Consider the following 57,671-nt stretch of genomic DNA (forward strand, 5'->3'; position numbering starts at 1 on the left):
TTAATTTAGGTCGGCTTTTTGTGATTCCGTTACTGGCTAAAACTCTTCCCAGTCACTATCGTCAGTACCAGTCCGTTTGGAGGCGCTGGACTTCATCGGTGGCGGACTACTACCACCTCCGGAGGCCGACTTGCCAAATGAGCCTTCAGAGACAGACTTCGAGCTATAACCGCTATCCCTTTGCGCACTCTGCTGGCTAGAGGCCACTTTCACCGGGCTGTGTCTTGCTGCCGGTTTCTGCGTCACCGCATACCCGCCACCAAAGCTCTTGCCTTCCAGCTTGAACTGGCTGATGGCATCAGCCAGCTGGTTAGCCTGGTCTACCAGTGATTCAGCTGCGGCTGCCGCTTCTTCAACCAAGGCCGCATTCTGTTGCGTGGTTTCATCCATGCTGGTCACTGCCTGGTTGACCTGGTCAATACCGGTGGTCTGCTCGGCAGAGGCAGCCGAGATCTCACTGATGATGTCAGCCACACGTTGTACCGAGGACACCACATCTTCCATGGTGCTACCGGCATTCTCAACCAGGCGCGTACCTTCAGTGGTTTTATTCACTGAGTCTGTGATCAACTCTTTAATTTCTTTCGCAGCACTGGCTGAGCGTTGTGCCAAATTACGCACTTCACCCGCGACCACTGCAAAGCCTCTACCCTGCTCGCCTGCACGGGCGGCTTCCACCGCTGCGTTCAGGGCCAGGATGTTGGTCTGGAAGGCAATACCGTCAATCACAGAGATAATGTCTTCAATCTTCTTGGCGCTATCRTTAATGGCACTCATGGTCGCGACCACTTCATTAACCACGGCACCGCCTTTGACAGCCACATCAGAAGCAGTTAATGCCAGCTGGTTSGCCTGTTTGGCGTTCTCGGCATTCTGYTTCACCGTTGAAGCCAGCTCTTCCATGCTGGCAGCCGTTTGTTCCAGGCTGGAGGCYTGCTGTTCCGTACGGGCTGACAGGTCGGCGTTACCGCTGGAGATTTCATTGGCGGCTGTGGTGATGGTTTCTACRGCTTCAGTCACAGCGATAATCGGGTCTACCACCATATCCAGGGTGCTGTTGACACCTTCGATAATCTTGCGGAAGTCGCCCTGGTGTTTGTCAGCGTCGGCACGTACGGTATATCCAGGGTGCTGTTGACACCTTCGATAATCTTGCGGAAGTCGCCCTGGTGTTTGTCAGCGTCGGCACGTACGGTAATACGGCCTTCACCGGCAGCTTCGGCMAGCAGATTCGTGTCTGCAACCAAAGCGTTCACCGCGTCAATGCTGGTGTTCAGGTTATCAATCATCTGGCTGTAGTCGCCTGGATAATGATCGGTAATCTTGGCTGGGATATGACCACGGGCGATATTCTCCAGATACTCTGAAGTCACTGTCAGTGGTTTCACAACTGCATCCAGCGTGCTGTTCAGACCATCAATCACTTTGCGGAAATCGCCATTGTGCTTGCCGGTATCTGCGCGGGTAGACAAAGCACCATTTTGCGCGGCAACTGCCAGTTCATTCGCATCTGCCACCAGTGCATTCACAGCATCAATACACGTATTGAGGTTGTTAATAATGAGGCTGTAGTCACCCTGATATTGCTCGGTGATCTTGGCTGGAATATTGCCTTTGGCAATGTTGTCCAGATAGCCGGAGGTGACATTCAAAGGTTTCACAATCGCATCCAGCGTGCTGTTAAGCCCCTGGACAATAGTGCGGAAATCACCCTCATGCTTGCTTGCATCAACGCGTGCAGTCAGACGACCTTCAACCGCGGCATTCGCAAGCTCATCGGCATCACTAATCAGGCGTTTAATATTGCTACGCACCTGTTCAATCGCTTCGTTCACGAACGCTTTTTTGCCAGGGAATTGTTTCAGTGTTTTATCAAGGTTGCCTTCACCAAAGGCTTTAACCACCTCAATCGCTTCTTTGTTCATGGCAATATGGCCAGCCACCATTTTATTAATGCCTGCGGCCATTTCACCGTAACCACCTTTAAAACGGGTTTGGTCGACTGTGCAATCAATATCGCCTTCATCATGCTGCTGGCTGACATAGTTAAGAGACTGCACCAGGCCATCCAGAGTCTTTTGCAATGTGCGGATTGAGTAAGCCACACTCGTCTTATCGGTTTCTGGAAGGGTAATTTTCTGGTTAAGGTTACCTTCAACAAAGTTGCGTGCAATCACGCTCAGCTCAGTTGGTTCCATACCCAGTTGCGCACGCAAACGTTTGGTAATCAATATACCTGTCACCACAATCACAGACAGGCACAGCAAAGCAATAGCCGCAGATTGCCACAAGGCTTTCTGTTTAATAGCGGCCGCATTGTCGGCATGCACCTTACTGATCTTCTGGTTATACACCATATGATCATCCAGCTTATTAGCGAGCTCAACGGCCACTTTATCTGCTGCTTGCAGAAGGCTGGCTGCTTCAGGCGAACCGGCATCGGACAAAGCAAGCACACGGGTCATCTGGTCGAAATATCCTGCCAGCATATTTTGCTCTTGCGCGAACATTTCCTTGTCTGTGCTATCGCTGGTCAGGTCTTTGTAATTACTCATCGCTTCTTCAACCACTTTACGGCGGTCCTGAATTTGCGAGGCAAGCTTTGCCTTCTCGGCAGGCGTAGTTGCAGACACGTGTCTCAAAAGATTCAAACGCAGGCGCTGGTAATAATTTTCAGCTTTGGATAACTCCAGGATGCTTGGAATACTATTCGCATTGGCATGATTGGTGTACTCATAAACCTTGACTACCTGAGTTAAGGTAAAGCCAATCAAGACCACCATTGCGATCGCGCAGGAGGCGATCAGCAGATACATTCGTTTCGCAATTGTCATAACAAATCCCTAACCAAAATAACTGACATATTCAGTTTTATATCGCTGAATTATGGCAAAAAAACAATGAACAATATGCGGCTATCAGAGGGGTATTTACCTGCCAAATCTTGCTCAGGAAATCCTATAAAAATAGTCGCTGTGATCAGCTGTTTCTGGCTCATGCAGACTTTACTGATACACATCATGAATATCGACTTTTTTCAGGTAAACTTTAGGTTAAATGCAGACGAATTTAGTGATTAAATTCAATGACTTTTGCTATATAAAAATGATTTCAGGAAGAAATATTTTTTAATTGGTTTTGAAGAGAGTTTTCGTTTAAAAATTAAGAAAAATATCTTCTTTACTGGATAAAAAATAAACACCACCAAAGCCTCCTGGTGGTGTTTATTTTTTAAAGTGGATAACCGATCAAGGCGGATGCCCACAACAAAAAACCTTCATGCAATGTATTAAAAATTTCACGTAGTCTAATTGTCATGCTGCACCCTCCGTTAGTTACATGTTAAAACTCTTCCCACTCGTTGTTATCGGTACCGGTTTTAGCCAGTTTTGGCTGTGCCTGCTGGCTGCTTGAAGTGCTCTGTGTCACTGGTTTTGCTTTATGTGCGATAGGTGCTGATGCAGGCTTTCTCGCTGGCGTAACCGTTGTACGTGCCGCTGGCTTTTGAGTGTGCAGTCTGTATTTATTGACTGAATCCATCAAGTTTGAAGCCTGCTCAACCAGGGACTCAGCCGCCGCGGCCGCCTCTTCAACCAAGGCAGCATTCTGCTGGGTTGTTTCATCCATTTCAGTCACTGATTTATTGACCTGATCAATGCCGGAACTTTGCTCGGCAGAGGCGGCAGTGATTTCACCCATGATATCGGTCACGCGTTGCACAGAAGTCACGATCTCGTGCATGGTTTCACCAGCACTTTCAACCAGTTTGGTACCTTCTGCTGTTTTGCTGACTGAATCACTGATCAACTCTTTGATTTCTTTAGCCGCGCTGGCTGAACGTTGTGCCAGGTTACGCACTTCACCCGCCACCACCGCAAAGCCTCTACCCTGCTCGCCTGCACGCGCAGCTTCAACCGCAGCGTTCAAAGCCAGGATATTGGTTTGGAAAGCGATGCCATCAATCACGGTAATAATGTCTTCAATTTTCCGCGCACTTTCGTTAATCGCGCTCATGGTAGTGACCACATTACCAACCACTTCACCGCCTCGAACAGCCACTTGCGATGCAGCTTCAGCCATTTGATTTGCCTGACGTGCATTGTCGGCATTCTGTTTCACGGTAGAAGCGAGTTCTTCCATGCTGGACGCGGTTTCTTCCAGGCTGGATGCCTGTTGTTCTGTGCGGCTGGAAAGATCATTGTTGCCGCTGGCAATTTCTTGTGCAGCAGTGTTGATGGTCTCGCCTGCTTCACGAATCTGCATCAATAACTCTGTCATGTTTTCCAGCAGGTTATTCACACCTTTACAGATTTCTGCTGTCGGACCTGTTTTATCAGACAAATCGATACGGTCAGTCAAGTCACCCTCTGCCGCATTGGCAATGATGGATGAAATCTGGTCACTGACGCGACGCTCCTGTGTAATATCCACCCACTCTAGTGAAGTGCCAGAACGTACGCCAGCGTTGTCAAAAATCGGCATGGCTTTCAGGCGTACAAACATGTCACCCAGTGGCATTTCAACCACATGTTCTTTGGTTAAACCAGCCAGTAAATTGCGTTGATGAGCCGGATTTTTATGGAAAATATCAAAATTCTGGCCGATGATTTTTGCGGCTTCAAAATGTGGTAACACTTTACGGAAATTAGATTCCGAGCTGCGCATTAAACGCTCTGTGGAGGCATTCATATAGCGGATAATGCCATCGTTATCGGCCATCATCATATTGGTAGAAGCTGAGTCCAGTGTCGTTTGTATTCTGAAGGCTTCAGCAGATTTAATCGCTTGTTCCTTATCAGCCAATACCGCTTTTGTAATATCGGTGGCATATTTAACAACCTTCACCGGCTTGCCGTCCAGGCCGATAATTGGGTTATAGGAGGCCTGTAACCAGATATCCTTGTTGTTCTTGCCATAACGGTGATAAACACTCTCGTCTGGCTCACCACGGTTTAATTTGGCCCAGAACTCTTTGTATTCAGGGCTGGCTTTATGACGCTCACTGACAAACATGCTGTGATGTTTGCCGACAACCTCTTCCAGGGTGTAACCGGTTACCGCCAGGAAGTTCGGGTTGGCAGTGATCACGGTACCGCTGAGGTCAAACTCAATCACGGCCTGTACTTTAGCGATGGCTTGAACCTTGCCCTGGTAATCCAGCTCAAGTTGTTTTTCTGCAGTGATACAGAAAGAGTAAATCTTGATTTTTGCCAGTTTTTTATCATCATCCAGGAGTGGCACATAATTAGCGCTAAACCAGTATTCATTGCCGGATTTTGAGACGCGGCACACTTCCTGTTTACCACTTTCACCACGGGCCAGTTTTTCCCATAGCGCTTTATATTCAGGGCTTTGGGCAGAATGTGCTTTTAGCAAGAATCCGATGTGCTTCCCGATCACTTCTTCGCGGCTGTAGCCTAAAGGCGCTACCACGAGTTCATTACAATCCAGGACCTTTCCATTGACATCACATTCCAGTACACCAAAGGTCTGGTTGACCGCGTAGCCGTCTTCCTGGAAAGAGAAATTTAGTTTTTTGTCACGTGTAATATCAGTCAGGTAGGCTACGGCTTTGCGCAGTTTGGCGTTTTTATCCAGCACCGGTGCGTAATAGCCCTGAAACCAGGTTTCTTTCTCTGACTTATTGATCAGTTTGAACGTGCCTACAGATGACTTGCCTGCAGCAAGATCTTTCCAGAAACTTTGGTATTCAGGCTTGGCTGCATCTTCTGCAGACAATAACTTGCGATGATGTTGTCCAAGCAATTCATTGGCACTGTAACCAAGCGTGGCACACAAATTCTCATTTGCGTGGATAATTTTTCCATCAGCATTTAATTCAATGATGGCTCTCGCCTTATTGATCTCAGTCTTAAGCGCTGAGAATTCGGCATACTCATCCAGAATATGCTGATACTGCTTAGTACCTGCTGCCAATTTATTTAAAATTGTTGAAAACATAATGGGCCCCTAGGAAGAAGTTCCTGTTTCAATTCCGTTATTGAAAAGCGCCAGTGCTTAATGCACGACTGCATCCATTAATTCCATTTCATTGCTTGTCATCAGTTTCTCTATATCCACCAGAATCAGCATTTCCTGCTCTATGGTGGCTAAACCAACGATGTACTTGGTATCAATACGCGTCACCAGTGATGGCACTTCGCGCAGATGCTCTTCGCGCAGTTCACGCACATCAGACACGCCATCTACGACGATGCCGACAATACGGCCATTCAGGTTAAGGATGATGACAACGGTAAATTCGTTGTACTCAACCTTGCCCAGTTTGAATTTGATGCGCAAATCCACAATCGGCACAATTTTGCCGCGAAGATTGATCACCCCTTTAATGAATGGCGGCATATTGGCAATTTGAGTCACCGCGTCATAGCCGCGAATCTCTTGTACCTTGAGAATCTCGATGCCATATTGCTCATTGCCCAATACAAACGTCAGGTATTCGCCGGCTGCCGTTTTCATGCTGCCAGCATTGTTACCGCCGTGGTTGTTAGTCGTTTCTGTTGTAGTCATTGCATATGCTCCTTATGCATTGATGTGATTCTGTAAATTGGAATAATTCTGGTCAGCAAAAGACCGACCGCCCGTGATGTAATTGGTTGTTTGGCCCATCTGTGTAATGGCAGGCACATCAAGAATCAATGCTACTGAGCCATCGCCCATGATGGTGGCGCCGGATACACCTGGAATACGTTTGAAGTTGGTTTCCAGGCTCTTGATCACTACCTGTTGCTGGCCTACCAAGCGATCGACAAACAATGCAGATTTCTTGCCATCCGCCTCCAGGATCAGCAGCACGCCGTCAGTCGGGGCTGTGATTTCGGTAGGATGGTTAAACAAGGCATGCAATGCGATGATCGGCAAGTATTCGCCCCGCACATGCACCATCAAGCCTTCGCCAGTAACGGTTTTCAGGTCTTCTGCACGTGGTTGCAAGGTTTCTACAATCAGGTTCAACGGCACTACATACAGGCTCTTGCCCAGCGAGACAGACATACCATCCAGAATCGCCAGTGTCAGCGGTAGTGAAATGGATATAGTGGTGCCATATCCCAGCGCCGAGCGGATTTCGATATTACCGCCCATGGCACTGATGTTACGTTTGACTACGTCCATGCCTACACCACGACCTGAAACATCAGTAACCACTTCGGCAGTAGAAAAGCCTGGTGCGAAAATAAGGCTGTATACCTCGCTATCGCTCATGCTCTCGTTCACCGGTAATCCATTCGATGCTGCTTTAGCCAGGATACGATCACGGTTCAGGCCACCACCGTCATCAGTGACTTCAATGACAATGCTGCCGCCTTTATGGGCTGCTGATAAAGTCAGCGTACCGCTTTCAGACTTGCCGAGTTCGCGACGCACTTCAGGCTTTTCAATACCGTGGTCCACACTGTTACGCACCAAATGCGTTAATGGGTCGACAATACGTTCAATCAGGCTCTTATCAAGCTCTGTCGTCGCACCATTGGTGACAAATTCAACTTTTTTGCCCAGTTTACCTGCCAGGTCACGCACCATCCGTGGGAAACGAGAGAACACGAAGTCCATAGGCATCATACGGATAGACATGACAGATTCCTGCAAGTCACGGGTATTACGGGTCAGCTGGCTGACACTGTTGATCAGGCCTTCGTTATCAGTCGGATCCAGTGCATTCACGCGCTGTTCAATCATGGCCTGGGTAATCACCAGTTCGCCAACCAGGTTAATCAACTGGTCAACTTTTTCGATACCAACACGAATCGAACTGCTTTCTGCATTCTGTGGTGCAGCAGGCTTGTCTGATTCGCGACGTGATTGTGCACGGCGGTCTTCTTTCACTTCTGCAGGCGGTGCATTGGTGGCAGCTTTGGCCTCTGCTTCAGAGGAGGCTTTCGCCAGCGCTGCAGCTGCATTGTCATCACCAATCATTTGTGCTTTTGGTGCATCAGGGTGTGGCTTAAACGGTGCAAAGAAACCGTAACCTTCTTCCTGTGGTTCTTCACCGCTATTGGTAAAGAAGCCATAACCCACTTCTTCAGCAACAGCAACTTTGCCGTCTGCGCTGGCAGCTTGTGCCGGCTTGGCGTCTGCTGACACAGGTTCACTATCGAAGAAACCGTAGCCAAGATCAGCTTCAACCGGTGCCGCATCTGCTGGCGCCGCTTCTGCGGCTACCTCTGCAGCAGGTGCTGGTTCTGCTGCCGGCGCTTCTGCACCTGCAACTTTAACTACCAGTGCATCCGGATCCACAATAAAGGAACAGATGGAAATAATGTCGTCGGCACTGGAGTCTGTTTTAACCAGCAAAGCATGTTTATCACCACGCTTGTAAATAGCAACTTCGCCTAACAAGGCTAATTCATCTTTGAGATTATCTAAATCTTTTTCGGTGACTTCAGGCAGACCCACATCGTAAACCTGGATACCGCTTGCCTGCTCTTCAGCTGTAGCTGTTAATGCAGGTGCAGGTGTGCTTCCTTGGATAGCAGGTTCCGGCGCAGCCGGTGCCGCAGCAGCCGGGGCTGGTGCTTCAGTTTTACCTTCAGAAAGGGCTTTCAAGGTGGCAGAGATCTCGTCCACTTGCGCGGCATCGACTTCAGACCCGTGGCGATGACCATCCAGTTGCATTTTGATCACGTCTTTAGCGGCCAGGAAAGCATCTACATGCTCCATGGTCAGTGCCATTTCCTGCTTGCGAATCTTGTCCAGCAAGTTTTCCAGGACATGGGTAATACCCGCCATATCCATAAAGCCAAACGTAGCTGCACCACCCTTGATTGAGTGTGCTGCCCTGAAAATAGCGTTCAGCTCCTCAATATCGGGAGAGTCCACATCAATATTCAGCAGGAGACGTTCTGCCTCAGCGAGTAATTCCTCAGCCTCGTCAAAAAACACCTCATAAAACTGGCTCATATCCACTGTCATTATTTTCTCCAGTCCCTTAACCGGCGCTTAAGCACCAATGACTTTTTGTACGACTTCGATCAAACGTTTAGGATCAAAAGGCTTTACCAGCCAGCCATTAGCTCCAGCGGCTTTACCCTTTGCTTTCATTTCATCTGATGACTCAGTAGTCAGCATCAGGATAGGTACTTTTTGATAGGAAGCCAGGTTACGCAGATTGGTAATCAGCGTCAGGCCATCCATGACAGGCATGTTCTGGTCGGTCAATACCAGGTCAACGGTCTTTTCCTTGGCCCTGTTCAAGCCATCCTGTCCGTCTACGGCCTGCACGACATCATAGCCGGCGGCTTTCAAACTGAACGCAACCATTTGACGCAAAGAACCTGAATCGTCTACTGTTAAAATTGTCTTCGCCATTTTCACTCGCCTTTTTCGCTCATTATGTTAAACATGCTGTGATTAGAATAAATCGATATCACCGGTCGCCAAATCCTGCTGATTTACTGACTTACGTAAATGGCCGGTGAGATAGGCGCTACCTTGATCAAAATTCTGGTTTAGTTGCATGATGAAATCTCTGATTTCTTCATGCTCGTTCTCTGCCGCCATCGGAAACTGGTGGCTGGATAACTCATCTAATAATGTTTTCAAGCCATTGACACGATTGATCGTGCGTTGCAATAGCTGGTTGGTCATGTCCTGGAATTGCATGCCAGTCACAACCTTGTTTACTTCCTGCCCGATATTGTCCTGGTAAACCTGCAACTGCTGCACCAGGTCAAGGTGTAGCTTGCCAGTGTCAGCCAATGACTGAATGACGGCTTGCTGCTCCGTCAATTGGGCATAGACATTCATAAAACTGGCGCTCAGTTTTTCAATCGCTTCGTTCAGCAAAAAGGTCGTTTGTTGTAAATCGGTTTCGATTTCCAGCAAATGCCAGTTGCCATTGCGAGAAACTGCAGCCAGTAACTCTCTTAACTCTTCGATGGGCAATGTTTTCATAGTGGTCCCTATCTTGCCTGATTTCCGTGTTTTTCAATCAAGAAATAAGCATTGTAAAAATCGCTCATTTCTTGGCTCCTTGATCTAATGTTTATTTCTTTTCAATTTCTTTTTGTGGCTCTTGTTGCGAACTGCTTTGTAATGCTTTCACCTGTGAAAGATCACTTTCGCTGGCTGAAATCTGGTCATTGTCTTTCAACAGATCTTCTTCGGTTTCTTTATTCATAATGATCAGGCTGATACGCCGGTTAATCGGATTAAATGGATTTTCTTTATCCATCATGATGGCAGAGCCTAAGCCGACAACCCGCATCAATTTGGTCTCATCCATACCGCCGGAAATCAGTTCACGGCGCGATGCATTCGCCCGGTCTGCCGATAACTCCCAGTTGCTGTAGCCATGGTCACCATTGGCATAACCTGCCGCATCCGTATGGCCGGACAAACTGATCTTGTTATCCACGCCATTCAGCGTTTTACCTATCTCGTGCAGAATCTGTTTGGCATAAGGCTGCAATTCCGCCTTGGCATTCTCAAACATGGGCCGGTTCTGCTCGTCAATAATCTGTATGCGCAGCCCTTCACTGGTGATATCCAGTTTCAACTGCGACTTGAATTGCTTTAAGGTAGGGTTTTCTTCAATCGCCTGTTCAATCTTGGCTTTGAGTGATTCCAGCTTGATCTTTTCAGCGCGTTTCAACGCTTCTTTCACATCTTCGATCTTGACCGTTTTCAGCTTGCCAGGATCGCCATCTACCGGTTTCACCTGTCCTTGTTTTTTGGTGACATCGCGGCCGCCGGTATTTTTCAGTGCAGAATCACTTTGCCCGACAGAAGGCCCCATCAGCACCATGTGTAAAGGTGTCTGGAAATATTCGGCAATGCCTTCTTTTTGTGCCTTGGAGGTAGAGCCCAGTAACCACATCAACAGAAAGAACGCCATCATCGCAGTCACAAAGTCAGCATAGGCAATTTTCCAGGCGCCACCATGATGACCGCCACCGGATTTCTTTATCTTTTTTACAATAATCGGGGCAACACGATCTTCTGCCATGATGTTCTCCAGCGATGCGCTGATTAATAACTAGGTTAACTATTTCGACTTGGCCTGTTTCACGTGCTCTTCAAGCTCGGTAAATCCAGGACGTTCGGTGGAGTACAAAACTTTGCGGCCAAATTCCACGGCAATCGGTGGGGCGTAACCGTTGAGGCTGGCAAGCAATACCACTTTCACGGTTTGAAAGCTTTTGCTGGACTCTTCCAGTTTTTGCTCCAGCAGTCCGGACAACGGGCCAACAAATCCATAAGCCAGCAAAATACCGAGGAAAGTACCGACCAGTGCATGTGCAATCAGGATGCCCAGCTCGGCAGGTGGCAATGCCACGTTTTCCATGGTGTGCACCACGCCCATCACCGCGGCCACAATACCAAATGCCGGCAGGCCATCACCCAGCTTGGCAATACAATGGGCAGGCACATGGCCTTCCATATGGTGGGTTTCAATTTCGTTATCCATCAGGTTTTCTACCTGGAAAGCATCCATATTGCCGGACACCATTAAACGCAGGTAATCAGTGATGAATTCCACCAGGTGGTGGTCATGCAGGATGGACGGATATTTGCTGAATAGCGCACTGGATTCAGGATCCTCGATGTCTTTTTCAATCGCCATCAAGCCATCCTTGCGAATCTTGGTCAGTATCTCAAACAGCAATGCCAGCAAATCCATATACAGCTGTTTGGAGTATTTGGAACCTTTGAATAAGGTCGGCAAGGCTTTCACGGTAGCCTTGATGGCTTTACTGTCGTTACCAACAATAAACGCACCAAACGCCCCGCCAAAAATCATCATAACTTCAAGCGGCTGCCACAGTGCGCCCAAATGACCGCCTGCGAGCGCATAGCCCCCGAAAATCATGCCGCATACGACTACATACCCGATGATAACGAACATGCCCTACTCCACTTTTAGCATTGAATACCTACAGCATAGCAATCGCCAGCTGGTTTCAATGTTTCAAATAAAAGGGATTTAGCAGGTTAATTATTGATCGTGCCGTTGCCGGCATACACTAAATACGGATGAGTTCGAATATAAAAATGGCTGCTAGCCATTGCTTGGCAAGTGATTTTAAAAAACAGCTTCTACAGAGTTAAAGGGTGTTACAAGGAATACACGTAAAGTGCAGGAGAGCTATTGGAGGGATAGATAATACGCCCTGCAGTTAATCCAGACACAGGAAACTCAGAGCTGACAAACAGGCTGCCTGGTCGCATTTCCTGATGAACTTTTTGCCATACATCCGGCATCACCGCAGGCGACAAATAAGCGAATACTACATCCAGTTGTGCAAAGTCACTCTGGCGATAATCACCTAGCGTGAATTGCGTACGGCTATGGGAAAAAATCGACCGTACCTTGCTCACCAGCCAGGGTAATGGCGCGATCTCAATACCGTCGATCTGGTCTTGAGTGCGTTGACGTGATAGAAACAACGACACATCACCGAGACCGCTGCCAATATCCAGCACACGCAAAGGCTGTTCACCGGCATGTTGGTCCAGGATTTGATGCATCGCACGCCATGTGGCAGGAAACGAAGGGTAAAAAGGAACGCGGGTATTGTGCACCGACCAGTAAAGCGTCAAAGTCACCACAAAACCGGCAAGATAAACGATAGCAGGCAAGTCAACTTGCAGCATCACTACGACCGCTACAGGAAAAACAAGATGAATCCAGCGCCACCATACCGGCATAAGCGCGGCTCTAGCCATGAGGCTGACTAGAAATGCATGTGGAATTAACCAGAACCAGACCGAGTCCAGTCTTAATCCGACGCTACGTAGTTCGAAAGCGAATACGCTGTTGATTACGTCCGGCGCAATGCTCGCAATCAACAACAAACTCAAACACTGAATCAGCAATGCCTGACACCATAATTTCTGTGGCCAGAACTTTTGAGACAGGGAACGTTGTGCAACAACTTGCTGCAACGCCCCTGCCGAAAGTTTAATAGAACGCATGCTGTGTCTTTCTATCAATACCAGGTTGCACTCATTAACCTGACCATCAGTCACTCATTCACTTAAGCTGTCATTGAAACCAGTTTGTAGCTGAGTTCTTTGGCTTTTTTGGTTTTACCGGCACGTGAAGGTACGTGGCAAAGGTTGCACACATAGTTCTGGTTCAAATCGTAGCTGTTCACGATGTATTGGCCACCGCAGCAATGACAGACTTTAGTCGTCAGCATTTTGCTTTCAATAAAGCGAACCAGGGTCCAGGCACGTGTCAGAGACAAGATTGGTTCTTCCGTCTGGCTTGCATCTGGGCTTTGCACTTGCTGGATATACAGTGTGTAGGCTTTGATAATCGCGTGTATGCCTTCAACACCTGCGTAATCCACCATGAAACGATAGATATTATAGAAAATAGAGGAGTGAATATTTGGCTGCCAGGTCAGGAACCAGTCGGTCGAGAATGGCAACATGCCTTTTGGTGGGGAAACACCTTTCATCTCTTTGTAGAGCTTGATCAAACGCTCACGAGATAAAGTCGTTTGTGATTCCAGCAATTGTAACCGTGCGCCCAACTCAATCATTTGCATGGCCAGTTTAATTTGTTCTGCTTCGTTAACTACACTCTTCTTTTGCATGATAAACCCTCTTTTCTATTATTTATCGTCAGATGGGAATGACAACTTATACGGTAGATTCTGCTGCTTGAGCGGACATCAATACCGCTGTATGCAAATGTGCTTGTGCTGGATCTTTAGTGTAGCTGGTCAACATACCCAGGATTTCGCTGTCATCAAAACGGAAGCGGGTCAGGAGCATGTTTGTGTTACACAGTTTGAGTAATTGCAGGTTGGTCAGGTTTTCCAGCAGGTCTGCGATTTCTTTGTTGATACCCAGACGGAAAATTGCGGTGGCTTTATCAGCGCGGATCAGTTGTTGTGCCAGCATCAGGTAGTTCAGATTGGCATCTTTGATTTCAGCGAGTAAATCGTTTTGCATGACATTCATGATCTTTTCTCCATTTATTTGCGGTTCAATTTAAGTACGCATTTGCGTTAGGCGTACTTTGCGCGCATTCATGGATGCCAACAATCAGGGTTTGTCGGTTAATTTTGTAAGACGGACGAAAACAGCCATGTAGGTGTTTGTCTTACAAAACCCGACATGGCATAACACATAACCTTAAAAAACATAAGGTTATGATATTTATTTAATGTTTAACTAGAATAAATATAGCTCTATCTTCTCAGTGATGATCTTCTTTCAATTCAAAAAATAATTAAAGTTTTCCCTTTGTATTCCGATAACAGATGCTTTTTCTCTAAGAAAACATCATCCGGTTAATCACGCGGGCACTTTTTGTCATAACTCGTTTACGGCAGTACGAAATAAAACTTTAGGGTTTTCTTTAAAAATAATTCATTTATTTTTTAAGTGATTGTTTTTAATAGGAAAATAAATTTAATATTTGCATTTATTAACATAAATCATTCTATAACGATTAGATTGCGGTCAATAAGTCCCTTTATTCGAACTATAAAAAAATGATTCACTGCTTAATAATCACTCATGTATTAACGGAACACCTGTCGTGTTTCTGAATACCAGATCAAAGAGTGAGTTATGGCAGCTGATGACAGCGATATGGAGAAAACCGAGGACGCGTCCCCCAAGCGATTGGAAAAGGCACGCGAAGACGGTGATATCCCCCGCTCCCGTGAGTTGGCAGCCTGTGCAGTATTGTTCACCAGTGGGATGGCCATCATGATGCTGGGCAAACCGATGGGTGAGGCATTAAAAGATGTATTGAGGCAAGGTTTGAGATTTGACCAGGCCTTGGCGTTTGAGCCGGAACTGCTGATCACTCATTTATTGAAAGTAATCGAGCAAGTGATGTGGGCCTTCCTGCCACTGGCAGTGATTATTGTGGCGGTAGCCGTAGCCTCTCCTATATTAGTGGGGGGATGGGTAATGTCACAAAAATCACTGATGCCTAATTTCGGCAAACTTAATCCTATTAAAGGATTAAGTAACCTGATCTCTAAAAACTCAGCCGTTGAACTGGTGAAATCGATTGCGAAAACGGTGCTGGTGGCTTCAGTCGGCTATGCCATCGTTAAAAAAGATCTGCAACCTATGCTGGGTTTATCTGAAATGCCGCTGGAATCCGGCATTAGCGCCATTAACGATTATATGGTGACCGGCTTCCTGACCATTGCTTCAGCCCTGGTGCTGATTGCGGTGATTGATGTGCCCTACCAGCTTTATCAGTATGCGCAAAAGCATAAGATGACCAAGCAGGAGCTGAAAGACGAAGCTAAAGAAGCGGAAGGTAGCCCTGAAGTGAAAGGCCGTATCCGCCAGCAGCAACGTGAAATGGCCCGCAGGAGAATGATGAGCAATATTCCGACTGCCGACGTCATCATCACCAACCCTACCCACTATGCGGTGGCTGTACGCTATAAAGAAGGTGAAAATGGCGCGCCTATCGTAGTGGCTAAAGGTGTAGATACGATCGCACAGAAAATTAAAGAGATTGCAGCTGAACATCAAGTGATGACACTGGAATCCCCTAAGCTGGCCCGTGCTTTATATGCACATACGGAATTAGAGCGCGAAATTCCACAAGCCTTGTATGCGGCCGTGGCCGAAATCCTGGCGTATGTATTCCAGCTGCGCGTGTTCAGACAACACGGTGGTGTACGTCCAGCCATGCCAGACAATGTGCCGGTACCGGATGCACTGGATCCACACGCTCTGGTGGCTACACCACCAAGCGCAACAGATATTGAATAGTTAAAGCAAGGTTTAAGGAGCTTATAGATGAATAACTGGCAACAAATGATGGGGAAACTGGATGGTCGCGCAGTCGCGGCACCACTCATTATTGTATTGCTGCTGGCCATGATGATCCTGCCGTTACCGGCCATCGTGCTTGACGTGTTTTTCACCTTTAATATCGCGTTGTCCATCCTGGTGCTGATGATAGGCCTGCAAACCACCAAGGCGCTCGACTTTATCGCTTTCCCAACCGTATTGCTGATGACCACCATGTTGCGCCTGGCGCTGAACGTGGCTTCTACCCGCGTGGTGTTGACCGAAGGTCATGCCGGACCGGATGCAGCAGGTAAGGTAATTGAAGCTTTTGGCCACTTCCTGATTGGCGGTAACTACGCAGTCGGTATCGTAGTGTTTGTGATCCTGACCATTATCAACTTTACTGTAATCACCAAAGGTGCCGGCCGTATTGCTGAAGTAGGCGCACGGTTTACCTTAGACGCGATGCCAGGTAAACAAATGGCGATTGATGCTGACCTGAATGCCGGCCTGATTGGAGAAGACGAAGCCCGCCGCCGCCGTAAGGAGGTCAGCCAGGAATCCGAATTTTACGGCGCGATGGACGGTGCCAGTAAATATGTTCGTGGTGATGCGATTGCCGGTATTTTAGTGATCATCATCAACATCGTTGGTGGCCTGATCGTCGGCATGGTGCAGCACGACCTCAGCTTTGGCGACGCAGTTAAAAACTATACCTTGCTGGCGATCGGTGATGGCCTGGTGGCGCAAATTCCATCACTGGTGATCTCTATCGCAGCCGGTGTGGTGGTTTCACGTGTTGCCAACAACGAAGACATTGGTGGTCAGCTGATCACCCAGTTGTTTGAGAATCCACGTGTCTTGAGCGTGACTGCTGGCATTATCGGCGGTATCGGCCTGATTCCTGGCATGCCGCACCTGGCTTTTCTGGCACTGGGTGCCATGCTGGGCGGCATGGCTTACTCTGTGAAAAAGAAACAGGAAAAAGCAAAACTGCAAGCCATTCTGGAACCGCAACCGGAAGATAAACTGGCACCTGCCAGCGAAGCCGAGGAGGCGACCTGGAACGACGTACTGCCAGTGGACACTGTCGGGCTCGAAGTGGGTTACCGCCTGATTCCATTAGTGGATAAAGCTCAAGGTGGTGAGTTGCTGAAACGTATCAAAGGTATCCGCAAGAAATTCGCACAGGAAATCGGTTTTCTGGCACCTACCGTACATATACGTGACAACCTGGCCTTAAAACCGAATGCATATCGCATCACCATGAAAGGTGTAGAGATGGCGAGTGGTGAATCCAATTTCAACCAGATGCTGGCGATTGACCCCGGTGCAGTGACTGGGGAACTGGATGGCGCAAAAACTACTGACCCTGCATTTGGCCTGCCAGCAGTATGGATTGAATCCGAGCGTAAAGAATACGCGCAAAGCCTGGGTTACACCGTAGTGGATGCAGGTACTGTGATCGCCACACATTTAAATCATATCATTTCACTGAACGCCGGTGAACTGCTGGGCCGCCAGGAAGTACAGCAATTGCTGGATCACCTGGGTAAAGAGTCCAGCAAACTGATTGAAGAGATTGTCCCAAAACTGATTACGCTTTCTTCATTGCAAAAAGTATTGCAGAACTTGTTGAACGAAGGCGTGCATATCCGCGATATGCGTACGATCCTAGAAACATTGGCTGACCATGCGCAATACAGCCAGGACGCTAACGACCTGACCGCCATGGTACGCGTCAAGCTGGGCCGCGCCATCGTACAGGATTTATTCCCTTACAGCGACGAAGTGACCGCGATGACCCTGGACGGACAGCTGGAACGTTTGCTGCTACAGGCATTACAGAACAATCAATCCGCACAAAACGTGATTGAACCTGGCATCGCTGAAAAACTGTCGCAACAGACAGAAATGGCTGCCAGACAACAGGAGCAAATGGGGCTGACACCGGTATTGCTGGTAGCCGCCCCGCTACGCCAGGCTTTATCAAGATTTTTAAGAAGGACTGTCCCGCATCTCAGAGTGCTGTCGCACGACGAGTTGCCAGACAACAAATCCATTCGAGTGACCAGTTTAATCGGAGCGCAATAACATGAATATCAGAAGATTTTTCGGCAAGAATGCACGTGAAGCATTGGCTCAAGTCAAGCAAGCCTTAGGCGAAGACGCCATTATCGTGGCCAACCGCAGCGTGAATGGTGGCACCGAAATTATGGCAATGCTTGAAACTGATATCGAGAACTCTGGTGGCAAGCAGTCAGCAGAGACTAACCATGATGCGCGTAGCCTGCTCGACTTTGTCAACGGCAAAGAACCGGCACCACGCATGATGGCGCCTCAGCCAGTGGCCGCGCCTGCTCCGGCGCCAGCGCCTGCTGAAGAAGCCGTATTAAAAGATCACGCAATCATGGATTTGTTCAAACAGCACAGCGAACAGCAAGAGCAGGCCTACCAGGTCGCTACGCAAACGCTGGAAGAAAAAATGCTCACCATGATGCAGGAAATGCGTCATATGCGCAGCAACTTTGAAACCCAGATGAGCGCCATGACCTGGCAACACCATTTACAACACAGCCCGGCCAAATCCAAAGTATTGAGCACCCTGCTCTCTGCCAGCTTCAGCGCAGCGCTGTCACGCCAGATTGCAGAAAAAATGCCGCAACATATCGATGTACAAAAAGCACCGATGTGGGCTAAAGAAGTGATCAGCCGCAACCTGCATACGCTGGATGATGAAGATGCATTGCTGGATAAAGGCGGTGTATATGCCCTGGTTGGCCCGACTGGCGTTGGTAAAACCACGACCACAGCTAAACTGGCGGCACGTTATGTGATGAAACATGGCACGCAAAACCTAGGCCTGATCACCACCGACAGCTACCGTATTGGCGGTTACGAACAATTACGTATTTACGGCAAAATCCTGGGTGTGATGGTACATGCGGTGAAAGATGAAGAAGACCTGAAAATTGCACTGAACGAGTTAAAAGGCAAACACATGATCCTGATTGATACCGTCGGTGTCAGCCAGCGTGACCAGGCAGTGACTGAGCAGTTATCCATGCTGAGCCGTGCTGAAACACCAATCCAGAAATTACTGTGCCTGAATGCGACTTCAACTGGTGAAACCCTCACTGACGTGATGCGCAGCTATAAAAAGCATGATATTGCCGGTTGTATCGTCACCAAACTGGATGAAGCGGCAGCGATTGGCAATGTGCTGGATGTGCTGATCCGTGAGCGTATGCGCCTTTTCTACACGACCAGTGGCCAACGTGTACCGGAAGATATTGAAGTGGCAAACAAGCACGGACTGGTAGAACGTGTGTTAACACCACATCAGGCCAGCCTGCCATACCAGTATCTGGATGAAGAGTTGCCGCTAGTGATCTCAAGCATGATGCAAGCGCAAGGAGAGCAGCAGCATGTTTAACTACCATGACCAGGCTGATGGATTGCGCCGTATCATGGCCCGCTCATCAGCACGTGTGATCAGCGTCATGGGGGCGAATGGCCAGCCTGCTGAAACCTGGCTCAGCCAGTTGGCGGCAAGTATGGTGGGTCCTGGGCAGCGTCTGTTGCTAATCCAGGCTAAGCAACGACCTATGACAAAATACACACTACATGCGGTGGCTTTGCGCCAAAGCATACTCAGCCGCGCGGTGGTCAAGCATCCGCAAGGTTACGATCTGGCGACGCTGGCTGAAACTGACATATTAACCTCGTCCTTATCCGGCGATTTAAAAACAGAGCTTAACGGTATAGTGAGTCAACTTGCGTATGACTACGATACCGTGATGATAGAAGCATTATTAGATCCGCTTGACCAGACCCTGATATTGCCCGTGATGGCACAACATACATTAGTGTTGCAGATGGGGCGTAATGAAGCAGCCATTAAATCAGCTTATATGACAATCAAGCGCCTTTGCCAGCAGCATGGGCAATTGCCATTAAGCGTAGTGGTGACGGATTCCAGCCATGAGCAGGGCCAGCAATATTTTATGCGACTCAACCAGGTCTGCCAGCAGTTCCTGGGAATCTCCCTGAGTTTTCTGGGCGCTATTCCTGAAAATAAAGTGGTACAAAAGACAGAAAACCGTCATGGCCTGGAGTCATCTCCGGCAACGCAGTCTGCACTGGCATTCAAGGCCATTGCCAGAAGCCTGGATCAACGTGTAAGCACGTCGTCACTGGCTGCTGCCTAGAGTAAAGAGGGATAACATGTATACCGCTAAAGGCAAAACTAACAATACTGACCAGATGCTCAAGCAGCATAGCGGCCTGGTCAAGAAAATGGCATACCAGCTAAAATCAAAATTGCCCTCTTGCGTGGAGGTCGATGATTTGGTGCAGGCCGGGATGATAGGCCTGATGGATGCTATTCAACGTTATGAAGATACGCACGGTGCGCAGTTTGAGACCTATGCCTCACAACGTGTGCGCGGCGCCATGCTGGATGAATTACGTGGCGCCGACTGGCTGCCGCGTGGTATCCGCAAAAACATGCGAGATATCGAAGTAGCCGTGCAACAACTAGAACAAAAGTTGGGCCGCCCACCTACCGAATCAGAAATCGCCAAACACATGAATTTCAGTCTCGAAGACTACTATGATGTATTGAGCGACTGTCAGGGTCACCAGCTTATTTATTATGAAGATTTTCATGATGACGATGGTGGTGGCGAGCACTTCCTAGACCGCTTTGTGGATGATGACAGCAATGACCCGGTTAAATCCTTGCTGGAAAGCGATTTCCGCGAGGCGTTGATTGACTCCATCGATAATTTGCCAGATCGAGAAAAAATGTTGATGGGCCTTTACTACGAACAGGAACTGAACCTGAAAGAGATAGGCGCCATTATGAATGTGTCAGAATCACGCGTCTGCCAGCTACATAGTCAGGCCGTGGCCCGCTTGCGTGCGTCCATGCGTGACAAATCCTGGACCGGAGTCTCCTGATGGATTGGGGTAGCCTGGCAGGCCTGCTTATCGCCCTCGCCGGCCTGGTGCTGGGTCAAACCATTGAAGGAGGACACCTTAAATCGCTGATGCAACCGTCAGCGTTTGTGGTGGTCATGCTGGGCACGGTCGGTGCAGTCTTGCTGCAAACCGAACTGAAAACATTTATCAAAGGCCTGCGCATGCTGCGCTGGGTATTCGTACATCCTGAAGACGACCGTCACAAGCTGGCCCAGCGCATTAACCAATGGAGTTTGCAGGCCCGTAAGGAAAGTGTCTTATCCCTGGAAAGCCAGATCAAGCGCGAGCAAGATCCTTTTGTACGCAAAGGCTTGCAATTGCTGGTAGACGGTACACCGGCTGACCGCATCCGCGAAGTGTGTGCCATTGATATGTATTACTTTGAAGTGCAAGAGCGCGATGCCGCCAAAATCTGGTCGGCTGCCGGTGGTTATGCGCCGACAGTAGGTATTCTGGGCGCGGTACTCGGTCTGATTCACGTCATGGAAAATCTCTCAGATCCTGCCAAAATCGGTAGCGGTATTGCGGTGGCTTTTGTGGCAACCATCTACGGTGTGGCATTGGCCAACCTGGTTTTCCTGCCGATTGCCAATAAGCTAAAGGGCCATATCCAGCATGAAATCTCACGCCGTGAAATGCTCCTGAATGCCTGGGTTTCTATCGCCAGAGGCGATAATCCGAAACTGGTCAGTGAACGTCTGGAAGCCTATCTGCGCCTGCGGGAGTCGTGATGTACAGGCGTAAGATCTACGATGACGATGATGAAAGCCACGACAGGTGGCTGATTTCGTATGCGGATTTCATCACCCTGCTGTTCGCTTTTTTTGTGGTGATGTATGCCACATCAACGATTAACCTGAACAAATACCAGACATTATCCAATTCGGTAGTGAATGCTTTTCAGGGTAATCCTAGCCAAGCGCCATCGCTGAATACTGAAAACCCATCCTCTTTGCAAAACCTGAGCGCCATCAAGAAACCATTGCCGCTGAGCTATTTGTACCAGGAGAAAAAACAGCGCGACATGGAAAAAATGCGCGCCATTGGTCAACAATTGGCCAACGTGTTATCCGTTTGGATAGAACAAAAAGCCATCACAGTGCAACAAGGTGAGTTTGGGGTGGATATTGCCATACAGAATAAATTGCTGTTCAAGCCCGATCAATCCACGATGTCGGACGAAGGCCCCTATGTCATTAAACTGGTGAGCGAAGTGTTGAAAAACGAATATCGCACCATACAGGTGGAAGGCCACATTGACCGCCATGCGTTTGCTGATGATCCTAACCCAGAGGCAAAACGCTGGGAAATAACCGCGACTCAGGCCGCCCGTGTGGCAGGGATATTGGGTACACGAGGCGTGATCAGCAAGCGGCTTTCTGCGATTGGCCTGGCCGATACCAAGCCTGCTTCCAGCAGTGAAAATGACCTGGCGCAGACCATCAATAACCGTATTATCATCCGCGTGCTGACTGCTGAAAGTAATGCGCAGCAAGCTGCCAATAATACCAGTACCACCCAGCTGGAAATTTTACCGAAGGCGACTGAGCCTGTTGAGGCTACCGGGGAGTCAATCAAGGAAATATTGGGCGAAACGCCTGCTGTCGTTTCAACCAACCCATAATTCATGCAGCCTGATTAGGCAGTCATCAAACCAGTGCCTGCTCCAGGCAGGCATCAAACTGTGCAATCGGCATAGGCTTACCAAACAAATAGCCTTGATAGCGTCGGCAACCATTATTCAGTAATAAATCCATCTGCTCCGGCGTTTCCACACCTTCAGCAATCACGCTCAGATACATGCTTTGCGCCATGGCAATAATCGTGCGCACAATAGTACGGTCGTGGCTGTCGGTAACGATATCATTGACAAAAGAGCGATCAATCTTGAGCTGGTATAAAGGTAATTTTTTGAGGTATTGCAGCGAAGAGTAACCGGTGCCAAAGTCATCCAGTGAAAACTGGATCCCCAGGCGACTCAGTTCACTCATGATACTGACAGCGTCATCCACATTTTCAAGCAACAGGCTTTCGGTCAGTTCAAGGCGCAATACATTCGGGTTGATCTGGTGTTTCTGGATACAGCTTTTGACCATTGCAATAAAGTTGGCTTGCCTGAACTGGCGGGCGCTAATGTTTACCGACAAACTGAGATCACTGGTTTTACGGTCTTGCTGCCACTGCGCAATCTGCGCGCATGCCTGATCCAGCACCCACATGCCTATATCGATAATTAAGCCGCTGGATTCCGCCACCGGGATAAACTGCAACGGGGAAATAAAGCCACGCTCGGGATGTTGCCAGCGCAATAAGGCCTCGGCACCAAACGGCCGACCGGTATGATCAACCTGTACCTGATAATGCAAAGCCAGCTGCTGCTGCTCGATCGCCTGGCGCAATTCAGTTTCCAGCATGATCTGGGTAGCAATTTCTGTCTGCATGCCGGCTTCGTAAACGCATGCGGTGTTGCGTCCCGCCTGCTTGGCTCTATGCATGGCGATATCAACCGCTTTCACAAAGTCGGTTTCAAGCGCATCGGCACTGGTAAAAGTGGATAGGCCCATGCTGGCCGTGATCTGCAGCTTATGATTGGCGACTTTAAATGCACGCTGAAATACCTTTTTGAGTTTGCGCTGTAGTGCCCACACTTGCTGCAGCGCTTTTTCGCCTTCGCCGGACAGACCCGACAGCAATATCAGGAACTCATCGCCACCCATACATGCCAGAAAATGTGGTGACGCAACCTTCTGCAGCCGCTCTGCCACTTGTAATAGCAAATTGCTGCCCAGCGTATGCCCATGCGCTTCATTTATCCACTTGAAATGATCCAGGTCAATATAGATCAATCCCCAGTGATGAGCAGTCTCTGCTTGCGATTGCAAATGTTGAAGCACCTCGTAGGCTTTACGGCGATTAGGGAGGCCGGTCACCGGCTCCAGGTAAGCCAGTGCTTCTATCGTATCCTGCGACAAATGCCTGTCGACCACGATACTCACTAGCTTGGCCGCCTGCTCAATCATAGACTGTTCGTTTGCCCTGGGCGTCTGCGGCTGGCGATAGTAAATGGCAAACGCACCCAGCACGTCACCGTCCGCTGTCAACAGGGGCTCTGCCCAACCCGCACGGATACCAGAAGCTTTGGCTGCATCGCGGTGATTTTTCCAGTTGGGATGCGTCATCACATCTTCCACAATCACGCGTTGTTTAAGTGCAATTGCAGTTGCCAGCGACCCTTTGTCAGTTTCAAGTTGCAGCTGGCACAAGGTTTCCAGCATGGCCTTAGGCAAGGTCGGCGCAATCACCGTTTGCACCAGCTTGCCCAGGTGTTGTGTGAGCACAATGGCGCAATACATATCCGCATGCATGGCTTCAATATCGCGGGCGATGGTTTCCAGCACACGGGTGGCATCCTGCTCTTTAAGGACCAGTTCCAGCATTGAAAACTGGAAGCGCTCATAAGCGATAGCGCGCAATTTCTCATGCTGGAACTCCTGCGCGGACTGGCGTTCTTGCGTTACTTCACGCACCAGCAACAAATAGCGCTTCTCGCCGTCACTGTTGGAAAAATCGTGGGTGACTATCTCAAGCCAGCGCTGATCTGCATTTTGTATGGGGAGTTGCGGTAATTGGAGTTGCTGTAAAGGGAGTTGTATGGTCCGCTGGGATACGCCTGGCAAAGGCTGGGAAAGTAATCCTTGTAACGGCCCATGTGTAAGCTCTGGCAAATGTGTCCATATTGAGGAAACCATTTGCCCATCGTTATCTGAAACAGCGATATTCGCCCGATTAAAAAATAATAAGGCATCGCAATTTCCGTGCTGATCGGTTTCCGCAGCTAAACCAAAACCAGAGGAATCAAAAGAGGAACGCCATTCTTCAAACGTGCTGGCGAGTGCTTGATTGGCCAGAACGAATGCGCTGGGCTCGAAAATTACTTTTAACATCAGATACCTTCACAACCGCAGTGTAAATCCAACTGCCGACAACCAAGACACTATGCCTGTCGGTTGTTGAAATGACACACCCCAAAATCATTAGTGAGAGTCGTCCCTAAAGTATTGCTCTCTTTTATATTTGCGATAATGTGTCCTGGCGTTAATGATGTCAAGCCTGAATTAAATATACAGACATGCGGCTGTCACATGAGAAGCTTAAACAGGGGATTAGGCGCTATGAATAACGCTCATGCCTTGCTGGAATCAGCCTTTGTTGGAAGAGCGTAGTGAACACAGGGATGGCATCTGGCATCAATACCTATCGTTTGGCCTGATTAACATGCAGTTTCCAGCGCGCAATCATTAATCCGGCAAACACCATGCTGTAAATCACCGGTTCAGTGACATCTTTTTTGACCAGCCACCAGTAATGCAATAAAACCAATACCCCGATGAAGTAAACCAGTTTATGCAGGCTTTTCCAGCGCTGTTTGAGTGCACGTATGGCACGCTGGTTGGAAGTGGCGGCCAGTGGTAAAGTCAGCAGAAAAGCAGATGCGCCAACCAGCACATAGGGGTGTTTGATAATGTCTTTAACGATATCCGGCCAGTCAAAACTGTAATCCAGCCACAGGTAAGTCAGCACATGCAAGCAGGCATAGGCAAACATCCATAGCCCGAGTAGGCGGCGCACGGCAATCAACCAAGCCTGCTGCGTCCATTGTCTGAGTGGCGTGATACCTAAAGAAAGTAGTAAAAACACCAGTCCCCAGGTGCCAGTGGAGCGCTCGACGAATTCAACAGGATTGGCACCTAAATCATCGGTCATTCCCAGGATTAGTAGACGTAATAGTGGCAGGCTTGCACCTAGCCAGATCAGTGTTTTTAAGGTGCGGATTTTAGCGACAGGACCTGTCGGTAATAGAGACGTCAGAGGGTTCATACAAACGTTAAAATCTGTTTTAGGCTGTACAAAAATACAAGCGATTTAATGATCAGTCCCTAGAAATTCTTTTTTAAATCCATTCCGGCGTACAGCTGCCCTACTTCATCATAACCATTAAACATTTTGGTTTTGATCCGGCCGGCAAATAAGCCTGAACCTATACGTTTTTCTGAGGATTGGGTCCAGCGTGGGTGATCAACTTGTGGATTGACGTTCGCATAAAAGCCATACTCACGCGGGCCGGCTTTCACCCAGGTGGTAGTCGGCATTTTCTCCACAAAGCGGATGGTAGTAATTGCTTTGGCACCTTTAAACCCATATTTCCAGGGCACGACCAGGCGGACTGGCGCGCCATTCTGGTTGGGTAACACTTTGCCATATAAACCCACCGCGAGTAGCGTTAACGGCTGCATAGCTTCATCCATTCGCAACCCTTCCACATATGGCCAGTCAAGAATCGGCATCCGTGCACCAGGCATATGACGCAGGTCATTGTAAGAAACAAACTCTATATATTTGGCATTGCCGGTAGGTTGCGCCCAATCAATAAGCGCTTTCAATGGCAAGCCTATCCATGGGATCACCATCGACCATCCTTCAACGCAGCGCATACGGTAAATACGCTCTTCAAGGGGTGCCAGTGCGAGTAACTGCTCAATAGTGATTGTTTTTGCCTGCTTGACTGCGCCTTCTATCTTGATCGTCCACGGTGTAGGTTTAAATAATATGGCTTCGCGCGCAGGGTCTTCTTTACCGGTGCCAAATTCATAATAGTTGTTGTAGCTGGTAACATCCTCGTAGCTGGTCAGTTTTTCGTCTTTACCATAGGCTGTTTTTTTCGCATCCAGGCTAGCAGTCGCCGCTTTGGCATAAGCAGGCAACAACAGACCTGTGGTTAAAGCACTGGCCGCCTTAAGTACTGTACGGCGCTGTTGAAACACCTCAAAGGGGGTGATTTCAGAAGGCTGTATGTCACTGGGGTTACGGCGATTATTGTCCAACAACATACTGGCTCCTAAGATGTTTTAAAAGGTTCATGCGTGAATCAGATTGGACATGATAGATTAATAAAGAATCCCAGATAGCCTTCTTTAAAAATAAAGCCTGCCTAGCAGACTAAAATATGCTTAAAAAAAGGGCTAAAGTCGTGAGACGTTTAGCCCTTTTGGTGTTACTCAGATGATTAAACGCGCTGCTTGGATTTTCTCGCTGCAACACCTGCAATCAAACCCATCCCCGCCAGCAACATGGCATAGGAACCTGGCTCCGGAACAGCTGCCAAACCTGTTACACCATTGAACGTACCGTTCAAAGTGGTTAAGTATGTGGCTGCACCTGTGGTCAGGTTGATAGAAAACAATTGGGAATTCAATGTGCCGTCATCAACATTAAACAATGCATACGCTTGACCGTTACCTAAAATATCAAAGCCATTAGCGGATAAAGGGTCAATGCCTAATGAACCTACTGTTTGAATTCCACCATTCGTACCTGGACTATTAAAACCGGTATTCAGGAAGTTCAGGGTGTTGCTGCTTGTGTTGATGTAATACAAATCAGTAGTATCACCCGCCCCTGGATTCACACCGGGATTGGAGTTCGTGTAAGCAACTGCGGTGTAACCATTGCCAATATTGTTAGCGGTATTACCTACAACGCCGGTATTAGCATTAACCGCATAATTATTGCCTGCGCCAGTCACCACACGTAATGAAGGGTTGCCACCAAAATCCGCTGTAGGATTAAAGTCGATGCCTACAGATTGACCAGTTAATGAAGCGCCAGTCAAACTGGCTTGAAAAGTAGCCGCGCCAGTCGTCGTATTGAATGTATAAAGATTATTAGCACTGGTCACACCGTATACCAATCCATCGGTAGGCCTGAGATCGACGCCAAGTAATCTCTCACCGGCAGACAGGCCGCTGACATTGATATAGGAAACAGCGCCAAGATTCAGCGTATCTATCACTGCCAATTGATTAGTGTTGAAGGTGTATAACGTGTCAGCGTTTGCCTGTAAAGCGCCGGCCAGCATGACTGTTGCAAGTACTGCCTTTCGAATAAAGCGTGTATTCATTGTCTAACCTCTCTCAATAATTATTTTATATAGAAATCTGATAACCCCGATAAACTATATCACGATAAATAATACTGTGTTTAATTATTAACAAATCCAACTTTTACACATAAGAATCAAGTTATTGTTATCGCAGATAGTCGAGCGTCACGGCGCTTAATCAGACTAATTTGTAAGGCAAGTTTGTAAGACGAGTCGAATCACATAAGAGACTTAACTCTTACACGTTGACAGGCTGAATTTACTGCTAGTTCTGAAGAATATGTAAATAATTATTAAGGATTTGCAGCGCGTGCTTTTTCAAGCAAGGCAGTTAATTCTGGATCCTGGATTTTTTGGCTGATACTTTCTGCTTGTGCCAGTAAACGCTCGGCCCCCGCTGCATCATTTTGTAAGTGCTTGGCTGCTGCCCATTCGATAGCCGTTTTAGCTTCATAAAAGCTGCCGCCATTTTCTTGCGCATACTCCATGAGGCGTTGATAGGTTTTATCAGCACTCACGAAGTCTTTTTTGGCTACAAATAACTTAGCTAAAACCAGACTCGCTTCAGCGTATTGCTGAGGTTCGGCTGATTTACGCAACATCATGACGCCTTTCAACTGATATTCAATCGCCTGGTCCAGTTGTTGCATTTGCTGAAACGTAAGCGCTTCATGTACATAACTATCAGCCCGCTCATCATCATTTAGTGCCAGTTTTTCACCTGCCTGAAACGCTTGCAGTGACTCGCTGTACTGGCCATTCTCAAACAGGGCTTCGCCGATCAAATTATGCGCTATTCGTACATAGCGCCGCATATTTTGCTGCTCGCTTAATTTGAGCGCTTGCTGGTAACTATCCAATGCAGCCGTGGTGTGCCTTGATTCCTGCTGCACATTCCCCAGCAGCATGTAGGCTGAAATCAAATCCAGACCTTGTGGCTTGAGGGCAATGGCTTTTTTAAAGCTTTGCTCTGCATCGGCAGACTGATTCAAGGCAGATTGCGCACGCCCTTTGCATAACCAGAACTCCGCTTGTGCGGGGTGTTTTTCAGCGATGTTGATGGCTTGGGAGAACTGACGTTTTAGCAGTGCCGAATCACAAGACTCTAATGCAGCATCTCGTGCAAATGATTCATTAATAATCAATAAATTAAGTAATATAATTAAAGTAATTTTTAGATGCATATCACAATAGATCAGCTTGTTTAGGTGAAGTAGTTTCTGCAGATAAATTTTCTTTGGTTGTTGTTTCTTTAACCGTACCGGCACCAGACGATGCCAGCATCGCCAGCAACGCGTCTTCATCAAGAATGGTGACATTAAGTTGCTGTGCTTTTTCCAACTTGCTGCCAGCCTCTGCACCTGCAACCACATAACTGGTTTTGGCAGAGACACTACCGCTTACCTTACCGCCTTCTGCTTCTATCAATGCCTGAGCCTGATCTCGCTTGAGCGTTGGTAAAGTGCCAGTCAATACAAACGTCTTGCCTGCAAATGCCGCTGATTGGGATTTTTTTGGCAGATCCGCCCAATGCACGCCCAGTCGCCGCATTTCAGCAATCACTTCTATGTTGTGCGGCTCTTGAAAAAACTGGTATACCGCCTCCGCCACCACCGGTCCTACGTCATTGACCTGCATTAAACTTTCAATGTTGGCATGGATGAGTGTATCCAGATCACCGTAATGCTGAGCGAGATCCTTGGCCGTTGCTTCACCCACATTGCGAATCCCTAGCGCATAGATAAATCGTGGCAAGGTGGCTTTCTTGCTTTTTTCAATGGCAGCCAGCACATTTTGTGCTGACTTATCGGCCATACGGTCCAGGCCTGACAATTTTTCTAAATCAAGGCGGTAAACATCATCCAGATGATTCACCAGGTTACGTGCAACCAGTTGGTCAACCAGTTTCTCGCCCAAACCTTCAATATCCATCGCACGGCGCGAAGCAAAATGTGTAACTGCCTGTTTACGTTGTGCCGGGCAGATCAATCCACCGGTACAGCGCGCAATCGCTTCATCCTGCAGGCGGACTACATGTGAGCCGCATTCAGGACATGTGACCGGCATGACAAATAAGCGCGCATTTGCCGGACGCAACTCAGGTTTGGGTGAAACAACTTCCGGAATGACATCCCCCGCCCGTCTGACAACCACCGTATCACCAATTTGAATATCTTTACGGCGTAACTCATCTTCATTGTGCAAGGTGGCATTGGTGACTGTGACACCGCCGACAAACACTGGCTTCAACCTGGCCACCGGGGTAATAGCACCTGTGCGACCCACCTGCACAGTGATGTCTTCAATTATGGTCAACGCTTCTTCAGCGGCGAATTTATGTGCAACCGCCCAGCGTGGCGCACGCGAGACAAATCCTAGCGTGCTTTGCAGATCAAAATCATTGACCTTGTAAACTACCCCGTCGATGTCGAAAGGCAAACTGGGGCGCAAAGCACCAATCTCGGCATAATAATCACGTAAGCCTTGTGCGCCTTGCTTAACGCCGCGCAGAGTCGTCACCGGAAAGCGTAAGTCAGCCAGGTACTGCATGGCTTCTGCGTGTGAATGCAATGCAGGAATCCCTTCACTTGCACCCAAGCCATAGGCAAAAAAGTGCAATGGGCGTTTAGCAGTAATATTGGAATCCAGCTGACGCAGGCTGCCCGCAGCGGCATTTCGTGGATTAGCGAACAGCTTGCCACCAATAGCGGCCTGTTGCTGGTTCAGTTTTTCAAAATCTTTCTTCAACATCAGTACCTCACCGCGCACTTCAAGTAAAGCTGGCGGGTTGCTTGAGGTTAGCCTGGTTGGAATTGCGCGGATGGTTTTAAGGTTGTGGGTGACATTCTCACCGGTATAACCATCTCCACGTGTTGCGCCCTGAACAAATACGCCATTTTCATAAGTCAGCGTAATTGCCAGGCCGTCAAATTTGGGTTCTACCGCGTATTCAATTTTTGTTTCATCTGTCGCCTCACGCACGCGGCGATCAAATGCTTCCAGCTCCTGCTCAGTGAAAGCATTGTTAAGCGAAAGCATGGCTTGCCGGTGTTGTACGCTTTCAAAAGCGGCTGACGCCAACCCGCCTACACGTTGGCTGGGAGAGTCTGGAGTGACCAATTCAGGATGTTTTTGTTCAATCTCCAACAACTCCCGGTAGACACCATCATATTCATTGTCATCCACTTGTGGTTCATCAAGCACATAATAATGGTAGTCGTACTCAGCAATACGCTGCTTAAGCTGTTGCAAAACCAGCGCAGCATCATTGACAGACATGATTAAGAGAACAGGCGTTTGGCATGGGCGCTACCGGGCGTAATACCCTGTGCAGCCATGGCATTTGAAATATTGTTTAACTGCTGGCGGATTTTGTCTAGCTGCACATCACCGATAGGCTTGCGGTTTACATCAATCAAACTCGCACTCAGGCTGCCTGCCATATTGCGTGCTAAATCGACCATGCGATCAAACACCTGCAGGCTGTGAGCTGTTGTAGGGATATCCAGCTGAAATGTCACTCCTGTCATAACTGCCGTTTTTAGCATCTCGCCAGAAAAAGGTTTACCTTCATAATTGCGAATCGAATACTCGAGGTCGCCATCACTGTTAAATAACTCAAAACGGCCTTCTGGACTAAGTTGCATACCGCTGGCTTCAGCGAGGCCACGTAGCTTGGTTGCGTGGAACATGCCCTGATTGGCCAGCACATGAAACTCAACGGCTTTATCCACCTCAATGCAAAAAGCATCAATTAACTGAGCCTGTTGCGACGGCTCGTATCCGCCCTGCCAATGAATGGTCAACCCTAATGCGCGCGCAAGGGTTTCCATCGACTTCTGGAAGCGTTTCAGTGTGTCCTGGTCAACCGGGCCACCCCTGTCTGCCAACTGCAAACTGCAAACTACCTGGCTTAATGGTACTTGATTCTGCATCGCGGCTGCATCCATTGCCAATACATCCAGCCACACTGCTGATGAAGCTTGTTGCCCCCATAAAGTAGCATGGTGCGGGAACGTCCTGGCTTCAGCTTGCAAGTCTTCCAGTTCAATCAGCATGACCCCTAATGGCGCATCGATTACGCCTACCCAATCCATAGCGGTATGCAAGGCAGCCGGTATGGCAACGGCTGATACTGAACCTGCTGCGGATTCAGTTTGATAGTCATTATCTGACCTTAAATCGTAAGATTCTGGAGAGTAATCTGTGGTTAATTGCTCCATTGCCGGTGATTTCGGCTCAGAGAAATGATCAGTTGCCTGGTATTGCGGCTGATGCGCGGATGGCTCGGCTTTATAAGCAGGCTCTGTAAAAGCGGGTTTTGTTTTTGAAACAGAAGGATTAGCCACCGGTGGCACTGGACGTAGTTCGCTACCCTGTTTGTTGGCATCAAGGGTTTTCAGGGGTGGTGCGGAGGCTGGTTTTGCTTTTGCATTATCCCCAACATTAAATTCCGGCTCGAATTTTACTGATGGGCGAACACGTGGCTCTGACATCCAGCCTTCAACTTCTTCGGCATTTTCAGCACCTTGTGTTTTCCTGGCAGGCTCTTTTACCTGGCTGCCGTCCAGCACATCGGCACGGGTGTGGCTGAAACGGTATTCAACATCTTTACGGTACTTTTTCTCTTGCCACCAGTTAAAAACTACCACTGCCAGTACGATGCTGACCCCCAGCAATACCAAAATCATCCACAAATCAGACATGTATGCTTACTATCCTTTAAAACTCCGCGATATGATACAACAAAACATGCCTTACGCCGCATGCATGCGTATCGCCTCATCTATATCAACATCTACAATCCTTGATACTCCGGATTCCTGCATGGTTACGCCTATTAATTGTTGAGACATTTCCATGGTGATTTTGTTGTGCGAAACAAACAAAAATTGCGTTTTTTCAGACATTACCCGCACTAACTGACAAAAACGCTCGGTATTACTGTCATCCAGTGGTGCATCCACTTCATCCATCAAACAGAATGGTGCGGGATTCAAGCGGAACAACGCAAAAACCAGTGCCATTGCCGTTAAAGCTTTTTCGCCGCCAGAAAGTAATTGAATAGTTGTATTTTTCTTGCCGGGCGGCTGCGCAAACACTTGCACACCTGTATCAAGGATTTCGTCACCCAGTAACTCCAGCTTGGCCTGACCACCATTAAATAAGGTCTGGAACAACTCGCCAAAGTTACGATTGGCCTCTTCAAACGTTGCACGCAGCTTGCCCCGCGTTTCCCGGTCTATCTTCTGGATGGCTTCTTCGAGCGTCTCGCTGGCGGTCAGTAAGTCTTTCAACTGGCTATCCAGATAGCCTTTACGCTCTTTCTCAACAGACAACTCTTCAATCGCTGCCATATTAACCGGCCCCAATTGTTGTATCTGCTGCTGTAATTTTTGTGTAGTTTGTGCCAACACATGCACTTTGCTATCAGTATCCAATCCATTTTGAATCAATGCCTCATCCAGCCCGGTTTCAGCCAGGGCAGATTGACATTGTTCTACCTGTAAGCGGCATTCCTGCTGCTTGAGGCGTCGTTGCTCAACAGCATCTCTTAACGGATGCAACTGTTGTTCCACCAGCATGCGGTTGCGCTCTTGTGTCTGCAGTGCATTTTCCTGCTCTGCAAGCTGGTTTCTCGCCTGAGCCAATGCTTGCTCGCAATCGTGCTGTTGCGTCAGCGCATGCGCAAGGTTTGCTTTTAGCGTTTCCATATTGCTGATGGCTAATGCCTGCTCAGTTTCAGCCAGATGATGTTGCAGGTTCTGACTTTCCTGTTCGTTTTGCGTCAGTCGCTGCTGTAAGTCATTGACTGCATTTTTGAGTAGCGTTTGCTCAAATACTTGTGACTGATGTGCCTTTTCAGCTTGTTGAACAGTATCACGAAGATTGTAATATGCCTGTTCGGCTTGCTGTTTTTGCGCCTGTGTTTCGCGTGCCGTTTGTTCCAGGTTAGCAAATTGCGCTTGATGCCCTGAAATATTGGCATGTGCCTGTGCGATTTCCGCAGCCAGATCAGCCTGGCGGCTTTCAGCTTGAGTAATGTCTTCTTTAAGCACTGTTTGACGACGCATGGCATTATCATGCGCCTGTTGTAAACGTGATACCTGCATCTGCGCGTCATGCAGGCTAGTCGTCAATTGCTTGATGCTTTGGTGGGATTGCTGCTGTTGCTGGCGGGTATTTTGCAGGCTGACTTCTTGCGTATGCACTTTTTGCTGCGCCTCAGCCACGGCCTCTTGCGCTTCTTTCAACCCGGCTTGAAGATTATCCAGCTGTTGTTGCCGTTCCAGCACGCCTTGCATCTGGTTTTGGCGACCATGAAACACCGCACTAAACCGCTGGTAAATATCCCCGCTTTTGGTCAGCAAACTAATATCATCTGGCAGTAGTGATTGATAGCTTGATAATTGCTGAGCATCAGCAAGCACATATACTCCAGCCAACCAGTGTTGCAATGCAGCAGCCACCTGCGGTTGCTTGATCGTCAACAAGCTATACAGACTTGGCAACCCTTGCCATTGCTCCGTAGATGAAGAGGCTGACCCAGCATGAACAATCGCAATAGCAGCCTGTGGATGTGGCAACTGCGACCACTCCAATATAGTTTCTGGCAATAATGCATTTAATTTATTACCCAGGAACGCCTCTAATGCCGTCTGCCATTCTGAATCGACCTGAACGACCTGCCATAAGCGAGGCGCGGATTGCAAACCGGTTTTTTGCAACCAAGGGCCTAGTTGCTGATCCTGTTTCATGCTTTGCTGCAACTTTTGCAGCGATTGAATCTCAGCTTCCAATTGATGCAAGGCACGTTGTGCTTGTTGCCAGCTATTGCGTGATTGCTGCAACGTTTGCTGTTGCGTGTGTTCCATCGCCCGCAAATCGGCAAGCTGCTGCTCTTCGCGCTGCAAAGCATCCTGCTGCTCAATCAACTGCAGTTGAAGCTGGCCTAACGACTGTGTATCCGGCAATGCCCAGCGTTCAAGCTCATAATGCAATTGCTGTAAACGTTGCCCTGCTTCGGTCAGGTTACGCTGGATAAAATTCACGTTATTCTGTTCCAGCTGCATTTGCTGGCGGCTTTGCTGCACAGCTTGCTGTGCCTGATTTGCTGCTTGCTGGATTATCTGTAATTGTGTTGATTGCTCCGGCAAACCTTGCTGCAAGGATTGCAGATTCAGCGCATGTTGCGCCACCGAACTCTCAGCAATGGTCAATGCAGCCGTTTTATCAGCTAGTTGTGTTTGCAACTGTGAGTGCTGTTGGGCGCGGTGTTCCATCTGGCGCTGCAACTGCAACTGCTCCTGCAGCAGCCGGTCTCTCGCTTCTTCTGATTGCTTGACTTGCAAACCGAGATTAGAAACCTGCGAATTCGCTTCATAAAAAGCGGCTTGTGCCGTATGCAATTGGGAAGAAGCTTCCTGATGATGTTGACGCGATTGTTCGAGTTGTAGCTCCTTGTCGCGCAAGCTGGCCATTTGCGCTTCCAGTGCATTCACCGCCTGGTCAACGGTTTGCGAAGCTGCTTCATGCGCTAGCACGGCATCCCGCTTGCGTAACCACCACCACTGCGCCTCAGCCAGCTTGTGGGCGTCTTGCAAGGTATGAAATTTTTGCGTGACCACTGCTTGCGCTTCAAGCTTGATAATCTGCTTATTCATCTCCCGCGAAATATCTTCAACCCGTTCGAGGTTTTCACGGGTGTCTCGCAGTCTCAATTCCGTCTCACGGCGACGTTCCTTATATTTGCTGATGCCGGCGGCCTCTTCCAGAAAAACCCGTAATTCTTCAGGTCGGGCTTCCACGATACGTGAAATTGTATTCTGTCCAATAATCGCATAAGCACGACCACCTAAACCGGTGCCCAGGAACAAATCTGCCACATCACGTCTACGCACGGCGGTATTATTAATATAGTAAGTAGAGCCTTTATCGCGCTCGATCACGCGCTTGACCGAGATTTCGGCATACTGATTCCACTCACCACTGGCGCCGCCCAGGCTGTTATCGAACACAAGCTCCACACTCGCACGTGAAATTGGTTTTCGATTGCCTGAGCCATTAAAAATCACGGCATCCATCGCATCGGCACGCATTTCACGCGCTGAGGATTCGCCCAGCACCCAGCGCACGGATTCCATCACATTGGATTTACCACAGCCATTCGGCCCGACCACGCCTACACGCTGGCCGTGCAGATGAATAGTGGTAGGATCGACAAAAGACTTGAACCCCGCAAGTTTTAGATGAGTGAGACGCAAAGTAAGAAAACCGCTTATAAGAATTTGAATGGTTGCTTAAGCGTTATAATACCCACTTTTCCCAAGAAACATAGCCTGCAATGAACGAACAATTACTCGGTGGCAAACCAACAGCTGAACCCACTAAAGCCCTGGAAACCTTTGAAAACCCGAATTCAAGCCGTGATTTTCATATTCATATGGAAATTCCGGAATTTACCTGCCTGTGCCCGAAAACCGGCCAGCCTGACTTTGCAGTGATTTATCTGGATTACATTCCTAACAAATTATGTGTGGAATTAAAAAGCCTAAAACTATATATGTGGTCATTCCGCGATGAAGGCTGTTTTCACGAAGCGGTCACCAATCAGATACTGGATGATTTAGTGGCAGCAATTGATCCTAAATTTATGCGCGTTACCGCTAAATTTTATGTACGGGGCGGCATTTTCACGAACGTAGTGGCCGAACATCGCGCCGCTGGCTGGCAACCACAACCTTATGTGGAGCTGTCACAATTCAGCGCACAGAGCAATATCCGCGGCTAAAAGCAGCTTTTAAACTGGCGCCAGCCATTGAATGAACGGCAATCACAGTTTTTTACAGAATCCTGCGAAAAATCGTTGACAAGATATGTGCCCGTCATTAATATGGCGCCTTCTTTGAATTGCAGTGCAAAACAAAGAAATGCATTACCAGGATTAGGGGGTATAGCTCAGCTGGGAGAGCGCTTGCATGGCATGCAAGAGGTCAGCGGTTCGATCCCGCTTATCTCCACCAAGTAGTTGAAAGTATTGAGTTTTTTATAAAAATATTTTTCGATTTCTTGAAACAATGGTATAATGCACATGTTGCAAAATTTCTTAGGTCCCCATCGTCTAGAGGCCTAGGACACCTCCCTTTCACGGAGGCGACCGGGGTTCGAATCCCCGTGGGGACGCCAAAACACTCTATAGTGTTTCTGCTTCAAAATTCATTGCAATCAAGGTTTAACCATTAAATCTTGAATACTTGAAAAAATCCGGTTTCACCTCCAAAACGGCATCGTAATTCCGTCGAACAAAACTTCAAGATTCATCCTCGTTCCACATAGTCATTCATAGTTTCCTACTGACTAGTGATGTCTTAAAGGTATCCAACATTTGCTGGAGCCTAGACGCTCTAAACTTATGGTTTCAATTAGCTATCAATGAAAATTGAACAATACTGCTAAAATACATCAAACTTAAAGATTATGTTTTTGACTTAACCAACTTCACATAAAGAGTTATATGACGGAAAACACTGCTTTACAACTGGAAGTCGCCGAGTTAATGGTGCAGGCATTGAACCTGGATGTTGCTGCGAATGAGATAGAACCTGATGCACCTTTATATGGCACTGGCTTAGGCCTGGATTCGATTGATATCCTTGAAATTGCACTGGTGGTTTCCAAACGCTATGGTCTGCAACTTAAGTCCGATAACGAAAACAATCACCAGATTTTCAGCTCTCTGCGTAGTCTTACCGATTACGTAGCAGCCAACAAAACCAAGTAGCGCGGCCATCCGCCTAGTAATCAAAAGACGCCATGCCTAAAGCTTTTAAAGCCATCAGTGGCCTGCTAATAGCATTAGTCATCGTCTCTTTTGCGCTCCTTGTTCACCATGTAAATACCTTGGGACAAGCTAGTCTGTTAGGTGCCCTGCTCGCCTTAGCGCCACTGTTATTGATTGCATTTGTATTTGCAATAAATATTGATTCCAAATTATTGGGAATCGGTTTCGTATTGCTGGTTTTAATCTCAAGCTGGTGGGCATTGCCGCTGATCAAACACCATACCGGTTTGATATTCTGGTTACAGGATATAGGACTTATGCTGATGTTACTCATTACTTTCGCCAGAACACTGCAAGCCGGTCGTAAACCTTTATGTGTAGGTTTTGCCGAGGCTATTAATGGCGGGCCACTACCCGCCGATCACGAACGCTATGCTTATCATGTAACAATAGCCTGGGTTACTTTCTTCGGTTTGATGGTAATTGTCTCTACTTTGCTTTTCTTTTTTTCCCCGCTGGCTACCTGGTCGTTTTTTGTGAACTTCCTGACACTGCCTTTGGTGGCGCTGATGTTTATTGCAGAATTCCTGGTGCGCCGAACCGTTCTTACAGACTTGCCAAATGGCAATGTTATGGATGCAGTCCGTGCATACCTGGACTCCAGACAATCTTGACGCTTTAAACAATTATTCCATGCAGAAACTTCCTTTAGTAAGCCACACCAGCCTCAATGACAAGATTGCCTGGCGAAAAAATTCAGCGGTAACTGTCGGGCAGTTTCTTGTTGATGTGGCTGCACTGGCAAATCAACTCCCGGCAAGCAAGCATGTGTTAAACGTCTGTCGTGACCGTTATCACTTTGCCGTTGGCTTTGCGGCAGCTTTGGTGAGTAATAAAGTGAGCCTGCTACCCCCGACACACACAGTTGAGATGGTGCAGCAACTGCAAGCTTTTGCTACAGATGTTTTCTGCCTGCATGACAATCAGGATTGCGACATCGCGCTGCCTAAATTGCTTTACCCGTTAAGTTTGGCCAAACAAACAACTGCTGAAGAAATTCCATTGATTGATGCTCAACAAGTGGCGGCTATCGTTTTTACTTCCGGCTCAACTGGCACACCATTGCCTCATATAAAAAGCTGGGGTTCGCTGGTGCATAATGTACAGGCGCAAACCGAAAGTTTGTGTTTAAAGCCGGACATTACATACACTTTTGTAGGCACTATACCGCCCCAGCATATGTACGGATTCGAGTCTACAGTGTTACTGCCGTTGCAAAGTAGCAACGCTTTGCACAGCGGACAGCCGTTTTACCCCGAAGATATTACGGAGGCGCTTAACCAAACCAATGGCGAACGGATACTGGTTTCCACCCCACTGCATTTACGCTTGCTGTTAGATGCAGAAGTGTCATTACCTGAAATTGCATTAGTGTTATCAGCCACGGCACCATTATCGGAAGCTCTCGCCCACAAAACAGAAGCATGTGTGCATGCACCTTTGATTGAGATATACGGCAGCACTGAAACCGGCCAGATTGCGACCCGGCGTACTACGCAAACCGATGAATGGCGACTGATGCCGAATGTGCGCTTGAAAACCGTCGCTGACCGGCTATGGGCTGAAGGTGGCCATGTAGAGATCCCAGCGGCACTCAATGATGTGATTGTGCCCACTGCTGATGACAGGTTCCTGTTGCAAGGACGCATGCAGGATATTATCAATATTGCAGGAAAGCGTAACTCTCTAGCCAGCCTCAATCATCACTTGACCAGTATAGACGGTGTGGTTGATGGGGCGTTCTTTATGCCAGACGAGCTGTCGCAAGACCACGTGACGCGTCTAAGTGCGTGTGTAGTGGCGCCTACCCTTACTGCCGCACATATATTAGACGAACTGCGCAAACGGATTGATCCGGTATTTTTACCCAGGCCTCTGTTGTTTGCGCAATCGCTGCCTCGCAACAGCACGGGTAAGCTTCCCCGCCAGGCATTACAAATCTTTATTAGTGAGCTCACGCGGTAACACTAAAGTAACTGAAGAATAGCTCATGAAAAAACATACTCCATTCAGCATCTCACCAGACCACCCGGCTTTCCCAGGCCACTTTCCGGGCACGCCTATCGTGCCGGGCGTTGTGCTGTTAGATAAAGTACTGCATGCCTTAAGTAGCGAGATTGGCCTGACAGTTACTGATTGGCAGATCAGCTCGGTCAAATTTCTGAACCCGCTGACCCCGGGTGAATCTGCAAGCCTGGAATACGAGCAGCTCGCCAATGGCAGCATCAAATTTGAAGTATTGTGCCCCCACAATAATAATCAACGCCAAATCGTCATTGGCAGCCTCAGCGCAAAAGTGAAGGCTTAACCGCATGTCACAACCAAAAGAAAGCGTTTACCAGAAATCTGCCCCATGGTTGCAGCGCAAAGAGCGCAGCAATATGCTGATGCTGCATATTATGAGCTGGATCTCATTGCGCCTGGGCCGTACTATCTCTCGCTCGGCATTGCATCTTATCGCCTTTTATTTTGTACTGTTCTCACCGGCCAGCCGTAAAGCATCCCTGAATTATTTACCGCGTGCACTGGGGCGGCCGGCTACCTGGAGAGATCTGTACCGGCATTTTTTCAGCTTTGCTTCCACTATCCATGACCGCATTTACCTCATCAACCGTGACTACGATTTATTTGATATCGAGATTCACGGTAAAGATGTCATTCGTCCCCTGATCGATGCCAAAGAGGGTGTGCTGCTGATGGGTGCCCACTTGGGAAGTTTTGAAGTGATGCGTGCAATTGGCCGGCAACTACCCGGTTTAAAAGTGTCTATGGTCATGCACGAAGACAATGCACAGAAAATCAATGCCATGCTGGCGGCGATCAATCCGGAAGCCTCTATGGGGGTGATTCCTTTAGGCCAGATCGACTCCATGTTGCAACTACAGCAATGCCTGGATGAAGGCATGCTGGTAGGAATGCTTTCTGACCGCACCTTGGGCAATGAGCCTATGGCAGAGGTAGATTTGCTGGGCGATACAGCAGCCATTCCAACCGGACCGTTCCGCATGGCTGCCTTGCTGCGCCGCCCGGTCGTATTTATGGCAGGTTTGTATATGGGCGATAACCGCTACCAGGTACACTTTGAAACGCTGGCAGATTTTTCAGAGGTTCCACGCGGTCAGCGTGAGCAGACGGTAAATGCAGCGATTGCGCGTTATACCGAATTACTGAACCAATACACGCGTGTGGCGCCTTACAATTGGTTTAATTTTTTCGATTACTGGCAGTCGACCCCTGCTTCATTGCTGGAAAAGGACAAATGAATATCCCGAATTTTATGACCAAACGCTACATAACGATGGCGCTTACTGGCTTGTTGCTATGCCTGTTGTCTTTGTCCGGCAAAGCCGAGGGTACCTGGGATCTGGACCAACTCATGCGATTGCTGGCAAATACCCAAAGCGGGCATGCCAGCTTTATTGAGAAAAAAAATATCGCTGTACTGGATAAACCTGTCGAATCCTCTGGTGAGTTGTTCTATACCGCTCCTGACCGCCTGGAAAAACGCACCTTAAAGCCCAAACCAGAAAGCATGCTTCTAGAGAAAGACAAGTTGACTGTTGAACAACGCGGCAAAAAACACGTATTGTCTTTGCAGAGTTACCCTGAAATTGCTGCCTTTATTGATAGTATCCGCGGCACACTGGCTGGCGACCGCAAAGCCCTGGAAAAGTCTTATAAACTAAACCTCTCCGGAACAGAGGAAGATTGGAAACTCAGTCTGCTGCCTGTACAGGATAAGATGAAAAAAGTAGTGAGCAATATTACGATTAGTGGCGCCAATCAGTGGATGCAGACCATAGAAATCAAACAAGCCGATGGTGATAGTTCGGTCATGACAATTACGCCTGTTCCTCAAGCGCCTGCCTCACTCGAATAGTCAGCCTACTTCTAGTGACCAAACCTTCTTTATTTGCTGAACAGAGCCCTGCCCGTACGGCAATCGTGCTGTGGCTACTCATGGTCTTGCTTAGCCTGGGAATTATAGCCCGCAGCCACTTTACCGCCGACTTATCGGCATTTTTGCCTAGCCACCCCACCGCAGAACAGCAATTGCTGATGGATCAGCTTAAAGATGGTTTGGCTTCAAGACTGATATTGGTCGGAATTGAGGGCGCTGACCCGCAAACGCGTGCAACGCTTTCTAAAGCTGTCGCCCATAAGCTACGCAGTCACCCTGCATTTGTCAGCGTTAATAATGGCGAAGAAATTACAGCAGAACGTGACCGTGAGTATCTGTTTAATCATCGCTACCTGTTGAGCCCCGCTGTGACGCCTGAACATTTCAGCACCGAAGGCCTGCGTGTAGCCATCACTGACAGCATAGACCAGCTAGCATCCCCGGCTGGTTTGCTGACGAAGTCTTTGTTACCGCATGACCCAACTGGTGAGATGCTGCAATTGCTGGATGCCTTCAGTGGAAATAGTCGCCCGGATATGTTTGAAGGCGCCTGGGCATCTCGGGATGGCAATACTGCACTGCTACTCATGCAAACAAGCGCCGCAGGGTCAGATACTGATGCGCAGAAAATTGCGATGCAGACCATCAGCACTGCATTCGACCAAGCGGTAAACATCAGTGCATCCGGCATCAAGCCAACATTATTAATGACCGGCCCCGGCGTATTCTCAGTCATTGCGCGCGATACCATCAAAATGCAGGTCAGGGTTATCTTTATCGTCAGTTCGGTCCTGATCGCATTGTTGCTGTTAGCCGTATATCGCTCGAAGATAGCTTTGTTATTAGGTTTTCTACCGGTCGCTACCGGCATCCTGGCTGGCATCGCATCGGTAAGCCTGGTGTTTGGCGTGGTCCATGGCATCACCCTGGGTTTTGGTACGGCATTGATAGGCGAAGCAGTGGATTATTCGATCTATTTGTTTATGCAAACCGAGCACGGTGGCAACAGGGAACAGAACCGCAAAAAGTGGGTGGCAACCGTGTGGCCTACCGTCAGGTTGGGCGTGCTCACTTCGGTGTTTGGCTTTGCATCGCTGCTTATGTCCGGCTTTCCCGGTTTGGCGCAACTCGGCCTGTATTCGGTTGCAGGGTTGATAGCCGCTGCGGCCATGACACGCTATGTACTGCCTTTCTTGTTACCTGCTAATTTTGATATCAAGGACTTCAGTAATAGCGGTACTCGACTGGCACACTATGCTAAATCCGCAAGTATCTTGCGCTGGCCGGCCATTTTGCTGGTAGTGGCGTCAGGCATCATTGTCTACAACCACCACGATCGATTATGGAATACAGAGTTATCGGCACTCAGCCCGGTAAGCGCGGCTGGCCAGGCATTGGATGGCCGGCTACGTAGCGGTATGGGCGCACCGGATGTGCGTTATGTCATCGTTTTATCAGGGGATAGCCAGGAAACGGTACTTGGTAATACCGAAAAAATATCGCTGACGCTGCAAAACCTGGTGAATAAAGGTTTGCTGGCCAGCTTTGATAGCGCCAGCCATTACTTGCCTAGCCAGGCCACCCAACAAGCCCGGTTGGAAAGCTTGCCTGATAGCGCAGAGCTCAAATCCAGGTTGAATACCGCATTGAAAGACCTGCCGATTAAAGCCGCTTTACTAGAACCATTCCAGCAAGATATAGAAACCAATCGGGCAAAGCCCTTGTTGCAGCGCAGCAACTTGCAAGGTACTTCAATGGCGATGGCAGTAGATGCCATGCTCTTGCAGCAAGGCCAACGCTGGAGCTCGCTGATCCCGCTGACTGCCCCCTCTGGCAGCGATATCGATGCCACTCAGGTACGTCAAGCGCTACGCGATGCGAGCATCCCGAATGTGTTGTTCGTTGATATGAAAGCCGAGTCCAACAAACTTTATTCCAGCTATATGCAGGAGGCAATCTTGCTATCGCTGGCGGGTGTGCTGGGGATTATCGGGTTGTTATTATTTGCACTGCGTTCATTCAAACAGTTACTGGCAATTATTATCCCGTTAGTGGCTGCAGTATTAACAGTGATGGCTGGCCTCGCTTTAGTTGGCCAGCAGCTGATTATCCTGCACTTGATTGGTTTACTCCTGATTGTGGCGATCGGCTCCAACTATGCCCTGTTTTTCAACCCAAGCAGTCAAGGCAATCAGTCTATCGCTCCCCAGACTTACGCTTCGCTGGTTTTCGCCAACGTCGCCACCGTGCTCGGTTTCGGCCTGCTGGCTTTCTCCACTGTACCGGTGTTACAAGCGATGGGGGTGACCGTGGCGCCTGGGGTGATTCTGGCATTGATTTTCTCCGCAGTATTCGCACGAAAGCAGCCGCCTGATGCGATACCTGGTTGATTTAGCCACTAGCGGAAAAAAAGCCGGCACTCTTTTTATCCTGCTGCCAGGCGCCACTCACAAGCCTGAGGACTTTATCGCGCAAGGTTTTGTACAGGCAGTACGTGAACGTGATCTGGACATAGACCTTATGCTGGTGGAATTGCCGTTTGAGCAGATTGCCAACCAGACTGCACTGCGTGATTTGAACCGTAAAGTGGTGACACCTGCGATTTCACAATACCAGTCAATCTGGCTGGCGGGCATTTCCATTGGCGGCTATATCGCCATGGCGCATGCGCATTATTATCCAGGTCAGGTGCATGGTCTATTCCTGATGGCACCTTATCCCGGCAATCGCATGACCACCGGCGAAATCGCCAATGCTGGTGGCTTGCTTGCGTGGCAGCCAGGAGTCATTGCAGATGACGATGTTGAGCGTGCTAACTGGATATGGTTAAAACATGCGCAGGCAGTTGAAATACACCTTGGTTACGGAACCGAAGACCGCTTTGCAGATGGCATTGCGCTGATGGAGCAGGCAATACCTGCCCCCCATATAGGTAAAATCCCAGGGGATCACACCTGGCCGGTTTGGCAGCAGCTGTGGTTTAACTTCCTGGATAAACAGCAGGCGAAGTGGAAAACCATCCGCAACCAGAATACGGCTGCACAATCATGACAGAGCTTCAAACCAAAAACGAAAGTCTTCTTTTCAAATGGAAGCAAGCACCGTCGTTTATCAAAGCGTCTATCTTGCTACATGTGGCATTACTGATTTGCCTGGTGATCGCCCCTGCTCTCTGGCACTGGTGGCTGGCTGTATTCCTGGCCAACCATTTGGTAATCTCGTTGGTCGGTTTATGGCCGCGAAGTTCCTGGTTAGGGCCAAACTGGACTAAATTACCGCCAGCTGCCATATTGAGGAATGAAATAGCCCTGACTATTGACGACGGGCCTGAGCCTGCAGTCACACGTCCGGTGCTGGATATACTGGACCGTTACCAGGTCAAGGCAACATTTTTCTACATAGGCAATAAAGCGGCACAGCATCCTGAACTGTGCCGTGAGATCGTTACACGCGGGCATGCGATAGAAAACCATAGCCAACACCATAGTGTCTTTTTTTCAATGTTCGGCTATACAAAAATGATGATCGAAATTCTGGCTGCGCAGGAAACTTTGCAACGCATCACTGGTAAACGGCCCACGTTCTTCCGTGCACCTGCAGGTTTACGGAATCCGTTTCTCGATCCTATCCTTAAAAAATTGGGATTGCACCTGGCAAGCTGGTCTGTACGCGGATTTGATACCAGAGTGAATGACACAGAAAAAGTGAAAGCCAAGCTCATAAAAGGTTTGTGCCCGGGCGCTATCATTTTGTTGCATGATGGTAATGCTGCGATCACCCCGGCCAATGAACCTGTCATAGTAGCCGTGCTGCCTGCTTTATTGGAGGCTGCCAAAGCAAAGGGATTGCGCTGTATCACCCTGGCCGAAGCCGCTAATTGATATATACATACTAATTGCCAGTCAATCTGTTTCAGTCTTAGGGTACTCAGCTATACTGAACTCATGGCTGGTTACGTTGTACTGAAGCTGTAAATGAACGCAGCAGAGAACTTTTGATCAATGCACTAGAAATCCGTACTAATTAAAGATTTGCGTAATATTAAATTCTTGTAACGAAAGCCGAGATTTTTTGAAACCATTATTACTTTCACATTACACCGTGACCAGTTGCATAGGCCAAGGCTTGCAGCAAACACTGGATGCTTTGTTACAACAACGGCAAACGCTTAAACCTTGTGATTTCGAAACCGTCGATTTGCCGACTTTTATTGGTGAAGTTGAAGCGCTGGATGATGTCGCCATGCCGCCAGGTATGCAGGAGTACGACTGCCGCAATAATCGCCTGGCAAAATTAGGCCTGGAGCAGGATGGCTTTGACCTGGCTGTCAAAGCAGCCATCGACACCTATGGCGCCGATCGTATCGGTGTCTTTTTAGGTACCAGTACCTCTGGCATATTGGAGACAGAACTTGCTTTCCGCAACCGTGATAGAACCACAGGTAAACTGCCTGAGGATTTTATCTATGGCAAAACCCAGAATACCTATTCAGTCGCATACTTTACCCGGGAGTATTTTAAGCTTGCCGGGCCGGCTGCTGTGGTTTCCTCTGCCTGCTCTTCCAGCGCAAAAGTATTCAGCATTGCACGGCGTATGATAGAAGCAGGCTTGATTGACGCCGCAATCGTTGGTGGCGTAGATACCTTGTGCCTGACTACACTCTATGGTTTCAATTCCTTAAACCTGCTTTCCAGCCAGGCCTGCCGGCCATATGACAAGGACAGGGATGGTATTTCAATTGGTGAAGCCGCTGCCTTTGCTTTACTTGAACGCGTGCCTGATACCCAGACGCCAAGCTCAGTTAACTCTACAAATTCAGCTGACACCATCTTGTTGCTAGGCGTAGGTGAATCCAGCGATGCCTATCATATGTCATCACCTCATCCTGAAGGATTAGGTGCGAAGCTGGCGATGCAGCAAGCGTTACAAAGTGCTGGCTTGAAACCATCTGACATCGATTACATTAACCTGCATGGTACAGCTACACCAAGTAATGATGCAGCAGAAGCTAAAGCGGTCAGGGCCGTGTTTGCACAGGAAAATAAAGATGTGCCATGCAGTTCCAGCAAAGGCGCTACCGGGCACACGCTAGGCGCTGCCGGTGCGGTTGAAGCTGTCATCTGCGCGTTGGCCTTACAGAACAACTTTATCCCTGGCGGCCTGAATACCGAGGCTGTAGATACTGAACTACAGTTAAATTACCAATTGCAAAACCGCCCTCAATCACTGCAACGGGTGATGAGTAACTCGTTTGGTTTTGGTGGTACCAACTGCAGTTTAATTTTCGGTTTGGCCAACGCAGCAGACGCAGAAACGAGTCACAAGCCATGAGCTCCAGATTAACCGTATATATCGATGGCATAGGCCTCATCGCGCCAGGATTGAATAATTGGGCAAGCGGCAGCCAGACGCTGGCGGGCCTGGCACCTTACCAATCCGCGAAAACAGTGATTCCTACGCCGGAATTGTTACCGGCAGCAGAGCGCAGGCGTGCCAGCGATATTGTGAAAGTGACATTAGCGACTTCACTGGAAGCTATCTCCCAAGCCGGTTTAAGGAACAACAACCTGTCCAGTGTATTTTCATTTTCCAATGGCGATGGCGTGAACTGCCATAGCATTTGTGAAATGCTGGCATCCGAAGACAGGGAAATATCCCCTACCCGCTTCCATAATTCGGTACACAACGCGGCTGCCGGCTACTGGAGTATCGCCACAAAAACCATGGCGACTTCATCAGTACTCTGCGCATTCGATGGCAGTTTTGGCGCTGGCCTGCTGGATGCCCTTACGCAAGTAGTGGTTGAAGATACGCCTTGCATCTTGATGACCAGCGATACGCCTTACCCGGAACCCATGTTCAGTAAACGGCCAATTCCTGATAACAGCGGGATTGCACTTTTGCTAACCCCTGAAAAGAGTCCAAAAAGTATTGCGAAAATCACAGTGAGTGTGACTGATGAACCGGCCTATCAATTTAGCGATGCCGAGCTGGAAACTTTACGAACCGCCATACCATCCATGCGCGGCCTGCCATTGCTGCAATCGATTGCACGCAAGGAGAGTGGCCATATAGTGCTGGATTACCTGGATGATTTACGCCTGGCGGTAGAGGTGCACCCTTGCTAGATAATCAAGAATTTTTTGAACCTGGTAAGCCATTGGACCACGCCTGGATTGCCAGTCATATTCCACACCAAGGCGATATGTGCCTGCTAGACCAGGTGCAAGCCTGGGATGCAGCCAATATTCGTTGTACGGCCATTAGTCATCGCTCAGCAGATAATCCTTTACGGGCAAATCAGCAATTGGGGATTGCCAATGGTATTGAATATGCAGCACAGGCGATGGCTGTCCATGGTGCGCTAACGGCGCCTAAAAACCAGCCTAAACCCAAAGTCGGTTATCTGGTCAGCGTGCGTGGCGTGAATATGCACGTGGCACGGCTGGATGATATCCAAGCAGATCTTTTCATTGATGCGACTTGTATCATGGCGAATGAAAATAATATGCTGTACGAATTTAAAGTAAGTGCCGGTGAAAAAATACTGCTTGAAGGCCGTGCCGCTGTGGTTTTAGATGCGGATGCCCTAATCGCTAATCACTAGAAAATCTATGAAGGTTGCATCATGAAAAGGGCTTTGGTAACAGGTGGTAGTGGTGGCATAGGCGCAGCGATTTGCCAACGGCTGGCGACAGATGGTTATCACGTGTTTATTCACGCCAACCATCATAAGGCGACTGCTGAGCAACTGGCACAGGAAATCACGGCAGCGGGCGGCAGTGCAGAAGCCTTGCAGTTTGACGTCACTGACCAGGCAGCGGTCAATACGGCATTAAGCCTGCTGGTTGAAGAGGAGCCTATACAAGTATTAGTCAACAATGCCGGTATACATGATGATGCTGTGTTTCCAGGTATGAGTCCGACGCAATGGCACCGGGTCATCGATGTATCAGTAAACGGATTTTTCAATGTGACACAGCCGTTGATGATGCCTATGATACGCAGCCGCTGGGGGCGCATTATTAATGTATCTTCTATTTCAGGGATCACCGGCAACCGCGGCCAGACGAATTACTCGGCGGCTAAGGGCGCACTGAACGCTGCGACCAAATCCTTGGCACAAGAAGTCGCCAGCCGTGGAATTACCGTGAATGCGGTTGCGCCAGGTATTATTGAAACGGCTATGACCCAAAATACCTTTGATGCGCAAGCTATAAGCAATATGGTGCCTATGAAACGTGCAGGCACCGCAAAAGAAGTAGCAGACCTGGTCAGTTTCCTGGCTTCGGATCAATCTACCTATATTACCGGGCAGATTATCTCCATTAACGGCGGAATGATTTAAAGCGCGAAGATGTGTGTGATTTAACTGCTGATCCAGGCTCGCAGACGTCGTGCTACCAAGATCGGCAGTCTAAAAACAAATCCTACAAACAATCGTGTATACATCCAGGTGAGCAGCACATTGTCGCGTAAGTAACGGAAGTGCGACACGCCACCTTCATCTGAGCTGAAATAACGTACCGGTGCCGGCAGATTAACCACTTTAACCCCCAGCCAGCTCAAGCGCACTGCGGCTTCAGGATCAAAATCGAAATGCCGCATCCAGGGATTAAATCGCATCACTTTCCTTAACGGCTCTATCGGATAGACACGGAAGCCGAACAGGGAATCGCCAATATTTCCACCCAGCGTTTCCAGGTTAGCCCACATATTGGAAAGTTTGCGCCCTTGCACACGGATATTAGGAGCGCTGGCATCGAAGATTGGCTTGCCAAGCACCATAGAAGCTGGCTGTTCAATAGATGACTGCATAAATTGCGGGATTAGCTCTGCCGGATGCTGCCCATCTGAATCCATGGTCAGCACATGCGTGTACGCTTCTGCACTCGCCTGATGCAGCCCCTGAAGCACAGCTGCACCTTTGCCTTTATTTTGCGGAAGATGGATCACACGCAATCCGGAATCTGCCTCTGCCATGGCTTTCAACGCCACTTCCGACCCATCCGTACTGCCATCTATCACTACCCATACAGGGTTCCAGAACTGGCGTGCCGCCTGCACAGTTTCGTATACTTTGACACCTGGGTTGTAACTCGGAATCAACACAATATGGGTTTTTGAAGGATTCATAGTTTGACTTATCATCAGATTTGCTTGAATCACCATTGAACCGGCGAATCAAAGTCAGGTGTATCAATGCTGGATGTATTGTGGCTTTCCAACATCGGCATTTTCAAAGCATCGTCCCTTAGCACATCCTTGAAATAATCTTCAAGTTCTTGCATAAAGCTATGCGTATCTTCAGGTGGAGAGAATCGTTTGCCGAGCCTGATCTTATAACTCACGGGCATGGCCGGTTTACGGAACAAAGACCAACCTTTGCTTAAATAGGGAGAGTTGGTTTCAATAATCACGGTTTGAACAGGTACTTTTGCCTGACGCGAAATGACTGCAATGCTGCCTTTTAAAGCGTTGACAGGTGGGCGCACGGTACGCGTACCTTCAGGAAATAATAATAAGTGGCTGCCAGTGTTAAAGTCTTCCGTGGCCTGCTTGATCATATGCCGTATCGGGTCATTACGGATGTAACGCGCTAAACGCGCCCCTGCCCCTAAAAAAACATTATTCATAAGTTCAGACTTCATGACGCAGGCGACATTAGGCAATCTGGAAATAATCATGACCGCATCTAACAGGCATGGATGGTTAGGCGCGATGATCAGTGGCTGCTCATTGCGGAGTTCGTCCAGTTCAGTCAGGTCAAAACTGCAACGTTGCGATAAACTCAGGCTGATCAGGTAAGCACGAAAAGAAATCATGATCACATATCGCCCAAAATAAAGCGCTTTACGTTCAGGCAATAATGGATAAATCAGGCTGGCTATCAATGTCCAGCACAAGCACAAAAAGCCTAACCAGAGTAAGCCTGCATAGAGCACAAAGTAGTCATACAGTCTCACCAGCAACGTTGAGAATGGAAATGTGAATACGCGATTAAAGGTCTTCATGCGATATGCAAAGCTTGCGAATCGTCTTGTATCAAGATCTCTTGCAGCGTTGCTTCTATCTCAACCAGTAACTCGTGACGGCAGATATCCGCTTGCACAAATATTGCCTTTACCTCTTTTTTAAAGTGATTGTTGAGTGTTTCACGAATGGATGCCAGGTCTGCTGCATGGCGAACATACACCCGGAAACATGCATTGGAAAGATTGAACAGTTGTTTGCCTTGCATACGGTTGGCCTCGCTGACCACTGCTTGCAGATTGATTAGCGTCTCTCTGGTTTGTCCAATGACATCTTGAACATGCAAAGTTTCATGGCCCACAATACTAGCAGTGCCTGATATAAACAAGCTCATTTGCTGCCCTATTTGCACCAGGGTCGCTCTTGAAAAACTAGGCGTCAGTGGACCGTATTGTTCTGGATAATTGTAAGCTTTAACCTGCCGGGGATTTTCAATCGCTATCGCAGGGCTTTTACCCGCCAAAAATGCGATGCTTAATGGTCCGGTTTGCAAACCTAGTGCACAGGCCGCAGGCAATTGCTCGCCGTGTTCCCTGCCCACATTCACAAATACGTTTTTACGGCCAATGTTGAATTGGCGATAACGCTCAAGGCTATCGCTATTTTCAACAGTATTGCCATTGATATCGGCCATGTAGTTCCAGAAACGGTAAACCTGCGAATAGCCAAGTTCATCTATCAATCCAAATATCAATTGATAAGCGATTTCAGTTGCCTGTTGTAATCCCGAAATCGTGTGCACTTGACTATCAATCATCATTTTGGATGACTCATCCAAAGTGATTACGCCAAACAGCAGCTCTGCGTTAAGTCTGTAACTGATGAGTCCTTTATGAGCGCTTATCAATGGCTGATTCTCTAGTATCGCGGATTCGAGAGGCAGCAAGACTTCGCTAGACAATTGGATACCTGACAAGACAGGCGCGTTGAGATGAATTTCCGGGATATTATCGTGACCAGACTGACTATCAAGGTCACCTCGAGAGCCGCTAAAACTGACCGCCCCTAAAACCTGATCTCGCCATGTTTGGGGTTGACGCTTTAATTCGGAATAAGGCATGTATTCAAGTTTAATGCCCATTAGATTACTTCATTTAAAAATTGCATTACACACCAAGTTCGGCACCAAACGGAATTAAATTTACTACTTTCATATTGGACACAAAGCAAGTTTGAGTCAATAAAAAGCTAGCCATTTCAGAAAATGAATTATAAGGGGTTACAGTGCCACAATTACCAAAGCTTTGATATTTATGATAATTAAATGCTTGGCATATTTTTTCAAACTGTGAAAGCGGCAGATTGTGAAGTGTTTTTTTGAATGGCTAGTTTGAATGTTGTTGTCACCTCAATATAAAAAGTATGGCCCGTGAGTTTTGCTCACAGGCCGTTATTTTTTCAAGTTGATAGTTACTTTAAGTACGGTTTTATTTTACTCAGAATCTCTTCACTATCAGGGCGAGTCATACTGTTGAATGAGTATACTTTTTGCCCACCCGGCAGAATCACGTATTTATAGAAATTCCATTGTGGTGCTTTGCCGGTTTGTGCGATAAGTTGCTGATACAGCGGGTTTGCGCTGGCACCAGTTACGCTGGTTTTTTCCATCATGGGAAACTTGACAGAATATGTCAGTTTGCAAAAGTCACCTACCTGCTTGTTATTGCCAGGTTCCTGTTTGAAATCGTTAGAGGGGAATCCAATGACAACCAGACCTTTATCCTTATATTGCTCATAAATGGATTCCAGCGCTTCAAATTGTGGCGTGAATCCGCATTTGCTAGCGGTGTTTACAATTAATATCGGCTTATCCTGAAATTGACAAAAATCGACAGTTTGACCCTGCAGCGTTTTAAACTGGTGTTGATATATAGGTAGGCAGTCTGCAATTGCCATTGAAGAAACTCCCAAGGTACACAATGCGATTATCAAACCACGCATTAAAAATCTCCTGATGATATTAATCATAATATTTACATTAATGCTTTACAGACAATCAGTTAGGCCAATTGTTCTATCTGATCGCTAGCATATTTTATTTTTCACTCTTTAAACATGGACTAATTGCAGGAACTAAACTTGGCTTTGGCACAGTCTATGCTAATGAATACGGTAAGAATGTCATGACTGACATGTTTGAGCAATAATTAACTGGTAATGAGGAGTAAATTATGTTGCAAAAAGCAGGCCCAACCGACAAATTCAAACGTATTGACCAAATGCTGGAAGACTTTGCAGGCGATGAAGTGGATGATTTTGACACTAGCTATGGCAGCTATGAAAAAAGTCATAAGCACTACTCTGCAGATGAAGATGCATTGATGGATATTGACGATTTATATTAATAGTGTGACCGTTTTTCGTGCAGAGTGAGCTGCATGGTTACTGATATAATAGCGTCATGGAAATTACTACACGCTTGGAGTTCGATGCCGGACATCGTATTCCTGATCACAAAAGTCAATGCCGCAATTTACACGGTCACCGCTACGCGATAGAGATTACGTTATCTGGTGACATTATTCAGGCAGAACACGCTTCAGAAAACGGAATGGTGATGGACTTTGCCGACGTTAAGCGCATTGCCAGAGAAACCATCGTCGATCGCTGGGACCATGCTTTCTTGGTTTACCAAGGCGATACCGCTGTTATAGATTTTTTAAACAGCCTGCCTAATCACAAAACAGTGATTTTCCCGACTATCCCTACTGCAGAAAATATGGCTGCCGAAGCTTTTAAATTGCTAAAGGCGCAATATCACGGCACTTTTGACAATCATCTTAAATTGATGAAAGTCAGGTTGTATGAAACACCTAACAGTTGGACAGATGCGTTTGATCAAGCCTAGCTAAGTTTTTTGATCACGTTAAGTTATTGTTTTTACTAGTTTTCGGACTGCTTACCAAGGTGTTGCACCGGATTTAGCCAGCCCTTCAATATATTTGGCATGTGCTGCGATCTCTTCTACATCTGCGGTTACCAATTTTAGTCTGCTTAAATCCACCACGATACTTGCATCATTTACCTGCTCAGCCGTACCGGTTAACTCCATTAGCAGGCTTTCCTGACCTCGCGTCATTGCGATATAGACTTCACCTAGCAATTCCGCATCAAGTAACGCGCCGTGCAGCGTGCGCTTGGAGTTATCTATGCCAAAGTGCCGGCACAGTGCATCCAGATTATTACGCTGGCCAGGACGTGATTCTTTAGCCATTTTAAGTGTATCAACAACACCACTGACTGATGCTTCCAGCTTATCCAGGCCCAATCTGGCCAATTCCATATTGAGGAAGCCCATATCAAACGGGGCATTATGGATAATCAATTCCGCACCGCGCACAAACTCCACAAATTCTTCGGCGATTTGAGCGAATAGCGGCTTGTCCTGCAAAAACTCCAGCGAAATGCCATGTACTTCCTGCGCACCGGCATCAATCTCGCGTTCAGGGTTGATGTAGACATGAAAGTGACGCTGGGTTGGTCTGCGGTTAAAAATCTCTACCGCGGCAATTTCAATAATCCGGTGGCCCTGGTCGGGATATAGGCCGGTAGTTTCCGTATCCAGAAAAATTTGTCTCATGTATCCGCTTTTTAAATGATTGATTTGCTAAGAGATGATTTTGCGATCGTTAACACGCCCTGGTTTGCCAGCACATCCGCGCGTTCATTGCCCTCATTGCCGGCGTGCCCTCTCACCCAGATCCACTCTATGGTATGCGGGGTTGCCAGTGCATCCAGCATTTGCCAAAGATCAGCGTTCTTGACTGGTTTTTTATCAGCCGTGCGCCATTGCTTTTGTTTCCAGCCTTTAATCCACTCGGTCATGCCTTTTTGCACATAACTTGAGTCGGTGTAAATCTTAATAAAGGAAGGTTTTTTTAAAGCCTGCAGGCCCTGAATCACCGCCATCAACTCCATGCGGTTATTAGTAGTGAGGGCTTCACCGCCAAATAATTCTTTTTCATGCAGCCCGGCTTTCAGCCAAACGCCCCAACCACCTACGCCCGGGTTTCCTTTACAGGCCCCATCCGCATACATTTCAATCCAGCTTTGTGTCGACATCCGCGCATTTTAACTGTTTTTGTACTTTGTTTTGAATGCGTGTCCGGCTTTTTTGCGTTTGTAATGCCTTGTTCAGCGGTGATTTTTTCCAGTCAGGCTTGAGCAGCCGAACATGAAGCACTCTTTTTTTCGCCACCAGAAAATAAACACCGCCGGTCATGCCAAAAGTGCAAGCTCCCCATTTTTCGAACCTGGTCTGGCGTTCAAGCCAATGTTGATCATTGATCGGTAAGGCATGCATCAGGTGATGGCTCTCTACAATTTCAAACCCCAATACATTTAACCAGTCTCGAATCCGCCGAGCGGTGAACAGACGTTTAAAAGCGCCTGCCTGCTTGAACCATCCGGCTCTCGCACGCAAACCAAGGCAACTGAAAGGCGTTATGCCGGTCAGGATTAAGGTTCCCTCAGGCACCAATACCCGAAAAGCTTCACGCAATGTTTGCTGCGGATCATGGCATTGCTCCAATACATGCGGCAGGCAAATCAGGTCAACGGAATTTTCAGCTAAAGGTAAATACTCAGGCTCACAAAACATGGAGCTGTCTTTTGTGAATTGCCCATGCAGATAATGCTTGTATGGAATACGGCACTGCGCGAGCAGATCATACCCTGACCAACCCAGTTGCAATGCATGAAAACCGAAAACGTTGGCGACAGCCTGCTCATAAACCTTAGTCTCACATTGGGCGATGTAGTGTCCCAGCGCAGTGGCATCGAAGGTGACTGGCTGATTAGGCTGCATGTAGGCTCCGATGAAATTTACAAAGATGATACGTTAAGGTTTTACGCCTAACTTGACATTAATGACCGTTTTCTCAATGATGCGTGATGCAAGAAACTTCCGCAAGTATAGAAATCACTGCCCTGCCCGCTTTTAGCGATAATTATTTATGGCTGATACACACTGGCAAACATGCTTTGGTGATTGATCCGGGCGATGCCACGGTAGTGGAGCATGCATTGCAAGCCAAGGGGTATCAGCTGGAAGGCATTTTATTGACTCATCATCACTCAGATCATGTGGGTGGTGCCCTCGCCTTACAGCAACATTGGCAGTGTCCTGTATATGCTCCCGATCATCACCACCCGACATACAATGCGGTAAAAGCGATACGCGTCAAAGAAGGTGATTGTATTGAGTTTGCGTCTTTTCCAGATTTATCCTGTCAGGTCATGGCATTACCGGGGCACACCCTTGACCATATTGCTTACTATATCAATCAACAACATTTATTCAGTGGCGATGTCTTGTTCGGTGCAGGCTGTGGACGTTTATTTGAAGGCTCTCCAGCACAAATGTATGCATCTTTGCAACGGATAGCGGCTTTGCCGGCAGATACATTGATTTATCCGGCGCATGAATACACGGTGCATAACATCGCCTTTGCCAGCACTGTTGAGCCTGACAATACTGCTTTACAAAAGCGCGCGCAAACTACTGCCATGCTCAGGCAGAACCAACAGCCTTCCTTACCGACTACACTGGCACTGGAACTGGCGACCAACCCCTTTTTACGTTGCGAGTCTCTGGCACAACAAACCAAGTTTAAAGATAAGCCAGCTGTCGAAATTTTTACCGAACTACGCGAACGCCGTAATGTCTTCTAACCAAAAACAAATTTACACGCACAAAGCCCATGGCTACGCAAGGGCTTGTCTCACATTGAAATTAACGTAGAATGTGTCCTCCTTTACCGTTCTCATACGTTACGTCAACCACATGCTGTTTGACCGGGATTTGCGGCCAATCAAGTTTTATCAATGCATGCACATGCATTCATACAGGGATAGCCAGGCTATCTGATGCGACATCGTGCATTAGCCTCAGGATTTTGAATTACCGTCATGCGTTTTAATCAATTACTGTTGTGTATTACCTTTTTGGCCTGTCCATTGCTGGTAATGGCCGAATACGTAGAACCAGCAACCTTGTCGGATGATAACGGCAGTTATGATCAAAGCTTTGGCGAAACCGAGGCTGAAAGTTACAGCTCCACCTACCAGTTTGAGGATGCGCTGACATTACAAGATAGCCTATGGGACCGTGTACGTGATGGTTTCAACATGCCGGATATTGATTCGGACTATACCAACAAGCACGAACAGTGGTATGCCTCGCGGCCTGATTATGTCTCGCGTATGCTGGAGCGCAGTAAAAAGTATCTGTACCACATCGTTGTCGAAGTCGAAAAACGTGGCATGCCGACCGAAATTGCGCTATTGCCTATGATTGAAAGCGGGTTTAACCCTAAAGCTTTATCGACCAGCAAGGCGTCTGGCATCTGGCAATTTATTCCCTCCACCGGCAAAGACTTCGGCCTTAAACAAAACTACTGGAAAGATTCACGCAAAGACGTCACCGCTGCGACACAGGCAGCGCTGAATTACCTGCAAAAGCTATATACCATGTTTGGTGCCTGGGACCTGGCCCTTGCGGCTTACAACGCCGGCGAAGGTACAGTGGCACGTGCGATTGAGCGTAATCAACGCCTGGGATTGCCCACCGATTACCAGCATTTGTCATTGCCTGACGAAACACGTAATTACGTGCCCAAGTTACAGGCGATTAAAAACATTATTTTCCGCCCGGAGCAGTATGGGCTGACGCTTAATGAAATTCCAAACAAGCCTTATTTCACCACTGTTCAGGCACCGAATAAAATTGATGCCAAACTGGCGGCAGAACTCGCAGGCATTTCGCTGGAAGAGTTCACCGCATTGAACCCAAGCTTCACGCGCCCGGTGCTCATCACTGAAAACAGTTACCAGAAGCTGTTGCTTCCAACGTGGGCAGCCAGCAATTTCACCAATAACTTGAATGGTTACACGCGCCCTTTATCCAACTGGCATAGCTATCACCCAAAACGTGGAGAGCGTTTGGGCGATATTGCCAATCGCTTTGATATCAGCCTGTATGAATTAAGTGCAACCAATAACCTGAAACCGAACAGGAACCTGGTGGTGCGCAGGACATTATTAGTGCCTGCAGGCAATCACTCTACGCTGACCAAGCCGATTGACGCAGTGGCAATGGCACAGATCCCGATTGAAGTGGCTGTTGAAAAAGCAGCTTCAAATAAATACACAGCAATCTCACACAAAGTGAAACAAGGCGATACACTCTCTAAACTGGCAAAACGCTACGGGGTAAGTTCCAAGCA

General features: G+C 48.1%; 50 protein-coding genes, 2 tRNA genes and 1 pseudogene (1 of these 53 running past the window's edge). 27 read left to right on the forward strand and 26 right to left on the reverse strand.

Going from position 1 to position 57,671, the window contains the following annotated elements:
* Positions 1-36 precede the first annotated feature (36 nt).
* The 11 genes and pseudogenes from ASG34_RS14240 to flhD form a co-directional block, all read right to left on the reverse strand.
* Positions 37-2,834 (reverse strand): annotated as a pseudogene (locus ASG34_RS14240) (methyl-accepting chemotaxis protein).
* A 508-nt stretch (positions 2,835-3,342) separates the two neighbouring features.
* The gene (locus ASG34_RS00015; RefSeq protein WP_055824928.1) at positions 3,343-5,961 is read right to left on the reverse strand and encodes a methyl-accepting chemotaxis protein; all 2,619 of its coding nucleotides are present in this window, start codon (positions 5,959-5,961) and stop codon (positions 3,343-3,345) included.
* A gap of 57 nt (positions 5,962-6,018) precedes the next feature.
* Complete coding sequence (locus ASG34_RS00020) at positions 6,019-6,531, reverse strand: chemotaxis protein CheW (protein ID WP_082487939.1); 513 nt, start codon at positions 6,529-6,531, stop codon at positions 6,019-6,021.
* Positions 6,532-6,543: 12 nt separating this feature from the next.
* A complete protein-coding gene (locus tag ASG34_RS00025) occupies positions 6,544-8,931 on the reverse strand; it encodes a chemotaxis protein CheW (protein WP_055824931.1) in 2,388 nt (795 codons plus the stop codon).
* A gap of 27 nt (positions 8,932-8,958) precedes the next feature.
* A complete protein-coding gene (locus ASG34_RS00030) occupies positions 8,959-9,327 on the reverse strand; it encodes a response regulator (protein WP_055824936.1) in 369 nt (122 codons plus the stop codon).
* A gap of 42 nt (positions 9,328-9,369) precedes the next feature.
* Complete coding sequence (locus tag ASG34_RS00035; RefSeq protein WP_055824939.1) at positions 9,370-9,912, reverse strand: hypothetical protein; 543 nt, start codon at positions 9,910-9,912, stop codon at positions 9,370-9,372.
* Positions 9,913-10,003: 91 nt separating this feature from the next.
* Entirely contained in the window at positions 10,004-10,966 is a 963-nt protein-coding gene (motB, locus tag ASG34_RS00040) for a flagellar motor protein MotB (protein WP_055824942.1), read from the reverse strand.
* A gap of 39 nt (positions 10,967-11,005) precedes the next feature.
* Complete coding sequence (motA, locus tag ASG34_RS00045; protein WP_055824944.1) at positions 11,006-11,866, reverse strand: flagellar motor stator protein MotA; 861 nt, start codon at positions 11,864-11,866, stop codon at positions 11,006-11,008.
* Positions 11,867-12,075: 209 nt separating this feature from the next.
* Complete coding sequence (locus ASG34_RS00050) at positions 12,076-12,936, reverse strand: class I SAM-dependent methyltransferase (RefSeq protein ID WP_235559615.1); 861 nt, start codon at positions 12,934-12,936, stop codon at positions 12,076-12,078.
* 62 nt (positions 12,937-12,998) lie between these two features.
* Positions 12,999-13,565 (reverse strand): flagellar transcriptional regulator FlhC, encoded by a 567-nt coding sequence (gene flhC / locus ASG34_RS00055; RefSeq protein ID WP_055824947.1) that lies wholly within the window; start codon positions 13,563-13,565, stop codon positions 12,999-13,001.
* Positions 13,566-13,611: 46 nt separating this feature from the next.
* Positions 13,612-13,935, reverse strand: coding sequence for a flagellar transcriptional regulator FlhD (gene flhD, locus ASG34_RS00060; RefSeq protein ID WP_055824950.1), 324 nt, complete (start codon positions 13,933-13,935; stop codon positions 13,612-13,614).
* 615 nt (positions 13,936-14,550) lie between these two features.
* On the opposite strand from flhD, the gene flhB reads away from it, so the two are divergent.
* From flhB to ASG34_RS00095, 7 genes are read left to right on the forward strand one after another with little or no spacing between them, the layout of a single operon-like run.
* Positions 14,551-15,723, forward strand: a complete 1,173-nt coding sequence (gene flhB / locus ASG34_RS00065; protein WP_055824953.1) for a flagellar biosynthesis protein FlhB — start codon at positions 14,551-14,553, stop codon at positions 15,721-15,723.
* 27 nt (positions 15,724-15,750) lie between these two features.
* Positions 15,751-17,838: a flagellar biosynthesis protein FlhA gene (flhA, locus tag ASG34_RS00070; protein WP_055824956.1), complete on the forward strand. Its 2,088-nt coding sequence runs from the start codon at positions 15,751-15,753 to the stop codon at positions 17,836-17,838.
* 1 nt (position 17,839) lies between these two features.
* Entirely contained in the window at positions 17,840-19,180 is a 1,341-nt protein-coding gene (flhF, locus tag ASG34_RS00075) for a flagellar biosynthesis protein FlhF (protein ID WP_055824959.1), read from the forward strand.
* Positions 19,173-19,955 carry a MinD/ParA family ATP-binding protein gene (locus tag ASG34_RS00080; protein WP_055824962.1) on the forward strand — a complete coding sequence of 261 codons (783 nt, stop codon included), beginning with the start codon at positions 19,173-19,175 and terminating at the stop codon, positions 19,953-19,955. Before flhF ends, ASG34_RS00080 begins: the two co-directional genes overlap by 8 nt.
* A gap of 16 nt (positions 19,956-19,971) precedes the next feature.
* Positions 19,972-20,709, forward strand: a complete 738-nt coding sequence (locus tag ASG34_RS00085) for an RNA polymerase sigma factor FliA (protein ID WP_055824965.1) — start codon at positions 19,972-19,974, stop codon at positions 20,707-20,709.
* Positions 20,709-21,461, forward strand: coding sequence for a flagellar motor protein (locus ASG34_RS00090; protein ID WP_055824968.1), 753 nt, complete (start codon positions 20,709-20,711; stop codon positions 21,459-21,461). Before ASG34_RS00085 ends, ASG34_RS00090 begins: the two co-directional genes overlap by 1 nt.
* Positions 21,461-22,354, forward strand: a complete 894-nt coding sequence (locus ASG34_RS00095) for a flagellar motor protein MotB (protein WP_055824971.1) — start codon at positions 21,461-21,463, stop codon at positions 22,352-22,354. Before ASG34_RS00090 ends, ASG34_RS00095 begins: the two co-directional genes overlap by 1 nt.
* Positions 22,355-22,379: 25 nt before the next feature.
* Here the strand turns inward: ASG34_RS00095 and ASG34_RS00100 are convergent, their stop codons facing one another.
* The 8 genes from ASG34_RS00100 to smc form a co-directional block, all read right to left on the reverse strand.
* Positions 22,380-24,674 carry a putative bifunctional diguanylate cyclase/phosphodiesterase gene (locus ASG34_RS00100; protein ID WP_055824976.1) on the reverse strand — a complete coding sequence of 765 codons (2,295 nt, stop codon included), beginning with the start codon at positions 24,672-24,674 and terminating at the stop codon, positions 22,380-22,382.
* A gap of 310 nt (positions 24,675-24,984) precedes the next feature.
* Positions 24,985-25,608 (reverse strand): sulfite oxidase heme-binding subunit YedZ, encoded by a 624-nt coding sequence (locus ASG34_RS00105; RefSeq protein ID WP_055824979.1) that lies wholly within the window; start codon positions 25,606-25,608, stop codon positions 24,985-24,987.
* 59 nt (positions 25,609-25,667) lie between these two features.
* Positions 25,668-26,618 carry a protein-methionine-sulfoxide reductase catalytic subunit MsrP gene (msrP, locus tag ASG34_RS00110; RefSeq protein WP_055824982.1) on the reverse strand — a complete coding sequence of 317 codons (951 nt, stop codon included), beginning with the start codon at positions 26,616-26,618 and terminating at the stop codon, positions 25,668-25,670.
* A gap of 176 nt (positions 26,619-26,794) precedes the next feature.
* Positions 26,795-27,688: a DUF4394 domain-containing protein gene (locus ASG34_RS00115; protein WP_082504794.1), complete on the reverse strand. Its 894-nt coding sequence runs from the start codon at positions 27,686-27,688 to the stop codon at positions 26,795-26,797.
* A 275-nt stretch (positions 27,689-27,963) separates the two neighbouring features.
* A complete protein-coding gene (locus tag ASG34_RS00120) occupies positions 27,964-28,815 on the reverse strand; it encodes a hypothetical protein (RefSeq protein ID WP_235559616.1) in 852 nt (283 codons plus the stop codon).
* A 40-nt stretch (positions 28,816-28,855) separates the two neighbouring features.
* Positions 28,856-30,949, reverse strand: coding sequence for an NAD-dependent DNA ligase LigA (ligA, locus tag ASG34_RS00125; RefSeq protein WP_055824992.1), 2,094 nt, complete (start codon positions 30,947-30,949; stop codon positions 28,856-28,858).
* A 2-nt stretch (positions 30,950-30,951) separates the two neighbouring features.
* Complete coding sequence (locus ASG34_RS00130; protein ID WP_055824995.1) at positions 30,952-32,376, reverse strand: cell division protein ZipA C-terminal FtsZ-binding domain-containing protein; 1,425 nt, start codon at positions 32,374-32,376, stop codon at positions 30,952-30,954.
* A gap of 51 nt (positions 32,377-32,427) precedes the next feature.
* Positions 32,428-35,934, reverse strand: a complete 3,507-nt coding sequence (smc, locus tag ASG34_RS00135) for a chromosome segregation protein SMC (RefSeq protein ID WP_055824998.1) — start codon at positions 35,932-35,934, stop codon at positions 32,428-32,430.
* Positions 35,935-36,014: 80 nt separating this feature from the next.
* On the opposite strand from smc, the gene queF reads away from it, so the two are divergent.
* From queF to fabG, 16 genes are all read left to right on the forward strand, one after another.
* Entirely contained in the window at positions 36,015-36,461 is a 447-nt protein-coding gene (gene queF / locus ASG34_RS00140) for a preQ(1) synthase (RefSeq protein WP_055825001.1), read from the forward strand.
* A 156-nt stretch (positions 36,462-36,617) separates the two neighbouring features.
* Positions 36,618-36,693: transfer RNA gene (locus ASG34_RS00145), tRNA-Ala, on the forward strand.
* 87 nt (positions 36,694-36,780) lie between these two features.
* Positions 36,781-36,856 (forward strand) — tRNA-Glu (locus tag ASG34_RS00150).
* A 328-nt stretch (positions 36,857-37,184) separates the two neighbouring features.
* Positions 37,185-37,451: a phosphopantetheine-binding protein gene (locus ASG34_RS00155; RefSeq protein ID WP_055825004.1), complete on the forward strand. Its 267-nt coding sequence runs from the start codon at positions 37,185-37,187 to the stop codon at positions 37,449-37,451.
* Positions 37,452-37,483: 32 nt separating this feature from the next.
* Positions 37,484-38,125: a hypothetical protein gene (locus ASG34_RS00160; RefSeq protein WP_055825007.1), complete on the forward strand. Its 642-nt coding sequence runs from the start codon at positions 37,484-37,486 to the stop codon at positions 38,123-38,125.
* 19 nt (positions 38,126-38,144) lie between these two features.
* On the forward strand, positions 38,145-39,476 hold the full coding sequence (locus ASG34_RS00165; RefSeq protein WP_055825010.1) for an AMP-binding protein: 1,332 nt from the start codon (positions 38,145-38,147) through the stop codon (positions 39,474-39,476).
* Between the two features lie 25 nt (positions 39,477-39,501).
* Complete coding sequence (locus tag ASG34_RS00170) at positions 39,502-39,819, forward strand: hypothetical protein (protein ID WP_055825015.1); 318 nt, start codon at positions 39,502-39,504, stop codon at positions 39,817-39,819.
* A 4-nt stretch (positions 39,820-39,823) separates the two neighbouring features.
* Positions 39,824-40,774 (forward strand): LpxL/LpxP family acyltransferase, encoded by a 951-nt coding sequence (locus ASG34_RS00175; RefSeq protein ID WP_055825018.1) that lies wholly within the window; start codon positions 39,824-39,826, stop codon positions 40,772-40,774.
* Positions 40,771-41,391, forward strand: coding sequence for a LolA-related protein (locus tag ASG34_RS00180; RefSeq protein ID WP_055825021.1), 621 nt, complete (start codon positions 40,771-40,773; stop codon positions 41,389-41,391). Before ASG34_RS00175 ends, ASG34_RS00180 begins: the two co-directional genes overlap by 4 nt.
* A gap of 14 nt (positions 41,392-41,405) precedes the next feature.
* The gene (locus ASG34_RS00185; protein WP_235559617.1) at positions 41,406-43,802 is read left to right on the forward strand and encodes an MMPL family transporter; all 2,397 of its coding nucleotides are present in this window, start codon (positions 41,406-41,408) and stop codon (positions 43,800-43,802) included.
* Positions 43,786-44,463, forward strand: coding sequence for an alpha/beta hydrolase (locus ASG34_RS00190; RefSeq protein WP_055825024.1), 678 nt, complete (start codon positions 43,786-43,788; stop codon positions 44,461-44,463). Before ASG34_RS00185 ends, ASG34_RS00190 begins: the two co-directional genes overlap by 17 nt.
* On the forward strand, positions 44,460-45,293 hold the full coding sequence (locus ASG34_RS00195) for a polysaccharide deacetylase family protein (protein WP_082504762.1): 834 nt from the start codon (positions 44,460-44,462) through the stop codon (positions 45,291-45,293). Before ASG34_RS00190 ends, ASG34_RS00195 begins: the two co-directional genes overlap by 4 nt.
* Positions 45,294-45,483: 190 nt before the next feature.
* Positions 45,484-46,743: a beta-ketoacyl-[acyl-carrier-protein] synthase family protein gene (locus ASG34_RS00200; RefSeq protein WP_055825025.1), complete on the forward strand. Its 1,260-nt coding sequence runs from the start codon at positions 45,484-45,486 to the stop codon at positions 46,741-46,743.
* Entirely contained in the window at positions 46,740-47,540 is an 801-nt protein-coding gene (locus tag ASG34_RS00205) for a beta-ketoacyl synthase chain length factor (RefSeq protein WP_055825028.1), read from the forward strand. The genes ASG34_RS00200 and ASG34_RS00205 overlap by 4 nt, the downstream gene beginning before the upstream one ends.
* Positions 47,534-48,019 carry a 3-hydroxylacyl-ACP dehydratase gene (locus tag ASG34_RS00210; protein WP_327037580.1) on the forward strand — a complete coding sequence of 162 codons (486 nt, stop codon included), beginning with the start codon at positions 47,534-47,536 and terminating at the stop codon, positions 48,017-48,019. The genes ASG34_RS00205 and ASG34_RS00210 overlap by 7 nt, the downstream gene beginning before the upstream one ends.
* A 21-nt stretch (positions 48,020-48,040) precedes the next feature.
* Complete coding sequence (gene fabG / locus ASG34_RS00215; RefSeq protein ID WP_055825031.1) at positions 48,041-48,760, forward strand: 3-oxoacyl-ACP reductase FabG; 720 nt, start codon at positions 48,041-48,043, stop codon at positions 48,758-48,760.
* Positions 48,761-48,780: 20 nt separating this feature from the next.
* Here fabG and ASG34_RS00220 read toward each other — a convergent pair whose 3' ends face one another.
* The 4 genes from ASG34_RS00220 to ASG34_RS00235 all read right to left on the reverse strand — a co-directional run bounded on the left by ASG34_RS00220 (position 48,781) and on the right by ASG34_RS00235 (position 52,386).
* Positions 48,781-49,563 carry a glycosyltransferase family 2 protein gene (locus tag ASG34_RS00220; protein WP_369814558.1) on the reverse strand — a complete coding sequence of 261 codons (783 nt, stop codon included), beginning with the start codon at positions 49,561-49,563 and terminating at the stop codon, positions 48,781-48,783.
* Between the two features lie 14 nt (positions 49,564-49,577).
* Positions 49,578-50,426, reverse strand: a complete 849-nt coding sequence (locus ASG34_RS00225) for a lysophospholipid acyltransferase family protein (RefSeq protein ID WP_055825034.1) — start codon at positions 50,424-50,426, stop codon at positions 49,578-49,580.
* Entirely contained in the window at positions 50,423-51,526 is a 1,104-nt protein-coding gene (locus ASG34_RS00230) for a chorismate transformation enzyme, FkbO/Hyg5 family (RefSeq protein WP_235559618.1), read from the reverse strand. Before ASG34_RS00230 ends, ASG34_RS00225 begins: the two co-directional genes overlap by 4 nt.
* Before the next feature lie 329 nt (positions 51,527-51,855).
* Entirely contained in the window at positions 51,856-52,386 is a 531-nt protein-coding gene (locus ASG34_RS00235; protein WP_055825037.1) for a glutathione peroxidase, read from the reverse strand.
* Positions 52,387-52,616: 230 nt separating this feature from the next.
* Here ASG34_RS00235 and ASG34_RS14065 point away from each other — a divergent pair, with 230 nt between their 5' ends.
* Together ASG34_RS14065 and queD are read left to right on the forward strand one after the other, a co-directional pair.
* The gene (locus ASG34_RS14065; RefSeq protein WP_200934417.1) at positions 52,617-52,790 is read left to right on the forward strand and encodes a hypothetical protein; all 174 of its coding nucleotides are present in this window, start codon (positions 52,617-52,619) and stop codon (positions 52,788-52,790) included.
* Positions 52,791-52,846: 56 nt separating this feature from the next.
* Positions 52,847-53,293 (forward strand): 6-carboxytetrahydropterin synthase QueD, encoded by a 447-nt coding sequence (queD, locus tag ASG34_RS00240; protein WP_055825040.1) that lies wholly within the window; start codon positions 52,847-52,849, stop codon positions 53,291-53,293.
* A 51-nt stretch (positions 53,294-53,344) separates the two neighbouring features.
* On the opposite strand, the gene dnaQ is transcribed toward queD, so the two are convergent.
* The 3 genes from dnaQ to ASG34_RS00255 are packed head-to-tail and all read right to left on the reverse strand — an operon-like array spanning position 53,345 to position 55,252.
* Entirely contained in the window at positions 53,345-54,025 is a 681-nt protein-coding gene (gene dnaQ, locus ASG34_RS00245; protein ID WP_055825043.1) for a DNA polymerase III subunit epsilon, read from the reverse strand.
* Positions 54,026-54,036: 11 nt separating this feature from the next.
* Positions 54,037-54,483, reverse strand: a complete 447-nt coding sequence (gene rnhA, locus ASG34_RS00250) for a ribonuclease HI (protein ID WP_055825046.1) — start codon at positions 54,481-54,483, stop codon at positions 54,037-54,039.
* 1 nt (position 54,484) lies between these two features.
* Positions 54,485-55,252 carry a class I SAM-dependent methyltransferase gene (locus ASG34_RS00255; protein ID WP_055825049.1) on the reverse strand — a complete coding sequence of 256 codons (768 nt, stop codon included), beginning with the start codon at positions 55,250-55,252 and terminating at the stop codon, positions 54,485-54,487.
* 86 nt (positions 55,253-55,338) lie between these two features.
* On the opposite strand from ASG34_RS00255, the gene gloB reads away from it, so the two are divergent.
* Together gloB and ASG34_RS00265 are read left to right on the forward strand one after the other, a co-directional pair.
* The gene (gene gloB / locus ASG34_RS00260) at positions 55,339-56,118 is read left to right on the forward strand and encodes a hydroxyacylglutathione hydrolase (protein ID WP_055825052.1); all 780 of its coding nucleotides are present in this window, start codon (positions 55,339-55,341) and stop codon (positions 56,116-56,118) included.
* Positions 56,119-56,355: 237 nt separating this feature from the next.
* Positions 56,356-57,671: the 5' portion of a transglycosylase SLT domain-containing protein gene (locus ASG34_RS00265; RefSeq protein ID WP_055825055.1), read on the forward strand. Its footprint extends 256 nt past the window's final position; 1,316 of the gene's 1,572 nt are visible here — the first part of the coding sequence; it begins with the start codon at positions 56,356-56,358; the stop codon falls past the right edge of the window.

Origin of the sequence: Methylophilus sp. Leaf416, assembly GCF_001424665.1 — a bacterium.
Classification (GTDB): Bacteria; Pseudomonadota; Gammaproteobacteria; order Burkholderiales; family Methylophilaceae; genus Methylophilus.

Coding starts and splice junctions, on each gene's coding strand:
- motA (WP_055824944.1), bottom strand. CDS start 11,866: ATGTTCGTTATCATCGGGTATGTAGTCGTATGCGGCATGATTTTCGGG.
- ASG34_RS00195 (WP_082504762.1), top strand. CDS start 44,460: ATGACAGAGCTTCAAACCAAAAACGAAAGTCTTCTTTTCAAATGGAAG.
- flhC (WP_055824947.1), bottom strand. CDS start 13,565: ATGCAAAAGAAGAGTGTAGTTAACGAAGCAGAACAAATTAAACTGGCC.
- ASG34_RS00225 (WP_055825034.1), bottom strand. CDS start 50,426: ATGAAGACCTTTAATCGCGTATTCACATTTCCATTCTCAACGTTGCTG.
- ASG34_RS00090 (WP_055824968.1), top strand. CDS start 20,709: ATGGATTGGGGTAGCCTGGCAGGCCTGCTTATCGCCCTCGCCGGCCTG.
- ASG34_RS00170 (WP_055825015.1), top strand. CDS start 39,502: ATGAAAAAACATACTCCATTCAGCATCTCACCAGACCACCCGGCTTTC.
- ASG34_RS00205 (WP_055825028.1), top strand. CDS start 46,740: ATGAGCTCCAGATTAACCGTATATATCGATGGCATAGGCCTCATCGCG.
- queD (WP_055825040.1), top strand. CDS start 52,847: ATGGAAATTACTACACGCTTGGAGTTCGATGCCGGACATCGTATTCCT.
- ASG34_RS00190 (WP_055825024.1), top strand. CDS start 43,786: ATGCGATACCTGGTTGATTTAGCCACTAGCGGAAAAAAAGCCGGCACT.
- ASG34_RS00050 (WP_235559615.1), bottom strand. CDS start 12,936: ATGCGTTCTATTAAACTTTCGGCAGGGGCGTTGCAGCAAGTTGTTGCA.
- ASG34_RS00155 (WP_055825004.1), top strand. CDS start 37,185: ATGACGGAAAACACTGCTTTACAACTGGAAGTCGCCGAGTTAATGGTG.
- ASG34_RS00030 (WP_055824936.1), bottom strand. CDS start 9,327: ATGGCGAAGACAATTTTAACAGTAGACGATTCAGGTTCTTTGCGTCAA.
- flhD (WP_055824950.1), bottom strand. CDS start 13,935: ATGAATGTCATGCAAAACGATTTACTCGCTGAAATCAAAGATGCCAAT.
- ASG34_RS00035 (WP_055824939.1), bottom strand. CDS start 9,912: ATGAAAACATTGCCCATCGAAGAGTTAAGAGAGTTACTGGCTGCAGTT.
- ASG34_RS00180 (WP_055825021.1), top strand. CDS start 40,771: ATGAATATCCCGAATTTTATGACCAAACGCTACATAACGATGGCGCTT.
- gloB (WP_055825052.1), top strand. CDS start 55,339: ATGCAAGAAACTTCCGCAAGTATAGAAATCACTGCCCTGCCCGCTTTT.
- ASG34_RS00085 (WP_055824965.1), top strand. CDS start 19,972: ATGTATACCGCTAAAGGCAAAACTAACAATACTGACCAGATGCTCAAG.
- ASG34_RS00230 (WP_235559618.1), bottom strand. CDS start 51,526: ATGGGCATTAAACTTGAATACATGCCTTATTCCGAATTAAAGCGTCAA.
- ASG34_RS00235 (WP_055825037.1), bottom strand. CDS start 52,386: ATGCGTGGTTTGATAATCGCATTGTGTACCTTGGGAGTTTCTTCAATG.
- motB (WP_055824942.1), bottom strand. CDS start 10,966: ATGGCAGAAGATCGTGTTGCCCCGATTATTGTAAAAAAGATAAAGAAA.
- ASG34_RS00015 (WP_055824928.1), bottom strand. CDS start 5,961: ATGTTTTCAACAATTTTAAATAAATTGGCAGCAGGTACTAAGCAGTAT.
- ASG34_RS00175 (WP_055825018.1), top strand. CDS start 39,824: ATGTCACAACCAAAAGAAAGCGTTTACCAGAAATCTGCCCCATGGTTG.
- ASG34_RS00105 (WP_055824979.1), bottom strand. CDS start 25,608: ATGAACCCTCTGACGTCTCTATTACCGACAGGTCCTGTCGCTAAAATC.
- ASG34_RS00165 (WP_055825010.1), top strand. CDS start 38,145: ATGCAGAAACTTCCTTTAGTAAGCCACACCAGCCTCAATGACAAGATT.
- flhB (WP_055824953.1), top strand. CDS start 14,551: ATGGCAGCTGATGACAGCGATATGGAGAAAACCGAGGACGCGTCCCCC.
- ASG34_RS00255 (WP_055825049.1), bottom strand. CDS start 55,252: ATGCAGCCTAATCAGCCAGTCACCTTCGATGCCACTGCGCTGGGACAC.
- ASG34_RS00115 (WP_082504794.1), bottom strand. CDS start 27,688: ATGAATACACGCTTTATTCGAAAGGCAGTACTTGCAACAGTCATGCTG.
- ASG34_RS00095 (WP_055824971.1), top strand. CDS start 21,461: ATGTACAGGCGTAAGATCTACGATGACGATGATGAAAGCCACGACAGG.
- ASG34_RS14065 (WP_200934417.1), top strand. CDS start 52,617: ATGTTGCAAAAAGCAGGCCCAACCGACAAATTCAAACGTATTGACCAA.
- msrP (WP_055824982.1), bottom strand. CDS start 26,618: ATGTTGTTGGACAATAATCGCCGTAACCCCAGTGACATACAGCCTTCT.
- flhA (WP_055824956.1), top strand. CDS start 15,751: ATGAATAACTGGCAACAAATGATGGGGAAACTGGATGGTCGCGCAGTC.
- ASG34_RS00220 (WP_369814558.1), bottom strand. CDS start 49,563: ATGATAAGTCAAACTATGAATCCTTCAAAAACCCATATTGTGTTGATT.
- ASG34_RS00020 (WP_082487939.1), bottom strand. CDS start 6,531: ATGACTACAACAGAAACGACTAACAACCACGGCGGTAACAATGCTGGC.
- ligA (WP_055824992.1), bottom strand. CDS start 30,949: ATGTCTGTCAATGATGCTGCGCTGGTTTTGCAACAGCTTAAGCAGCGT.
- flhF (WP_055824959.1), top strand. CDS start 17,840: ATGAATATCAGAAGATTTTTCGGCAAGAATGCACGTGAAGCATTGGCT.
- fabG (WP_055825031.1), top strand. CDS start 48,041: ATGAAAAGGGCTTTGGTAACAGGTGGTAGTGGTGGCATAGGCGCAGCG.
- rnhA (WP_055825046.1), bottom strand. CDS start 54,483: ATGTATGCGGATGGGGCCTGTAAAGGAAACCCGGGCGTAGGTGGTTGG.
- dnaQ (WP_055825043.1), bottom strand. CDS start 54,025: ATGAGACAAATTTTTCTGGATACGGAAACTACCGGCCTATATCCCGAC.
- ASG34_RS00080 (WP_055824962.1), top strand. CDS start 19,173: ATGTTTAACTACCATGACCAGGCTGATGGATTGCGCCGTATCATGGCC.
- ASG34_RS00100 (WP_055824976.1), bottom strand. CDS start 24,674: ATGTTAAAAGTAATTTTCGAGCCCAGCGCATTCGTTCTGGCCAATCAA.
- ASG34_RS00130 (WP_055824995.1), bottom strand. CDS start 32,376: ATGTCTGATTTGTGGATGATTTTGGTATTGCTGGGGGTCAGCATCGTA.
- ASG34_RS00025 (WP_055824931.1), bottom strand. CDS start 8,931: ATGACAGTGGATATGAGCCAGTTTTATGAGGTGTTTTTTGACGAGGCT.
- queF (WP_055825001.1), top strand. CDS start 36,015: ATGAACGAACAATTACTCGGTGGCAAACCAACAGCTGAACCCACTAAA.
- ASG34_RS00160 (WP_055825007.1), top strand. CDS start 37,484: ATGCCTAAAGCTTTTAAAGCCATCAGTGGCCTGCTAATAGCATTAGTC.